Source organism: Qipengyuania gelatinilytica, assembly GCF_019711315.1.
GTDB classification, from domain to species: domain Bacteria; phylum Pseudomonadota; class Alphaproteobacteria; order Sphingomonadales; family Sphingomonadaceae; genus Qipengyuania; species Qipengyuania gelatinilytica.
The window spans coordinates 1,460,871-1,517,650 of the sequence record NZ_CP081294.1 but is presented as its reverse complement, the minus strand read 5'-3'; the positions used below and the strand labels follow the sequence as shown (position 1 = coordinate 1,517,650).

The 56,780-nt window shown below is 63.1% G+C and carries 53 protein-coding genes and 1 tRNA gene (2 of these 54 cut by a window edge); 32 read left to right on the top strand and 22 right to left on the bottom strand.

Going from position 1 to position 56,780, the window contains the following annotated elements; genetic code table 11:
- Positions 1 to 236, top strand: the 3' end of a protein-coding gene (locus K3136_RS07580) for an acetyl-CoA C-acyltransferase (protein ID WP_221429741.1). It extends 943 nt beyond the left edge of the window; only the last 236 of its 1,179 coding nucleotides appear in the window; its start codon lies beyond the left edge, outside the window; the stop codon is at positions 234 to 236.
- Positions 237 to 387: 151 nt separating this feature from the next.
- Entirely contained in the window at positions 388 to 1,341 is a 954-nt protein-coding gene (locus K3136_RS07575; protein ID WP_221429740.1) for a DUF5996 family protein, read from the top strand.
- 3 nt (positions 1,342 to 1,344) lie between these two features.
- Here the strand turns inward: K3136_RS07575 and K3136_RS07570 are convergent, their stop codons facing one another.
- Positions 1,345 to 2,082, bottom strand: a complete 738-nt coding sequence (locus K3136_RS07570) for a GIN domain-containing protein (RefSeq protein WP_221429739.1) — start codon at positions 2,080 to 2,082, stop codon at positions 1,345 to 1,347.
- Positions 2,083 to 2,206: 124 nt separating this feature from the next.
- On the opposite strand from K3136_RS07570, the gene K3136_RS07565 reads away from it, so the two are divergent.
- Entirely contained in the window at positions 2,207 to 2,815 is a 609-nt protein-coding gene (locus K3136_RS07565; RefSeq protein WP_221429738.1) for a DUF4126 domain-containing protein, read from the top strand.
- 4 nt (positions 2,816 to 2,819) lie between these two features.
- On the opposite strand, the gene metW is transcribed toward K3136_RS07565, so the two are convergent.
- Both metW and metX read right to left on the bottom strand, forming a co-directional pair.
- Positions 2,820 to 3,404: a methionine biosynthesis protein MetW gene (gene metW, locus K3136_RS07560; protein WP_221429737.1), complete on the bottom strand. Its 585-nt coding sequence runs from the start codon at positions 3,402 to 3,404 to the stop codon at positions 2,820 to 2,822.
- Complete coding sequence (gene metX / locus K3136_RS07555; RefSeq protein ID WP_221432263.1) at positions 3,401 to 4,489, bottom strand: homoserine O-acetyltransferase MetX; 1,089 nt, start codon at positions 4,487 to 4,489, stop codon at positions 3,401 to 3,403. Before metX ends, metW begins: the two co-directional genes overlap by 4 nt.
- A gap of 88 nt (positions 4,490 to 4,577) precedes the next feature.
- On the opposite strand from metX, the gene hisC reads away from it, so the two are divergent.
- Positions 4,578 to 5,657, top strand: a complete 1,080-nt coding sequence (hisC, locus tag K3136_RS07550; protein WP_425594345.1) for a histidinol-phosphate transaminase — start codon at positions 4,578 to 4,580, stop codon at positions 5,655 to 5,657.
- Here hisC and K3136_RS07545 read toward each other — a convergent pair.
- From K3136_RS07545 to ftsE, 4 genes are read right to left on the bottom strand one after another with little or no spacing between them, the layout of a single operon-like run.
- Positions 5,654 to 6,334: a lysophospholipid acyltransferase family protein gene (locus tag K3136_RS07545; RefSeq protein WP_221429735.1), complete on the bottom strand. Its 681-nt coding sequence runs from the start codon at positions 6,332 to 6,334 to the stop codon at positions 5,654 to 5,656. The genes hisC and K3136_RS07545 overlap by 4 nt on opposite strands.
- A 4-nt stretch (positions 6,335 to 6,338) precedes the next feature.
- Positions 6,339 to 6,869 carry a YdcF family protein gene (locus K3136_RS07540; protein ID WP_221429734.1) on the bottom strand — a complete coding sequence of 177 codons (531 nt, stop codon included), beginning with the start codon at positions 6,867 to 6,869 and terminating at the stop codon, positions 6,339 to 6,341.
- Positions 6,866 to 7,798: a cell division protein FtsX gene (locus K3136_RS07535; protein WP_221429733.1), complete on the bottom strand. Its 933-nt coding sequence runs from the start codon at positions 7,796 to 7,798 to the stop codon at positions 6,866 to 6,868. Before K3136_RS07535 ends, K3136_RS07540 begins: the two co-directional genes overlap by 4 nt.
- The gene (gene ftsE, locus K3136_RS07530; protein ID WP_221429732.1) at positions 7,795 to 8,523 is read right to left on the bottom strand and encodes a cell division ATP-binding protein FtsE; all 729 of its coding nucleotides are present in this window, start codon (positions 8,521 to 8,523) and stop codon (positions 7,795 to 7,797) included. The genes K3136_RS07535 and ftsE overlap by 4 nt, the downstream gene beginning before the upstream one ends.
- 160 nt (positions 8,524 to 8,683) lie before the next feature.
- Between ftsE and K3136_RS07525 the strand changes: the two genes are divergently transcribed.
- The 3 genes from K3136_RS07525 (at position 8,684) to K3136_RS07515 (ending at position 11,176) form a co-directional block, all read left to right on the top strand.
- Complete coding sequence (locus K3136_RS07525; RefSeq protein WP_221429731.1) at positions 8,684 to 9,523, top strand: MJ0042-type zinc finger domain-containing protein; 840 nt, start codon at positions 8,684 to 8,686, stop codon at positions 9,521 to 9,523.
- Between the two features lie 118 nt (positions 9,524 to 9,641).
- A tRNA-Leu gene (locus tag K3136_RS07520) sits at positions 9,642 to 9,728 on the top strand.
- A 101-nt stretch (positions 9,729 to 9,829) separates the two neighbouring features.
- Positions 9,830 to 11,176: an NfrA family protein gene (locus K3136_RS07515; RefSeq protein WP_221429730.1), complete on the top strand. Its 1,347-nt coding sequence runs from the start codon at positions 9,830 to 9,832 to the stop codon at positions 11,174 to 11,176.
- On the opposite strand, the gene K3136_RS07510 is transcribed toward K3136_RS07515, so the two are convergent.
- A complete protein-coding gene (locus K3136_RS07510) occupies positions 11,141 to 12,544 on the bottom strand; it encodes a patatin-like phospholipase family protein (protein WP_221429729.1) in 1,404 nt (467 codons plus the stop codon). The two genes, K3136_RS07515 and K3136_RS07510, sit on opposite strands and share 36 nt — an antisense overlap.
- Positions 12,545 to 12,675: 131 nt before the next feature.
- Here K3136_RS07510 and K3136_RS07505 point away from each other — a divergent pair, with 131 nt between their 5' ends.
- The gene (locus K3136_RS07505) at positions 12,676 to 14,295 is read left to right on the top strand and encodes an FAD-binding oxidoreductase (RefSeq protein WP_221429728.1); all 1,620 of its coding nucleotides are present in this window, start codon (positions 12,676 to 12,678) and stop codon (positions 14,293 to 14,295) included.
- Between the two features lie 10 nt (positions 14,296 to 14,305).
- On the opposite strand, the gene K3136_RS07500 is transcribed toward K3136_RS07505, so the two are convergent.
- Positions 14,306 to 17,083 carry a phosphoenolpyruvate carboxylase gene (locus K3136_RS07500; RefSeq protein WP_221429727.1) on the bottom strand — a complete coding sequence of 926 codons (2,778 nt, stop codon included), beginning with the start codon at positions 17,081 to 17,083 and terminating at the stop codon, positions 14,306 to 14,308.
- Positions 17,084 to 17,319: 236 nt separating this feature from the next.
- On the opposite strand from K3136_RS07500, the gene mtnP reads away from it, so the two are divergent.
- The 4 genes from mtnP to K3136_RS07480 are packed head-to-tail and all read left to right on the top strand — an operon-like array spanning position 17,320 to position 23,495.
- Positions 17,320 to 18,192 (top strand): S-methyl-5'-thioadenosine phosphorylase, encoded by an 873-nt coding sequence (mtnP, locus tag K3136_RS07495; protein ID WP_221429726.1) that lies wholly within the window; start codon positions 17,320 to 17,322, stop codon positions 18,190 to 18,192.
- Entirely contained in the window at positions 18,189 to 19,718 is a 1,530-nt protein-coding gene (glpD, locus tag K3136_RS07490) for a glycerol-3-phosphate dehydrogenase (protein WP_221429725.1), read from the top strand. The genes mtnP and glpD overlap by 4 nt, the downstream gene beginning before the upstream one ends.
- Positions 19,719 to 19,776: 58 nt before the next feature.
- Positions 19,777 to 22,914 (top strand): bifunctional proline dehydrogenase/L-glutamate gamma-semialdehyde dehydrogenase PutA, encoded by a 3,138-nt coding sequence (putA, locus tag K3136_RS07485; RefSeq protein ID WP_221429724.1) that lies wholly within the window; start codon positions 19,777 to 19,779, stop codon positions 22,912 to 22,914.
- A 53-nt stretch (positions 22,915 to 22,967) separates the two neighbouring features.
- Positions 22,968 to 23,495: a hypothetical protein gene (locus K3136_RS07480; protein WP_221429723.1), complete on the top strand. Its 528-nt coding sequence runs from the start codon at positions 22,968 to 22,970 to the stop codon at positions 23,493 to 23,495.
- Here K3136_RS07480 and K3136_RS07475 read toward each other — a convergent pair.
- The gene (locus K3136_RS07475; RefSeq protein WP_221429722.1) at positions 23,492 to 24,565 is read right to left on the bottom strand and encodes an AI-2E family transporter; all 1,074 of its coding nucleotides are present in this window, start codon (positions 24,563 to 24,565) and stop codon (positions 23,492 to 23,494) included. The genes K3136_RS07480 and K3136_RS07475 overlap by 4 nt on opposite strands.
- A 32-nt stretch (positions 24,566 to 24,597) precedes the next feature.
- Positions 24,598 to 27,126 (bottom strand): DNA topoisomerase (ATP-hydrolyzing) subunit B, encoded by a 2,529-nt coding sequence (gyrB, locus tag K3136_RS07470; RefSeq protein ID WP_221429721.1) that lies wholly within the window; start codon positions 27,124 to 27,126, stop codon positions 24,598 to 24,600.
- Positions 27,127 to 27,254: 128 nt separating this feature from the next.
- On the opposite strand from gyrB, the gene K3136_RS07465 reads away from it, so the two are divergent.
- From K3136_RS07465 to K3136_RS07420, 10 genes are all read left to right on the top strand, one after another.
- Positions 27,255 to 28,640, top strand: coding sequence for an L-serine ammonia-lyase (locus K3136_RS07465; RefSeq protein ID WP_221429720.1), 1,386 nt, complete (start codon positions 27,255 to 27,257; stop codon positions 28,638 to 28,640).
- 36 nt (positions 28,641 to 28,676) lie between these two features.
- Positions 28,677 to 30,233, top strand: a complete 1,557-nt coding sequence (locus K3136_RS07460; protein WP_221429719.1) for a class I adenylate-forming enzyme family protein — start codon at positions 28,677 to 28,679, stop codon at positions 30,231 to 30,233.
- Between the two features lie 631 nt (positions 30,234 to 30,864).
- A complete protein-coding gene (locus K3136_RS07455; RefSeq protein WP_221429718.1) occupies positions 30,865 to 32,898 on the top strand; it encodes a toll/interleukin-1 receptor domain-containing protein in 2,034 nt (677 codons plus the stop codon).
- Positions 32,899 to 32,940: 42 nt separating this feature from the next.
- Positions 32,941 to 33,549 (top strand): hypothetical protein, encoded by a 609-nt coding sequence (locus tag K3136_RS07450; RefSeq protein WP_221429717.1) that lies wholly within the window; start codon positions 32,941 to 32,943, stop codon positions 33,547 to 33,549.
- Between the two features lie 168 nt (positions 33,550 to 33,717).
- Positions 33,718 to 35,292 (top strand): glutamine-hydrolyzing GMP synthase, encoded by a 1,575-nt coding sequence (gene guaA / locus K3136_RS07445; RefSeq protein ID WP_221429716.1) that lies wholly within the window; start codon positions 33,718 to 33,720, stop codon positions 35,290 to 35,292.
- 175 nt (positions 35,293 to 35,467) lie between these two features.
- A complete protein-coding gene (locus tag K3136_RS07440; RefSeq protein WP_221429715.1) occupies positions 35,468 to 36,214 on the top strand; it encodes a hypothetical protein in 747 nt (248 codons plus the stop codon).
- Between the two features lie 9 nt (positions 36,215 to 36,223).
- On the top strand, positions 36,224 to 36,931 hold the full coding sequence (locus K3136_RS07435) for an endonuclease III domain-containing protein (protein WP_221429714.1): 708 nt from the start codon (positions 36,224 to 36,226) through the stop codon (positions 36,929 to 36,931).
- 7 nt (positions 36,932 to 36,938) lie between these two features.
- Positions 36,939 to 37,202: a YrhK family protein gene (locus K3136_RS07430; RefSeq protein ID WP_282099888.1), complete on the top strand. Its 264-nt coding sequence runs from the start codon at positions 36,939 to 36,941 to the stop codon at positions 37,200 to 37,202.
- A gap of 101 nt (positions 37,203 to 37,303) precedes the next feature.
- On the top strand, positions 37,304 to 38,455 hold the full coding sequence (locus tag K3136_RS07425; RefSeq protein WP_247711306.1) for an alkene reductase: 1,152 nt from the start codon (positions 37,304 to 37,306) through the stop codon (positions 38,453 to 38,455).
- A gap of 3 nt (positions 38,456 to 38,458) precedes the next feature.
- Positions 38,459 to 39,109, top strand: a complete 651-nt coding sequence (locus K3136_RS07420) for an endonuclease III domain-containing protein (protein ID WP_221429713.1) — start codon at positions 38,459 to 38,461, stop codon at positions 39,107 to 39,109.
- Here the strand turns inward: K3136_RS07420 and K3136_RS07415 are convergent.
- From K3136_RS07415 to K3136_RS07400, 4 genes are all read right to left on the bottom strand, one after another.
- On the bottom strand, positions 39,099 to 39,650 hold the full coding sequence (locus tag K3136_RS07415; protein WP_221429712.1) for a DUF924 family protein: 552 nt from the start codon (positions 39,648 to 39,650) through the stop codon (positions 39,099 to 39,101). The two genes, K3136_RS07420 and K3136_RS07415, sit on opposite strands and share 11 nt — an antisense overlap.
- Positions 39,651 to 39,661: 11 nt before the next feature.
- The gene (locus tag K3136_RS07410) at positions 39,662 to 40,087 is read right to left on the bottom strand and encodes a hypothetical protein (RefSeq protein ID WP_221429711.1); all 426 of its coding nucleotides are present in this window, start codon (positions 40,085 to 40,087) and stop codon (positions 39,662 to 39,664) included.
- A gap of 78 nt (positions 40,088 to 40,165) precedes the next feature.
- Positions 40,166 to 41,593, bottom strand: coding sequence for a metalloprotease TldD (gene tldD / locus K3136_RS07405; protein WP_221429710.1), 1,428 nt, complete (start codon positions 41,591 to 41,593; stop codon positions 40,166 to 40,168).
- A gap of 52 nt (positions 41,594 to 41,645) precedes the next feature.
- On the bottom strand, positions 41,646 to 41,906 hold the full coding sequence (locus K3136_RS07400) for a zinc-finger domain-containing protein (RefSeq protein WP_221429709.1): 261 nt from the start codon (positions 41,904 to 41,906) through the stop codon (positions 41,646 to 41,648).
- Positions 41,907 to 41,960: 54 nt separating this feature from the next.
- On the opposite strand from K3136_RS07400, the gene K3136_RS07395 reads away from it, so the two are divergent.
- On the top strand, positions 41,961 to 42,899 hold the full coding sequence (locus K3136_RS07395) for an ABC transporter ATP-binding protein (RefSeq protein WP_221429708.1): 939 nt from the start codon (positions 41,961 to 41,963) through the stop codon (positions 42,897 to 42,899).
- Positions 42,900 to 42,923: 24 nt separating this feature from the next.
- Here the strand turns inward: K3136_RS07395 and K3136_RS07390 are convergent, their stop codons facing one another.
- Complete coding sequence (locus K3136_RS07390) at positions 42,924 to 43,106, bottom strand: hypothetical protein (protein ID WP_221429707.1); 183 nt, start codon at positions 43,104 to 43,106, stop codon at positions 42,924 to 42,926.
- A gap of 138 nt (positions 43,107 to 43,244) precedes the next feature.
- Here K3136_RS07390 and nadB point away from each other — a divergent pair, with 138 nt between their 5' ends.
- Positions 43,245 to 44,831, top strand: a complete 1,587-nt coding sequence (gene nadB, locus K3136_RS07385; RefSeq protein ID WP_221429706.1) for an L-aspartate oxidase — start codon at positions 43,245 to 43,247, stop codon at positions 44,829 to 44,831.
- Positions 44,832 to 44,856: 25 nt separating this feature from the next.
- Positions 44,857 to 45,612 (top strand): hypothetical protein, encoded by a 756-nt coding sequence (locus K3136_RS07380; protein ID WP_221429705.1) that lies wholly within the window; start codon positions 44,857 to 44,859, stop codon positions 45,610 to 45,612.
- Between the two features lie 8 nt (positions 45,613 to 45,620).
- Here the strand turns inward: K3136_RS07380 and K3136_RS07375 are convergent, their stop codons facing one another.
- Entirely contained in the window at positions 45,621 to 45,995 is a 375-nt protein-coding gene (locus K3136_RS07375) for a PilZ domain-containing protein (RefSeq protein WP_247711305.1), read from the bottom strand.
- 135 nt (positions 45,996 to 46,130) lie between these two features.
- Complete coding sequence (locus K3136_RS07370; protein WP_221429703.1) at positions 46,131 to 46,448, bottom strand: PilZ domain-containing protein; 318 nt, start codon at positions 46,446 to 46,448, stop codon at positions 46,131 to 46,133.
- A 201-nt stretch (positions 46,449 to 46,649) separates the two neighbouring features.
- Between K3136_RS07370 and K3136_RS07365 the strand changes: the two genes are divergently transcribed.
- Positions 46,650 to 47,540 carry an alpha/beta fold hydrolase gene (locus K3136_RS07365; RefSeq protein ID WP_221429702.1) on the top strand — a complete coding sequence of 297 codons (891 nt, stop codon included), beginning with the start codon at positions 46,650 to 46,652 and terminating at the stop codon, positions 47,538 to 47,540.
- A 365-nt stretch (positions 47,541 to 47,905) separates the two neighbouring features.
- Complete coding sequence (locus K3136_RS07360) at positions 47,906 to 48,412, top strand: energy transducer TonB (RefSeq protein WP_221429701.1); 507 nt, start codon at positions 47,906 to 47,908, stop codon at positions 48,410 to 48,412.
- A 99-nt stretch (positions 48,413 to 48,511) separates the two neighbouring features.
- Here the strand turns inward: K3136_RS07360 and K3136_RS07355 are convergent, their stop codons facing one another.
- Entirely contained in the window at positions 48,512 to 49,102 is a 591-nt protein-coding gene (locus K3136_RS07355; RefSeq protein ID WP_221429700.1) for an HD domain-containing protein, read from the bottom strand.
- Positions 49,103 to 49,591: 489 nt separating this feature from the next.
- On the opposite strand from K3136_RS07355, the gene K3136_RS07350 reads away from it, so the two are divergent.
- Positions 49,592 to 51,625, top strand: a complete 2,034-nt coding sequence (locus K3136_RS07350; RefSeq protein WP_221429699.1) for a ribonucleoside-diphosphate reductase subunit alpha — start codon at positions 49,592 to 49,594, stop codon at positions 51,623 to 51,625.
- A gap of 85 nt (positions 51,626 to 51,710) precedes the next feature.
- Here K3136_RS07350 and K3136_RS07345 read toward each other — a convergent pair whose 3' ends face one another.
- Positions 51,711 to 51,956: a DUF2171 domain-containing protein gene (locus tag K3136_RS07345; protein WP_221429698.1), complete on the bottom strand. Its 246-nt coding sequence runs from the start codon at positions 51,954 to 51,956 to the stop codon at positions 51,711 to 51,713.
- Between the two features lie 140 nt (positions 51,957 to 52,096).
- On the opposite strand from K3136_RS07345, the gene K3136_RS07340 reads away from it, so the two are divergent.
- Entirely contained in the window at positions 52,097 to 52,606 is a 510-nt protein-coding gene (locus K3136_RS07340) for a hypothetical protein (RefSeq protein ID WP_221429697.1), read from the top strand.
- A gap of 149 nt (positions 52,607 to 52,755) precedes the next feature.
- Here K3136_RS07340 and K3136_RS07335 read toward each other — a convergent pair whose 3' ends face one another.
- Positions 52,756 to 53,109, bottom strand: a complete 354-nt coding sequence (locus K3136_RS07335) for a hypothetical protein (RefSeq protein WP_221429696.1) — start codon at positions 53,107 to 53,109, stop codon at positions 52,756 to 52,758.
- 266 nt (positions 53,110 to 53,375) lie between these two features.
- Between K3136_RS07335 and K3136_RS07330 the strand changes: the two genes are divergently transcribed.
- Together K3136_RS07330 and K3136_RS07325 are read left to right on the top strand one after the other, a co-directional pair.
- Complete coding sequence (locus K3136_RS07330; RefSeq protein ID WP_221429695.1) at positions 53,376 to 54,434, top strand: ribonucleotide-diphosphate reductase subunit beta; 1,059 nt, start codon at positions 53,376 to 53,378, stop codon at positions 54,432 to 54,434.
- A gap of 5 nt (positions 54,435 to 54,439) precedes the next feature.
- Entirely contained in the window at positions 54,440 to 55,255 is an 816-nt protein-coding gene (locus K3136_RS07325; protein WP_221429694.1) for a hypothetical protein, read from the top strand.
- Between the two features lie 113 nt (positions 55,256 to 55,368).
- Here K3136_RS07325 and K3136_RS14185 read toward each other — a convergent pair whose 3' ends face one another.
- On the bottom strand, positions 55,369 to 55,464 hold the full coding sequence (locus tag K3136_RS14185; protein WP_425594367.1) for an SEC-C metal-binding domain-containing protein: 96 nt from the start codon (positions 55,462 to 55,464) through the stop codon (positions 55,369 to 55,371).
- A 524-nt stretch (positions 55,465 to 55,988) separates the two neighbouring features.
- Between K3136_RS14185 and K3136_RS07315 the strand changes: the two genes are divergently transcribed.
- On the top strand, positions 55,989 to 56,780 hold the 5' portion of the coding sequence (locus K3136_RS07315) for a sulfotransferase domain-containing protein (RefSeq protein WP_221429692.1). Its footprint extends 126 nt past the window's final position; only the first 792 of its 918 coding nucleotides appear in the window; its start codon is at positions 55,989 to 55,991; the stop codon falls past the right edge of the window.

The window sequence follows — 56,780 nt, the reverse complement described above, 5'->3', positions numbered from 1 at the left end:
TGAACGAAGCCTTCGCCGTGCAGGTGCTTTACTGCCGCGACAAGCTGGGCATCGATAACGACAAGCTCAACGTCAACGGCGGCTCGATCTCGATCGGCCATCCTTACGGCATGACCGGCGCACGCTGCGTCGGCCACATCCTGCGCGAAGGCCAGCGCCGCAAGGCGAAGTATGGCGTCGTCACCATGTGTGTCGGCGGCGGCATGGGCGCAGCGGGCCTGTTCGAGATCTTCTAGGACAGGCACCCGCTCCTTAGCGGCAGTCTTCCGAGCGGCGGCGGCAATCCACTACGGACTGCCGCCGCCGTTTTGCGTATGGGAGCAAAGCGCCCGGTGGGGCGTAGGTCAGGCAGGGCCAGATGTGCTTTCGGCCCATGAGAGAAATGCCATGACCCAACGCTGGCCCGCGCTCGATTTCGCTGCCGATGGTCCGGTCATCGAAAGCCTGCACGCATACCTGCAGGTCGTCGGGAAGCTGCCCACCCGAGCACTGCCCTGGTGCAACCATAGCTGGCACCTCGCTCTACGCGTCGTACCGCGCGGCTTTCGCACCTACCCCGTCGAAATGCCCGGCGGCGAGGCGGAGGTGATCTTCGATTGTCTGTCGAGTGCAGTTGCTGTCGAGACTTCGACGGGCTTTGCCGACGGCTTCGAAGTGACGGGGCAAAGCGTTGCGCGCTTCCACCGACAGCTTGCCGAATTGCTCGATCTTGCCGGGGTGACGACCGATATCTCTGGCGCGCCCAACGAGGTCGAGACAGCAATCCCGTTCCACGAGGACACTGCCGACCGCACATGGGACCAGGCGGTGCTCGCCCGCATCCACCGCGCCTTCTCCGACGCAAATCGCGTTTTTGAACGGTTCCGGTCGGGCTTCGTCGGCAAGTCGAGCCCGAGCCACCTGTTCTGGGGCAGTTTCGATCTTGCAGTAACGCGTTTCTCCGGCCGCGAGGCGCCGTTGCACCCCGGCGGCTTTCCCAACTTGCCCGACCGCGTGACGCGCGAAGCCTATAGCCACGAGGTCGCCAGTGCCGGTTTCTGGCTGGGTGGCGGAGGCGTCGAGGAGGCTGCTTTCTATGCCTATGGCTATCCGACGCCTGAGGGGTTCTCGGATGCAAGGGTGGAGCCGGAAGAGGCCTCCTGGCTCGCCGACCTCGGCGAATTCGTCCTGCCCTACGAGGCGGTCCGGACTAGCGACGACCCTGAGGGCGCGCTCATGGCGTTCCTCGAGAGCACCTATGCCGCCGTCGCCGACAGGGGCGGCTGGCCGCGCGAGACACTCGAAATCCCGCGCGGCGCATACGGCAAGCCTTACGATGTCGAGACCTTGCGAAGGAGTTGAGGCCTAGCGCTCCCTGATGTCGCCCGAGCCGGTGTGGTTCAGGATTTCGACGTTCTTGGCCGAGAGATAGAGAATGTCTCCCGAACCGTTGTTCCACGCGGTGAGATTGCCGACTTCGGAGGCGATGATGTCACCCGAGCCGCTCACGCGCGCGTCGAGATTTCCCACCGGACCGAAGGCAATGTCGCCCGAGCCGTTGGCATCGGCATCGACGCTGCCGATGGCGGAATTCGAAAAGTCGATGTCACCCGATCCGCGGGCGAGCGCCTTGAGCGAGCCGAGCGAGCCTTCGAAGGTGATATCACCCGAGCCACTGCTTTCGACATCAAACCCTTCGGCAGCCCAGCCCTGGATCTCGATATCGCCTGCGGAAGGGCTCTCGATCCGGGCAAGGGAAGGCAGCGAAAGATAGACGTTGAAGGGATTACGCGTGGTGTAGGTGCCTTCAGCAAGGATCGTCAGCCTGCCGCCATCCTGTTCGACTATGATGAAATCGAGCAGATTGTCATCGGCCTCGACCGTCAGCGAGGGCTCGCCCATCGTCAGCACCACATTCACCGGCGCGGAGAGCACGAGCGTATCGGCCGCCTCCACCTCGCGCTCTTCCTGCGCGATGGTGCCGGAGCCGACCGTGCGCTCGCCCACCCAATTCGCGTCGTGCGAGTTATAGGTGTGGCTGCAGCCCGCCAATGCGAGGCTGGCGGCGCAGCAGGCGAGCAGGGGTTTGAAAGAAAACGGCATCTGCCTCTCCGTATTAGTTGTGTCACACACCTCATAGCCAGTGAGCGCCCCATCGATCAATCGGCATTTGTCGAGCCTGGCAAGCAGTTGGACGAGTGCGCAAAAGACGCGCATAGTCAGGTGCATGGGCATCATGGAAATCATCGGGGTAGCCGGAAGTGTCAGCCTGCTGGCGGGCTGGCGGCTCTACCTGAGCATCGTCGCCACCGGTCTCGCCATGCGGCTCGATGCCATTCCGATTCCCGAACACCTCCAGAGCCTAGATGTGCTCGCCAATCCGTGGATCATGGGTATCGCGGCGATTGCTGCCGTGGCGGAATTCTTCGCCGACAAGGTGATGTGGCTCGATAGCGCATGGGATGCGATCCACACCTTCGTGCGTCCCCTCGGGGGTGCGCTACTCGCGCTGGCGATCATCGATCCGGCCGATCCGGCAACGCAGGTCGTGGCCTTCCTTCTCGGCGGCGGCGCGGCCCTGACGGCGCATGCTGGCAAGGCCGGCGCGCGCGGTGTCGTGAATGCCAGCCCCGAGCCGGTCAGTAATATCGCCGTCTCATCGGTCGAGGATGTGGCGACCATCGGCCTGCTCTACCTCGCCTATGAATTTCCGGTGGCCGCAGGCGTCATCGCGCTGGTCCTGCTAGGCTTCGTGATCTGGCTGATCTGGCTGGCGCGCAAGCTGGTGCGCGGGTTCTTCCGGCGCGGGAACAAGGCAGAGCCTCCACCCGGCTGACGGCTCAGCGGCTGAGCTGGAAGACGGCGAATTCCGCGCGCCAGTTGGTCCCGCCGGTGACCGGCTTTCCGCTCGAGAAGAACCACTCGCGCTCGATCTTCGCGCCCTTCTCGCGGGCGAGTTCGCGGAAGTCTTTCACGGTGACGTGGTGGATATTGGGCGTCTCGTACCAGCTTACCGGAATGGCCCTTGTGACCGGCATCTTCCCGCCGAACATCAGCGCGGAACGGGTGCGCCAGTGCGCGAAATTGGGAAAGCTGACGAAGGCCTGCCGCCCCACCCGCAATAGCTGGTCGAGCATCAGGTCGGGCCGTGTCGCAGTCTGCAATGTCTGGCTCAGCACGGTGTAGTCGAAGCCCTTGTCCGGATAGTCGGCAAGGTCGCGGTTCGCATCGCCCTGAACCACCGAAAGCCCCTGCGCCACGCAGCGTTCGACACAGGCACCGTCGATTTCCATCCCGCGTGCATCGACCTGTTTGGTGTCGCGAAGGTTCGCCAGCAGCGCGCCGTCGCCGCAGCCGATGTCGAGCACGCGGGTGTCGGGCGCGATCGCTTCGGCAATCGCGGCAAGGTCTGCACGCAAGCTCATTCGATGAAGCCTTTCACCACGCGGTCGAGCGCGGGCACGTCGAGCAGGAAGCTGTCGTGGCCGTGCGGCGCGGATAGCTCGACGAAACTGACCGCTGCCCCTGCCGCGTTGAGCGCGCGCACCACGTGGCGGCTTTCGCTGGTCGGGTACAGCCAGTCGCTGTCGAAGCTGACGAGGCAGAAGCGCGCATCGGTTCCTGCAAAGGCATTCGCGAGCTTGCCGCCATGCTCTTCGGCGAGGTCGAAATAATCCATCGCGCGGGTGATGTAGAGATAGCTGTTCGCATCGAACCGCTGCGTGAAGCCGGTACCTTGATAGCGAAGGTAGCTTTCGACCTGGAAATCGGCATCGAAGCCGAAGCTCTTGGCGTCCCTGTCCTGCAGATTGCGGCCGAATTTCTCGGTCAGCGCCTCTTCGGACAGATAGGTGATATGCGCCGCCATGCGCGCCACCGCGAGCCCGCTGTCGGGTGCTTCACCGCCGTAGTAATCGCCCTGGTTCCAGCGCGGATCGGCCATCACCGCTTGGCGCCCCAATTCATGGAAGGCGATGTTCTGCGCCGAATGGCGGCTGGTCGAGGCGATAACGAGGACGCGCGCGGCACGTTCGGGCCAGTTCGCTGCAAGGCTCAGCGCCTGCATTCCGCCCATCGATCCCCCGACCACCGCATGCAGCGTTTCGATCTCGAGCGCATCGAGCAGCGCGACGAGGCCGCGCACCATGTCGCGGATGGTGATGACCGGAAATCGCATCGCATAGGGCTTGCCATCGGAAGCCGCGCTCGCCGGGCCGATCGAACCCATGCAGCTGCCGATCACATTGGCGCAGATGACGTGGTAGCGATCCGTGTCGATCGGCTTGCCGGCTCCGACCATGCGCTCCCACCAGCCCGGCTTGCCGGTGACGGGATGTTCGCTTGCCACATACTGGTCGCCGGTAAGCGCATGGCACAGGAGGATGGCGTTCGAGCGATCCTCGTTGAGCTCGCCATAGGTCTCGTACGCGAGCGTTGCATCCACCAGCTCGCCCCCGCCGTCGAGCGGCAGCGCTTGCGCCAATGTCAGTGTTCGTGATGCCCCGGCCATATATCTGCGCTCTAGCGCCACGACAGGTGCTTGTCGAAGGGCGGTTTTTATTTCATGCGCCGAAGCCGCAATGGCAGACAAACCCGCAATGAAACCCTGGATCGAAAAGATCCACGCCTACGTCCCCGGCAAGAGCAAGGGCGCAGACGGCCGCGAGCTCATAAAGCTGTCGGCCAACGAGAACCCGCTTGGATGCAGCGAGGCGGTGCTGGCCGCGCTGGCAGAGCCGGCAGGACCTGCGCGCTATCCCGATCCGGACTCCACGGCATTGCGCGCAAAGATCGGCGAAGTGCATGGGATCGACCCGGAGCGGATCGTCTGCGGAACCGGCTCGGGCGAATGCCTCCACGGCGCAGTGCAGGCCTTTGCCGGGCCGGGCGACGAGGTGCTGTTTTCGCGCTATTCCTTCTCGCTTTATCCTTTGCTCGCTCACAAGGTCGGGGCCAGTGTGGTCATGGCGGAAGCGACCGACTACGCGCCCGATGTCGACAAGCTGCTGGCGGCGGTCACCGAGCGCACCCGCGTGGTCCTGCTCGACAATCCGAACAATCCGATCGGCACCTTCCTGCCGCGTGCCGAGGTGGAACGGCTGCACAAGGGGCTGCCGGGCGACGTGCTGCTGGTTGTGGACCAGGCCTATGCCGAATTCCTGGATGAGGGAGAGGATGACGGCGGCATGGCGCTGGCCGCTGCGCACGACAACGTCCTCGTCACCCGAACCTTTGCCAAGGCGTATGGCATCGCTGGCGAGCGGGTGGGCTGGGCGACCGGTGCGCCGCAGCTGGTGGATGCGCTCAACCGCTTGCGCGGCGCTTTCAACGTGACGGCGAGCGGCCAGCGCGCCGCGCTTGCGGCCCTCGCCGACCAGGCTTTCGTGCAGACTGTGCGCGATGCCAATGATGCCGCGCGCGCGCGGTTCGTCGAGCAGATCGAAGCACTGGGCAATTCGGGTCTGCGCGCCCTGCCGAGCGAGGCCAACTTCGTGCTCGTGCTGTTCGAAGGCAGGCTGACCGCCGAGGCAGCGCTCGCCGCTCTGGCGCAAGGCGGTTACGCAGTGCGCCACCTGCCTGGCCAAGGCTTGCCGCATGCCCTGCGCATCACGATCGGCACGTCGGAGCAGATGGAGCAGATCGCCGCGATCCTGCGGGAAGCCGCCGAAGCCGACTAGTCGTTCAAGGCATTGATGGCGTCGAGCACGCGGCTCTCGATTTCCTCACGCGGGAGGCCGGGCGGGATCGGTTCGCCAAACCGGTAGGTGATGGTGCCCGGACGCTTGAGCCAGCGATGATAGACCGGGCCGCTCTCGACCGCGACCGGAATCACGGACAGGCCGAGCACCTTGTAGAGCCCGGCAAACCCTGCCTGCAGCGGCCGCCGCTCGCCATGGGGCACGCGCGTGCCTTCGGGGAAAATCACCAGCGGGCGGCCATCGGCCACCATTGCCTTGGCGCTGCGGATCATGCCCATCAGCATCTTGGCGCCCTTGTCGCGTGCCACCGGGATCAGGCCATAGGCAAGCGCGGCGCGGCCCCATCCGGGGATCGAGAACAGCTCCTGCTTGGCGAAGACCGAAGGGCAATCGAGCAGGTTCGGCGCATCGATCGCCTCAAAGAAACTCTCGTGCTTGATCGCGTAGAGAGCAGGTTCTCCATGCGGCTCGCCTTCGATGACGACATCGGCGCCGATGATATGCTTGAGGCACCAGCGCTGCCACTGGCCCCAGTTGCGCACGCGCCGGCGGAAGGCAGCCAGCGAGAAGGGCGCGCTGGCCAAAGAAGCTGCGGTGATCAGGAAGGAGCCGAGGTAGAACGCCGGATAGAAAGCGATATTGCGCAGAAAGATCATCGCGTCAGTCCGGCAGCCCCTGCGAGATCTCGGAAGCGAGGAGCTTGTTGTATTCGAGGAAGAGCGTGCCGAGGTCGGGGTGCGAGACTACGGCGTCCCTCACGATGGTCGTGCCTTCGGGCAGCGATCCCGACACTTCGGAATAGGCGCGCGCCATGTGCCAGTCGGTCGTCACGAGGCGGACCGAGGTGAATTCCTTCTCCTTCAACCACTCCGCAACTTCACCGGCATTGCTGCGCGTATCGACCGCGAGGTATCCCAGCGTGACACAGCAGTTCATCGTGCGGCGCGAGACTTCGAACTGTTCGGCAAATTCGGCCGGCTTCACTTCCGGATCGACGCCGGAGACGAACATTTCCTTGGCGAGGCCGCTTTCGACCACTTCGATCCCGCGGTCGATCCGGCCCGCTCCGCCGGTCAGGACGATGACCGCATCGGTCTCGGTCTTGGCTGCAGGCGCGGGCAGCGACACCGCAAAGGCAAGGAAGCCGAAGGCGTAAATCAGGAAAAGGGCGGCGAAAAAGCGCAGTATCACAGCATTTTCCGCAAGGCTTGGATGACCGTCATGCGCGCGGTGTAGACGGCAATTCCGACCGCGAAAAGCGGGACTAGCGCAAGTATGGCCCAATCGAGCGCAGAGAGTGACCCTCCTGCAACCATTCCGGAATCGAGCGCAGCGAACCGGCGCGCCATCAGCGTTATCGCGAGCGCTCCCGTCACAAGGCCGAGCATCCCGCCCGCGACGGCATCGAACAGGATCGAACGCTGGAAGACGCGCGCGATCTGGTCATCGTTCCCGCCCAGCAAGTGGACGATCTCGATCGTATCGCGATTGCCGCCGAGCACATTGCGCGAAGCCAGCCAGACGGCCGCAGCGCCGGTAAAGGCGAGCAGGAATATCATGGCGAGTGCCATCCACTGGAGCGCGCGCAGGGCCGAGAGAACCGGCGCAAGGAACTGCGCCTGGCTGTCGATCCGCGAACCGGGTGCCGCATCTTGCAGCGCTGCCTCGATCCGCTGGAGCTCTGCCGCGCCGGTGCCATCGCGCAATTCGACATCGATCAGCGCCGGAAGGGGCACGGCCTCCATCCCTTCGCCCCCGCCCAGCCATGGTTCGAGCAATTCGGCGACTTCTGCTTCGGGCACCGCGCGGAAGCCGACGACTGCCGGATCCTGGGCAAGCAGGTCGACCACGACTGCTGCCTTGGCCTGCCGGGCATCGGCATCGGGCTCGATCACCTGCACGGTGGCGCTGCCTTCGAGATCGCCGCGCGCGCTCGATACCATGTTCGACAGGGCAAGTGCGCCGCCCGCCGCCAGCACGGTGAGCGCGACCATGACCGCGATGACCCACGGTATCGGTCCGCCGAAACGCGCCTTGGGCAGCAAGTGCGCGGCGCGGCGGCCACGGAACGGAGCGAGGCCGCGATCGACCGCGCTGCCGATTGTCGGGGGACGCTTCACGATCCGCCTCCGCCGCTGCGCCGTGGCGGATATTTGAGCGCGCCGGTAGGGTCGAGCAGGCTGCCCTTGCTCAGCCGCATGATCAGGCTGTCGGGCACCTTGCGCAAGAGCTGCAGGTCGTGGGTCGCGACAACCACGGTCGTACCGAGCCGGTTGAGTGCCTCGAACAGCCGCATCAGTTTGAGCGCCATGTCGGGATCGACGTTACCGGTCGGCTCGTCGGCCACGAGCACTTCGGGCCTGCCGATGACCGCGCGGGCAATGGCGACGCGCTGCTGCTCGCCGCCCGACAGCGTCGCAGGACGCGCATCGGCGCGGTTCGCCAGCCCGACCCATTCGAGCATGTCTTCGACCGGTCCGCGCAGATCGGCCTCGCGCACGCCCGAGACGCGCAGGGGCAGGGCGATGTTGTCGAAGGCCGAAAGGTGGTCGACGAGGCGGAAGTCCTGGAACACCACGCCCATGCGCCGGCGATAGGCAGGCAGCTTGTCGCGCGGCAGGGTGATTACGTCGCGCCCGAACATGCGGATCGCCCCTCGCGAGGGGCGCTGCGCAAGATAGAGGAGCTTGAGCAGCGAAGTCTTGCCTGCGCCGCTTTCCCCGGTGAGGAAGTAAAAGCGGCCCGAAAACAGCGTGAACGAAATGTTCGAGAGAACCTCGCGCTCGGTTCCGTAGCGCAATCCGACGTTGTCGAATTGCACGATATCGCTTTCATGCGTGCTCATCGGCGGGTGTTTGCCGGGCGATCGAGGGAAATATGGGCGGCCATTTTCGTTATTCGGGCCTATAACCGCGCTTCGGTGTGGAAAAAAGCCAATTGGGGCTTTCGCACACAGCTACGCCGCTTGTCGTGATTCGCTGGCCCCGATAGAGCTTTCATTCACCATGATTATCGCATGCCCGGCCTGCAGCACCCGTTATGTCGTGCCCGACAGCGCCATTGGCGTCGACGGAAGAACCGTGCGCTGCGCCAAGTGCAAGCACTCGTGGTACCAGGAAGGCTCGAGCGCGGATGACGTGATCGCGAGCGAGGCGGCAGTTGCCGAAGCCGCACCTCCTCCCCCGGCCCCGCCTCCGTCGCCGCCTCCCGCTGCTGTGGAAGAAGCCGCTCCACCGCCTCCGGCAGAACCCGAAGCGCGCCAGCCCGCCAGTGGCTGGACCGATTTCGACGAGCGCATGCCGCCCTCTTATGACGAGCCGGTAGAGCGGGAGCCCGATTTCGATGCCGCGGCGGACGAGCCGATGCACGAGGACGACCTCGTCTCGCGCTTCGACCATGCGCCGCCCTTCGGCCCGCGCCGCAACACGCTCAAGCTGTGGACCTGGGCAGCAGCGATCTTCGCCCTGCTGGCCGCAGGGGCTGTCGTGGCGATGTCGCAATTAGGTACGCCCGACTGGTGGCCGGGCGAAAAGCCGATGTTCGGCGCAGCCCAGCCCGACCTGGAACTGGATTTTCCCCCCGACCAGCAGCGCTGGCGCGAGCTGGAAAACAAGACCTGGATGTTCACCGCGCGCATCGAGATCACCAACAAGGCCCGCGAATCGCGCAAGGTGCCGCCGGTCCTGATCCGCATGGTCGATGAACGCGACCGCCAGCTTTACAGCTGGGTCGTGCAGCCTCCGCAGCCCACGCTGGCCCCCGGCGAGACGATCACGATCGACGAAGCGCGCACCGATGTGCCGCGCGCGGCGGTCTATGCGGAAGTGGGTTGGGCACCGCTCTAGGGCACTTGCCTGCAAATAGGTGCTTGCCGCCTCGCAAAGCTGTTGCTAGGGGCGCGCTCCTACCGGCGGGAGCCAAGCTTCTCATGCATGTGAGATTCGCTTCCGATGCAGACTGTGTGCGGTCGTGGCGGAACTGGTAGACGCGCAACGTTGAGGTCGTTGTGGCCGCAAGGCCGTGGAAGTTCGAGTCTTCTCGACCGCACCAACAGTCCCCTGACCGGGCCGATATCTCCAAAGACAAATCAGGCACTTGCGCGCGCTGCGCGCTTGTTGCACCCTTTCGTGTTCAACGGGTGGGGAAAGTGAATGCGCATAGCCGCGGCGGGCATGCTGGTATCCTTGTGCCTTTCGGGCGCAGCGCTGGCACAGGACAGCTACGCAACCGATCCCTTCGAGGATTACCGCGCCGGCAGGTACGAACAGGCGATCGCCGGTGCCGAAGCTGCCCTGGAAAACGATTCCGAAAATCCGGTCTGGTTGGCGCTCCTCGCCGAAGCGCGTGCGCAATCGGGAAAGAACGAGGCTGCGGCGGAGGCGTTCGCGAGCGCTGCCCGCTTCGAAACCGATCCTGCAAAGCGAAGCTATTTCCTGCGCGCACAGGCGCTCAACCTTGCCTATTCGGGCGATGACGCCGGCGCGCGCCGGGTAGTGGACCGCGCGATGGCCGACCCCGCGCTGCACACCCGCCAGTCGCTCGACTGGGCGATGGTTGCGATTGCTGCGGGAGACGATGCCGCAGCACAGGACATCCTCGATAACGAAGCGCTTTATGACGGGTTCACCCGGCAAACTGCGCTTGATGCAGCATATAGCGCGAAACGCCGCGGGCTTGATCGCAGGGCGGTGCGGTTCTTCGAGAGAGGCCTCGCGCTCGACAATTCCGAAGACCAGCCATTGTCGCTGCATCAGCGCGAAGCGATCCGGCGCGAGAATCGCGAGCTGTCGCGCGACTGGTCCTTCCTCGCGCAGGCAAGCTACAGCACCGCAGGCCGTCCGCCTGGCCCCGTCCTCCTCGATGACGAGGAAGCCCTGCAGATCGGCGCGGAAGTGTCGAGGCGCCTTGGCGGATGGCGCAATGGCAGGCCGTTCAGCGTCTTTGCGCGGGCCTATTTCTCCGATTTTGAAAGTGGCGCCACTGCCGCAAGGCACGCCGCCCAGGGCTGGATCGGCCTGCGCTACAAACCGCTCGCATCCGTCAATTTCAACCTGGAGGCGAGCAGGCTCGTCGGTCTCGACGATCAGGGTCTCGACGACTGGTCGTTACGCGGTGCGATTTCGGGCGGAGCCGGGCTGGAGCCGGAGATTGCGGCTCGCGACTGGACCTATGCGCATTACTATGCCGACGTTTCTTACCTGTTCGAGCACGATACGACCTACGCGCTGGCCGAGGGGCGGTTTGGGCGCGCGTTCCTGCTCGACGAAGCTTCCACCACGCTCACGCCTTATGGGCTGCTGCGCGCGGATTTCGACAGCGGGCGGTTCGATGAAGAGGCCTTGGGAGGAGGTGTGGGCCTTTCGCTGCGCCACTGGTTCGACGCAACCGATACAGTCGCGCACCGCGGCTTCGTCGATCTCGATCTCCAGTTGCGCGAGCGGCTTGCGGGGAGCGAGCGGGCCTCAGGCGTGCTGGTGTCGGTGACCCTCGGCCGCTGAGCGCGCGTCCAGCGTCGCCATCTCCCACCAGGGACCGCCCTCGCGCTCGACCTTGTGACGGCCGAGATCGCGCAGGCAAGCCATGAAGCCCGGCTTGAACATCTCCGATTCCTTGCTGCAATCGGCGTGATCGCACTGGCAGTCGAAGGAATCGTATCCGTCGGCTGTCGTCACCCAGATGCGGCCATGCGGATTGAGCAGGCGCAAATTGGCGATCGCGCCGATCTCGCTTTCATTGACGAGCAAATCATAGCCGCGCTGGCCATTGGCGAGCGGGCCGTCGTTCATGTCGAGATCGGGATCGGGATGCCGCACCGTGGGGCCGTTGCGCACCACGAAGAAATCAGGCGTGACTTCTTCCTGCTCGTTACCGGAAGGGTTGGAGTCTTCGGGCTTGCCTGCCTGTCGGCGGACCTCGTCATGCATGGCTTCCATCGCCCTCTCGAAGAAGACCGATCGCCGCACACCGCCATCGTAAAGCGAGCGGTCGCCGTCCTTGCATTGGGTCACGCGCAACTGCTGGTGGAACACGGGCATGGCGGAGGACGCCATGGTCGCGGCACACAAGGCATCGACCGCGCTTTCCCAGTCTGGCGCATCGCGTACGAGGCCGCGCACGTCGACATAGTGGAATAGCCCGCAATGCGCTTCCACGAAGCCGATGTAGCCCGAGATCGAACTGTCGCGGATCGCTTCCAGCATGGTGGCATCGCCGTTTTCGAAGACCGCATTGCGGATACGCTTGCGCAAGGGGCCGGTACCCGCCTGCGCGCCCCGCAGCAGCATCTGGAACATGCCCTTGTTATCGACGACGTCGCTTTCCTTGGCGGGAGAATAGCCCCATTCGAGACGCTCCATCGCATAGCGCCGCGTTTCTTCCTTCGCTTCCTGGTCGAGCGCGACCATCAGAAGGATCGTCTGCAGCGATCCGGTGGAGATGCCGGTGATGATGCGCACATTCTTCATCGCCAGCCCGTTGGCGCTGCGGTCGTGGAGGGTCTTGAACAAGCCTGCTCCATACGCTCCCCACTGGCCGCCGCCCGACAGCATCAGGATTTTCTCGCGCTCGCTATCGGCAGCGAATTCGGCCACGGGGCGTGGCGCGCTCTTGAGCGCGGGCGCAGCGGAGCGGGTGACCATTTGCTTGAAGTCCGCGGCCATCGGGTCGGGCTCGTTGTCATGGTGATCGATCACTGCATCGCGCTGGATATCGCGGACGAAGCGGTTCGGGGCAGCGTGATGCACATGGTCATGGAAATGCGCGCAGGGAATTTCCTGCGGGCCCCAGTTGAGCCATTTCCTCAGCAGCAGGAATGCCACGACCAGCGCGGCGATGGTCGCGATAGCAATCAGGATCGTCTGGAACATGCTTCCCCCCTAGGTTCACCTTCCACGCGTCGGTTTTAACCAATAGCCAAGCGGAGGGAAGGCGGTATTGGAGAGCGACGACATTCGCATGAGGGCACGGGGCGAATGACGCAGATGGGGGAGATCACGCTATGACCGAGGTCAGGAAGCATTTCGGCGGGGGGTGGATCAACGAACATCGCTCGATCGCCAAGCTGCATCGCCGCAAGGCCGCGCTGCACGAGACGGCGGGCGACAATGTCGCGGTCGAGCTTGCCGCACGTGCGCAGGCCCTGCAGGATTTCATCCGCTCCGAGGCGGGCAAGGACCGCGAGCTGTGCGTGACAGGATCGGGCTGGTCGCAAAGCGATCTCTACCACAACTTCTCCACCCTCATGACGACCGACGATGACGAAGGCATCTGGGAGCTACCGGCCGAGGCATTCCGGGAAGGCGTCGACGGGCGCCGCCGCTATGTCATGGTCACCGGGGGCACCAAGATCCACGCGCTGATGGACTGGCTCGGGCGGAGCGGGCGCGACCTGTCGCTACGCACCGCCGGTTCGCACAAGGGCCAGTCGCTGGCCGGTATCGTGGGTACCGGCTCGCACGGCTCGACGCTGGATGAGACCGGCTGCGAAACGCATATCCGCGGCATGATCCTCTCTCGCGGTCACGCGCGCGACCTGTGGCTGGGCTCGCCCGATCACCAGGTTTTGCGCGACGAGTGGATCGAGCAATTCGCTTCTGTCGGCGACAGCGCGATGTTCGCCGATGCGCTGGTGCACTTGGGCGGCATGGGCTTCGTATCGGCCTATCTGATCGAGGCGGTGGACGAGTTCTATTGCGGTCTCATCAAGCGTGCGCGCGTCCTGCCGGACAACTGGTTCGAACTGGTCGAACAGGGCCGCTTTGCCGAGGCGATGGGAGAGATCGCGGATGATGCCAAGCCGCATTATTACGAGCTGACCTTCGATCCCTTCGATGGGTTCGGGCACGAGGTGTGCGAGACCATCTGGTTCGAATACGAGACCGACGCTAAGCCCGAAAATCTCGGGGGGCAGGTCAACCGCACGACCCTAGAAGCCATCAGCGAAAAAGGCGCGACGGGCCTGATCGGCGTTACCAAGCACCATGAGCCGGAGAACAATCCGCTTCCCGCCGAAGACCTGGAGGGGCGCATTCGCGACCTCATCGACGTGCCGCAACAGATCTTCGACGATTTCAGGGAAAACGCCTGCGACGAGCGCGATACGCCGCGCACGCTCTCTCAGCTCACCGCCGAATGGCATCCGCACCGGCTGATGAACATCCGCGTCGACGTCTACAATGCCGCGCTCGCCGTCCCGCGCGAGCGGCTGGGCGAGGTCATGAGAATCGCGATGGACATGGCCGAGGGCGAGGGCAACATCCGCCAGTTCAGCAAGGACTTCGTCTACACCGTCCGCTTTGCCGAAAAGAGCCCGGCGACGATGGGTTTCCTCCGCTTCGATCACAATGCCATCATCAATATCGACGGCCTGCCGAAGAACTTCATCCTCGGGACCGATGCGCCGCTTGCAGCCGAACGCCTTCAGCACCTGCTGAAGAAGGCGGGCATTTCCTTCTCCATGCACTGGGGCAAGGATGCGCAGATGAACGCCAAGGCGATCCGCGAACAGTATGGCACCAGGGTCGACCGTTACCGCGCCACGCGCGATGCCGTGCTCGGCAACAATGCCGAGGTCTTCATCTCACCCGCGCTCGAACAATGGGGGCTCGGCGAAGACTAGCGCCAGCGATCTAGCCGTGCGCCCCGAACTGGTTGGCGATCGCGGTCGAGATGCGCAGCGCAAGGGCATAGGAATCTTCGATCGGATCGATAAAATCGCGCCGGATCGCGTCATAGCCCTCGCTGCCTGCGCGCGGGTACTCGGCCTTTTCCTCCATCGCGAAATCCTGCGTCATCGGGAAGCTTGCCGGGAAGGCCCTGCGCATCTGGGCGAGCGCTTCGTCGATCCGTAGCGTGAAGACCATCTCCAGCACGTCGCGGCGGCTGATGTCGTTGGCGCGGCTGAAGGCCGGGACCGACACGGCTTTGAGGAACATGTGCTGGAACAGCGCGAGGCGTAGCGACTGGAGCACGCCGATGGTGCGGCGCGCCTGCTCGCGCTCGGGATGCGGGTCCTCGTCGGGCACCAGTTCGAACAGGCGGTGCAGCTTGAGCGCATCGACGCGCAGCCTTGATGCGAGACGGCGGAAGACGCCGTTGCGGTCGTCCTGGATCAAATATTCAGCCAGCGTTTCGCAGGCCTGCGCGAGATGCTCTTCCGTGCCGCGATAGGGGCGGCTGGCCCAATAGGCGGAGTTGAACAGCTCGCCATAGGCGGCGACGGTCTTGATGCTGGCGAGCGCGTTCGAAGCGCGCACATAGCGCATGATCTGGCGTCCGCGCGGGCTTTCGCGCAGCAGCTCGGCGATGTCCTCGTAATTGCTCTCCGCCGCGCTACCGAGCCCTGCGATCAGGTTCACCGGATAGCCCAGCTGCTGGAGGATCGCGTTGTGCGGGATGGCGCGGATTTGGCGCAGGCTCATATCGCGATCGGCGCTGAGGTCCGACTGGCGCCGCGACACGCGGCTACCGGTCGAATTGAGCAGGCCGAGGCCGAAAGCAGTCACTGCGCGGCTGTAGGTCCGGCTTTCGAGATGCGACTGCTGGTGATCCTTGATCGCGCGATAGAAATCGAGGCTGAGATCGGTGCGCCGGTAGAAGAGATCGGTCGGCACGTCTGGATCGGTGTCGGCGGGAGCCAGTTCTGCGATGGTCGAGAGCGTCGCGAGCGCAAGTTTCGGTGTCGCGAAGAACATGTAGCCATCGCCGCCCTGGAAGCTGGCTTCGGGCTCCAGTCGGATGCCGGCACGTGCAAAGCGGCGACGCGCCCAGGGGCTCATCGGCCATTCTAGGCGGTCCTTGAAGCTTGCCGGATGCGCCCCGCGGCCCATGCCTTCGCCATGCGTGTTGAAGACGAGTGCAGCGACATCGGTCATGTCGTTTGCCGCCATTGCGTTCGCCAGGCGGCCCTGCAGGCGTTCGATGGCAAGGCTTGCGGGGATCTGCCCGACGAAGCGGCCGGCATCGGAGAACCCGGTCTGGATCGCCACGCGCCCGCGCTTCCTCGCATAGTCGCGATAGGCCTCTTCCCTGAGCAGCGCATCGAGGAAGCGCCCGCCATGTTCGAGCGCGGTCTCGGTCTCGAACAGCGGCGAAACGTCGACCTTTTCGTCGATCCCGAACAGCTTGGCGAAATAGAGTGCGGAAAGGACGGTTGCAGGCTGTTCGCACTCGGCCACCAGCATCCGGATCGGCGCGTCGGCATCCACGTGCTTGAGGATCTGCGCCATGGCGAGGAACTGGCGGACAGCGGTCGAGCTTTCGACCGCGAGAGAGGCGAAGTTGGCCGAAAGCGGCTGGGCGTTCGAAACCAGCTCGCGCAGCGCGCCGACAGCGCCCTTGCTGCCGAGGTCGAGATCGGCGCCGCCCTCGATCCGCGATCGGATAGCATTGTGGAGCTGCTTGGCGTTCACGCGGAAATGGATGTGGCCCATGCCCAGGCCATCGGCGCGCATGGCGGACGCGAGCGTCTTGAGCGCGATTGCGCGTTCGGCATCGGCAGCGAGAGCTTCTTCTTCCAACTGCGAGACAAGCGGTGCGAGGCTCAGCAGCTTGTCGTCGCCTTCTGCGGTCAGTCGATTGGCCGCGGCGGATAGGTCCGCATGGTCCGACAGGTCGCCGGCAAATTCCTCGGCGCTCGAAGCTGCGCGAACCTGAGCTGCACGCAGCGTGGCGACCAGCGCGTGTCCTGCGTCGATTTCCTCGAGCTGCGCAGCATAGCGTTCGAGCCGCTGGGCCTTTTCGGACAAGCGGAAGGCGATCGAGGTGTACCACTTGATGTCGGTGCGGCCGTCCATGTCATAGCCCACCCAGCTGGCGAAACGGAACGGCAGGGGGTCGAGGCTGCGCCACTGGTCGGGCCAGTGCGACGCCGCGCAGGACAACACGCTGCGATTGATCGTGTCGCGCGCATCCTGCGCATGGGCAAGCGCCCGCATCGCGCGGGTGTGCTCGTATTGCAGGGTGATTTCGGGACGTTCGGCATTCGTCTCGGCTGGAACCGGATCGCCGCCACCGGCAGCCTCGGCCACGGCGTCGGTCTGTTCGGGCGTGAGCAGGAAGGTCGGATGGGCGGTGAAGACGACGTGGAGCTGGGGATGCGACCAGTGATCGCGGAAAGCCTCGAAACCGTCCGAAGGCTTGCAGAATGCCTCCATCCGCCGCGCGGTGTCCTGCGGTTTGACGAGCGTGCACAGCCGGTCGGCCCGCGCCTCGAGCGAACGGGTTTCCAGTTCGCCGATCAGCGAGGCGATGTCGCCGAGCGAGATCTCGCCCGCTTCCAGTTCGCGCGACAGGTCATGGGCCAGCTGGAACACCGGGTTGAACAGCGGCGTTTCCTGGGTGCGTTGATGCAGCTCGCGAAGGCGATGCGTGAGTGTGGCAAATGTCAGCGGCTGCAGTTCCGGCACGGTCCGGTTCTCCCATGGTTCCTCTAATCTACGATGATTGCGCGGCAAAGTGCCGGACGAGTCAACCTCGCACGCTGCATTGCAGCATGAATAGGTTTGCGCATGGCAAATAAGTGCATGCTTTACTTGTGCCTTGGCTTTCTTCACCCCTGCCTGACCGTTAACCCAAAGCGCCAACCCCCCGGTGACATGCCGCGTGCATGGGCAATGGCCGGGGCAATCAGGGGGCAGAATACATGAGCGAGTGGACCATCGGCATCATCGGAGGCTCGGGCCTTTATGCGATGGACGCACTGGAAGACCGCCAGTGGATCGAGGTGACGTCGCCCTGGGGCAAGCCATCGGACAAGATCCTGTGCGGCACCATCGGCCATGTCCGCGTGCGCTTCCTGCCGCGTCACGGGCGTGGGCATGTCCACATACCCTCCAAGGTCGATGCGCGCGCCAATATCGATGCTCTGAAGCGTGCAGGCTGCACCGACATCCTTGCCATCAGCGCGGTCGGTTCGCTGTCGGAGGAACTGGCGCCGGGCCGCTTCGTCGCGGTCGACCAGTTCATCGACAACACCAAGGGCCGCCCCTCGACCTTCTTCGACAGCGGCTTCGTCGCGCATGTCTCGATGGGCGACCCGGTCTGTTCGCGCCTTTCCAAATATGCTGCCAAGGCCGCCGAGAAGGCCGGTGCCGATGTGACCGAGGGCGCGACCTATCTCGCCATGGAAGGTCCGCAGTTCTCCACCCGCGCCGAAAGCAAGCTTTACCGCCATTGGGGCGCGGAAGTGATCGGCATGACCGGCATGCCCGAAGCCAAGCTCGCCCGCGAGGCCGAGCTGCCTTACGCACTGCTCGCCATGGTCACCGACTGGGACAGCTGGCGCGACAGCGAGGATGCCGTCGACGTGGGTGTGATCATCGAACAGATGAACGCGAACTCGGCCACCGCGGTGAAAACCGTCGAGGCATTCTGCAAGGGCCTGCCGAAGAAGCGCACGCCGTCGCCGATCGATACCGCTCTCGACGATGCGATCCTGACCGCGCCGGACAAGCATGACCGCGAACTGATGGCCAAGCTGGATGCGGTCGCCGGGCGGCTGTTCCGCGCGGAATGAGCGAGACCTACGACCTTCTCGTCGTCGGTGGCGGAATCAACGGCGCGGGGATTGCGCGCGACGCGGCCGGACGCGGCATGTCGGTGCTGCTGGTCGAGAAGGACGATCTTGCCTCGCACACATCCTCGGCCAGTACCAAGCTGGTCCATGGCGGCCTGCGTTATCTCGAACAGTTCGAATTCCGGCTGGTCGGAGAGAGCCTGCGCGAACGCGAGATCCTGCTCGCCAATGCGCCGCATATCATCTGGCCGCTGCGCTTCGTCCTCCCGCACCTCAAGGGCATGCGGCCCAAGTGGATGCTGCGCCTCGGCCTTGCGATCTATGACCGGCTGGGCGGCAAGAAGACCCTGCCCGGTTCACACAGGGTGAACCTGCGCGTCGCGCCGCACCAGTCCACCCTCCAGGACGGGCTCAAGTCGGGGTTCGAATATGCCGATTGCTGGGTGGAGGATTCGCGGCTCGTCGTGCTCACCGCGATGGATGCAGAGGCGCGCGGGGCAAAGGTCCTCACTCGCACCGAATGCACCGGGCTGGACCGGCACGAGGATAGCTGGACCGCGACGCTGAGGGACGATGCCGGAGAGCGGACCGTCGCCGCTCGCTGCGTGGTGAACGCTGCGGGACCATGGGTCGATACGGTGGCGAAGACCGCGCTCGGCGCGGGCACGCCAGCACATCTCAGGCTCGTGAAGGGCAGCCACATCATCGTGCCGCGCGCCTATCCGGGCGACCATGCCTATATCTTCCAGCAGCCCGACCAGCGGATCGTTTTCGCGATCCCCTACGAGCGCGACTACACGCTGATCGGCACCACCGACATGCTCTACGAGGGCGATCTCGATTGCGTGGAGATCAGTGCCGAAGAACGCACCTATCTGCGCGAGGCCGTGTCGCGCTATTTGAGGAGCGGCGTCACCGAAGAGGACATCGTCCACACCTATGCCGGCGTGCGTCCGCTTTACGAGGACAAGGCCGCCAGCAACTCGACCGTAACGCGCGACTATGTCTTCGAGGTCGACAGCGAAGGCGGTGCGCCGATCCTGTCGGTTTATGGTGGCAAGATCACCACCTACCGCAAGCTGGCCGAGCATGCGCTCGAGAAGCTCGCTTCGCATATGCCTGTTCCGGGCAGGAGCTGGACTGCCGATGCACCGCTTCCGGGCGGTGACATGGCGGACCGGGACTTCGCGAAGTTCCTCTGGCAGGCGAGCGAACGCCACCCCTGGCTCCCGCCCGAGACCGTCCTCAGGCTGTCACGCGCCTATGGTACACGGCTCGACATGGTGATCGGCGATGCGGGCTCGCTCGGGGAGCTTGGCGAGCATTTCGGAGGCGACCTCTACGAGGCGGAACTGACCTACCTGGTCGATCACGAATATGCCCGCTCCGCGCAGGATGTGCTGTGGCGCCGGAGCAAGCTCGCTCTGCACCTGTCCGAGGATGCCTGCGCGCAGGTCGGGCAGTGGTTCGACCGCAGGTCACAGCCCCCCGCGCCCCAGGGTCGGCCCGGCGTTCACAAAGCTTGAAAGCGCCCTGCTTCGGGTCCAAGTGGCGGGCAGTTCAATTCTAGCTGCTCGGAGTCGCATGGCCCTGCACGATCCTGTTCGCCTTACCCCCATTTCCCGCCAGACCCTGCGCGAGGCCTACAAGGCCGAGGAAAATGCCTGTGTCGCCGAGCGGATGGCGCAGGCCGCGAACGCCGCTGCAAAACATGACGAGGCTGCCGGCCTTGCAGCCAAGCTGATCGAAGGCGCGCGTCGCCGGAAGGCTTCCGGCATCGATGCATTCCTCCACCAGTACGGGCTCGCCACCGAAGAAGGCGTGGCGCTGATGTGCCTTGCCGAAGCGCTGCTGCGCGTGCCCGATGCGCCGACTGCCGACGCACTGATCCGTGACAAGATCGGCGATATCGACTGGGCAGAGCACATGGGCGAAAGCTCCTCCACCTTTGTCAACGCCGCGACGTTCTCCTTGATGCTGACGGGCGAAGTTCTCGAACGGCCGGAAGAAGCGCAGAAGGGCATGGGCACCACGCTCAAGCGTGCCGTGAACCGCCTGGGCGAACCGGTCATCCGCAAGGCCACCTTGCAGGCCATGCGCATCCTTGGCGGACAGTTCGTCTATGGCCGCACGATCAACGAATCGCTGAAGCGCGCGGCACCGGAGCGCGCCAAGGGCCTCACCCACAGCTTCGACATGCTCGGCGAAGCGGCGATGACCTATGACGATGCAGAGCGCTATCGTCAGGCCTATGAGCGCGCGATCGACCGCCTGTCGCGCGAGGCGACGGGCAAGGTCTCGACCAGCCCGGGCATTTCGGTGAAGCTTTCCGCGCTGCATCCGAAATACACATTCCTCCATGCCGACAAGGCTATCGTCGACCTGCTGCCGGTGCTGCGTGATCTCGCCGCCAAGGCGCGTGATGCGAACATCCATTTCACCATTGATGCCGAGGAAGCAGACCGGCTGGAACTCTCGATGGACATCATCGAGGCGCTTGCCCGTGACGACACGCTGTTCGTCCGTGACGATGGCAGCCGGTGGGAAGGCTTCGGCCTCGCCATCCAGGCGTACCAGAAGCGCGGCGTCCCGATGTGCGAATGGATCGCGCGGCTTGCCCGCAAGTACGATCGCAAGTTCTTCGTCCGGCTGGTGAAGGGCGCCTATTGGGATACCGAGATCAAGCTCAGCCAGGTGGGCGGTTACACCGACTATCCGGTGTTCACCCGCAAGCTTGCGACCGATGTCAGCTACCTCGCCTGCGCGGAAAAGCTGTTGGCGGCCGACGACGTGATTTACCCGGCCTTCGCCACGCACAATGCCTATACGATCGGTGCGGTGAAGGCGCTGGCAGGCGCAAAGCCGTTCGAATTCCAGCGCCTCCACGGAATGGGCGAGGACATCTACGGCGCGCTGGCTCAGGTCGAAGGTAACCGCCGCACCAATGTGCGCATCTACGCGCCCACCGGTACGCATAAGGACCTTCTCGCCTATCTAGTGCGCCGCCTGCTCGAAAACGGGGCAAATTCGAGCTTCGTCAATCGCATGGCCGATGCCGAAGTGCCAGTGGAAGAACTGACTACCTGCCCGGTCGCCGACATGCAGGCGCTCGAGCCCTATCGCAATCCGGCGATCCCGCTGCCGACGGACATCTTCGGTCGCCGCGCCAATTCGGCGGGCATCGACCTGTCCGATCCGCTGGTCCGCGAACCGCTGATGGAGCGGCTCGAGGCACTCGAGGCGAAACAGTGGGTGGCGGAGCCGACCTTCATGTCATCTGCCGAAGGCGAGATGGCGCCGATCAACAAGCCGCACGATCTCACGGCGCAGGTCGGCACGCGCCGCGACGCGCTCGATTTCGAGGTCGAGGAAGCGATCAGCCGTGCCGAAGCCATCCAGCCGGGCTGGAACGCGCTGGGCGGCGAAAAGCGTGCGCTGCTGCTCGAAGCGGCGGCCGACCTGTTCGAGGATCACACCGACGAATTCCTTTCGCTCTGCCAGCGCGAGGCGGGCAAGACGCTGCAGGACGCGGTGCTCGAACTGCGCGAAGCAGTCGACTTCCTGCGCTTCTACGCCAGCGAGGCGCGCCGCCTCTTTGCAGCACCCATTGCGCTTCCCGGTCCGACCGGCGAGGAAAACCGACTGAGCCTTGCAGGGCGCGGCGTGTTCGCCTGCATCTCGCCCTGGAACTTCCCGCTCGCGATCTTCATCGGCCCGCCGGCTGCCGCGCTTGCCGCGGGCAACACTGTCGTGGCGAAGCCTGCCGAGCAGACGCCGCTTATCGCAGCCCTCGCTGTGCGCCTCTGCCACGAGGCGGGCATTCCGGAAGACGCCTTCCAGCTCCTGCCCGGTGCAGGCGACGTGGGCGAGATGATCACTTCCGACCCGCGCATCGCGGGCGTGGCCTTCACCGGCTCGACCCAGACCGCGCAGGCCATCAATCGCAGTCTTGCCGGACGCGATGGCCCGATCGCCACCTTCATCGCAGAGACCGGCGGGCAGAACGCGATGATCGTCGATTCGACCGCGCTGCCCGAACAGGTGACCCGCGACGTGGTGGCGAGCGCTTTCCAGAGCGCGGGCCAGCGCTGTTCGGCGCTGCGCGTCCTGCACATCCAGGACGATGTCTATGACGAGATGCTGGCGATGATCCGCGGTGCATTCGAAGCGCTGACGATCGGCGATCCGGAAGAGCTTTCGACCGATGTCGGCCCGGTGATCGACCCCGATGCAAAAGCCGCGCTCGAACGCCATGTCGCCCGCCGCAAGACCGGCGGTGCGCAGGTCTGGCGGCGCAAGCTCCATCGTGGATCGTCGAAGGGCTGCTACGTCGCCCCGACCATCATCGAGCTCGATTCCATCCTCGACCTGAAGCGTGAAAACTTCGGGCCCGTGCTTCACGTGGTGCGTTACCGCGCCTCGGAAATCGACCGGGTCATGGAAGAGATCAACGCCACCGGATACGGCCTGACTCTCGGCCTGCACAGCCGCAACGACGACATGCGCGCTTATATCGAGGCGCGCGCGAAGGTCGGCAATTTCTACGTCAACCGCAACCAGATCGGTGCGGTGGTGGAAAGCCAGCCATTCGGCGGTGAGGGTCTGTCGGGTACCGGCCCCAAGGCAGGCGGCCCCCACTACGTGGCCCGTTTCGCTACCGAACGCGTGGTCTGCATCGATACGACCGCGGCGGGCGGTAACGCGACGCTTCTGGCGAGCTGAACCGAGCACGAGACCGGTTGCGAATCTCCGCGGGCTTGCCCTAAGCCCGCGCAATGGTTCGCATCTTCCGTGTTTTCGCTCTCATCGTCGCGCTCGGCTGGTCCTCGCTCGCGGCAGCGGCGGTGGACATTACCTTTCATTCGTTCAACGGATCGGTGATCGCGGGGCGCTATCCGCATGCCTTCGTGTCGATGGAAGGCACCCTGGAAGATGGCACCTTCGTAAAGGAGAATTTCGGCTTCTCCGCAAAGCGCACGACGCTGGCGGTGCTAAACGGCCCGGTCGAGCACACGATCCTGGTCGAGAAGGACAAGTGGCTGACCAGGACCAACCGCCATTTCACCATCACGATCACCGACCAGAAGTACCGTGAGGTCCGGGCACTGGTGGAGGCTTGGCGCAATGCGCCGGGCAAGTATTACGATCTTGAAACGCGCAACTGCATCCACTTCGTTGGCGAGATCGCCAAGATCGTCGGTCTCGACGTGGTCTATCCGGAAAAGATGATGCGGCGGCCGAAGAAGTGGCTGAACTATATCACGGGTCTCAATCCGCGACTTGGTGCCGAGGTCATCGACTAGGCAATCGCCTCTGCCTCTTCGCTTTTTTCGGCAAGGATGCTCCAGCCCGCGATGAAGAGACCCGCGATGAGCGGTCCGACCACTATTCCCGACAGGCCCATCAGCGCGATGCCGCCCAGCGTGGTGACGAGGATCAACCAGTCGGGAATGCCCGTGTCACGGCCGACCAGGATCGGGCGCAAGATGTTGTCTGCCATGCCGATCACCGCCACGCCGGAGACCAGCACGACCACGCCTTCCCATATTGCGCCGGTTGCCAGCAGGTAAAGCGCAGCCGGGCCCCAGACGATTGCCGGGCCGACTGCCGGGAGCAGCGATGCGATTGCCATGATCACGCCAAGCAGCAGGACCGAGGGGATGCCCACGATCCAGAAGGTGATCGCACCGAGCGCTCCCTGCACGAGACCCACCACGACCGAACCCTTGATGGTCGCGCGCACGATCCCGATGAAACGTTCTGCCAATCGGTCGGCTACACCGCGCCTCATGGGCAGGGCATGGAGGACGGTCTCACCGATCTTGCGGCCGTCGCGGATCAGGAAGAAGCTGACGTAGAGGCCTATGGCGAAAGAAAGGACGAAGCCGAAAATGCTCCCGCCGATCGCAATCGCCTGCTGGGCGATCAGTCCGAGACTGGCCTGCAGGAACGCCTGGGCGCGGGCCATCAGGTCGCCGAAATCGGACATGCCGCTTTTCGCGAGGCTGTCCTGGACAGTGGCGGGCAGGATGCTGAAGACCTGCTCGAACCAGTCGGCGACATCGATGTTGCCCTGCTGGAAGGCGACCACGAGACGCGCGGCCTCGCTGACCACCGTGCTGCCGATCCACAACGTCGGGATGATGACTGCGACGAAGATCACCAGCAGCGTAAGCGCTGCCGCCTGCGTATCCTTGCCGGGCCGCCTGGACTGGAACCAGCGGAACAGCGGCTGGAACATGATCGCCGCGAGGCTCGCCCACAGCAGCGGGTTGAGGAAGGGCATAACCACCACGAGCGCCGCGATGGTGACCAGCGCGAGGAAGAGCAGGAAACCGCCCTGTTCGACCCGTGTCTTGCCGATGTGTTCCATGCCGCTCCCCCTCTTCACGGTGTGCTGGCAGATCAGACGTCGAGATTGGCGACGTTGAGTGCGTTCTCCTGGATGAACTCGCGGCGCGGTTCGACGACATCGCCCATCAGGCGCGTGAAGATCTCGTCGGTTACGTCGGCATCCTCGACCTTCACCTGCAGCAGGGCGCGGTTTTCCGGATCGAGCGTGGTCTCCCACAACTGTTCGGCATCCATTTCGCCCAGCCCCTTGAAGCGGCTGACCTTCAGGCCCTTGCGGCCTGCGGCCATCACTGCATCGACCAGCTGGGTCGGCAGGATGATGGCATCGTCGCCAACGATCGGCGTATCGTCCGTTTCCTCGACGTCGGCTGCGTCGACCTGCTCCTCGGCATCCTCTTCGCTTCCCTTGATGAGGCGAACGGGCGAGGCATAGACCTCGGCGTTTTCCTGCGCGACGCGGTGGAGCTTGCGCGCCTCCGCGCTTTCAAGGAAGCGTCCCTCGATTTCATGGACGTCGGTAACGCCGCGCCAGACGCGGTGGAAGCGGACGTGGCCGTCTTCGCCCATTTCGGCGGACCATTTTGCCTCCGGATCGCCCATCTGCAGCTGGGCCGCGGCCTTGTCGAGTGCTGCCGAGCGGTCGCCGCCGGCAGGGTCCAGCGCGCCCGCCAGGGCCATCGCCTCGATGATCTCCGCGTTATACTTGCGCGGAACGTAGTTCATGTGATTGCGCACGCTCAGCGCATGCTGGACCAGCGCCTCTAGGTCGGCCGAGGCGCGCGGGCCGCTGCCGGTTTCGAGGATGCGGCCGCTGAGGCCCGCCTCGATGAGGTAACGGTCGAAGGCGGGCTGGTCCTTGAGGTAAACCTCGGACTTGCCGCGCGTCACCTTATAAAGCGGCGGCTGCGCGATGTAGAGGTGCCCGGCCTTGACGATCTCGGGCATCTGGCGGTGGAAGAACGTCAGCAAAAGCGTGCGGATATGCGCGCCGTCGACGTCGGCGTCGGTCATGATCACGACCTTGTGGTAGCGCAGCTTTTCAAGATCGAATTCGTCGCGCAAGCCCGTGCCCATCGCCTGGATGAGCGTGCCGACTTCCTTGGACGAGATGATCCGGTCGAAACGCGCGCGCTCGACATTGAGGATCTTGCCCTTGAGCGGAAGGATCGCCTGATACTGGCTGTCGCGCCCGTTCTTGGCCGAGCCGCCTGCTGAGTCACCCTCAACCAGGAAGAGTTCGGCCTTGGTCGCGTCGCGTTCGCGGCAATCGGACAGTTTGCCCGGCAGCGAGGCGATGCTCATCGCGCCCTTGCGGCTCATCTCGCGCGCACGGCGGGCCGCTTCGCGGGCGGCGGCGGCGTCGATGACCTTCTGGATGATCTGCTTGGCGTCGTTGGGGTTTTCCTCGAGCCATTCGGTCATCTTCTCGCCCATGAGCGATTCCAGCGGCTGGCGCACTTCGGAAGAGACCAGCTTGTCCTTGGTCTGCGAGCCGAACTTGGGATCGGGCAGCTTGACCGAGACGATGGCGGTCAGGCCTTCGCGCATGTCTTCGCCCGAAAGCGAGACCTTCTCCTTCTTCATCAGCCCCGATGCGGTGGCATAGTTGTTCAGCGTGCGCGTCAGCGCAGCGCGGAACGCGGCCAAGTGGGTGCCGCCGTCACGCTGGGGGATATTGTTGGTGAAGCACAGGACGTTTTCGTAATAGCTGTCGTTCCATTCCAGCGCGACATCGATGCCGATGCCTTCCTTTTCCGCGCTGACCGAAATGGGTTCTGCGACCAGCGCCTGCTTGTTGCGGTCGAGATATTTCACGAAGGCCGCAATGCCGCCTTCGTAGAACAGGTCGTGTTCCAGCGGTTCCTCGTGGCGGCTGTCACGCAGCAGGATGCGCACGCCCGAGTTGAGGAAGGCGAGCTCGCGGTAGCGGTGCTCGAGCTTGTCGAAGTCGAACTCGGTGACGTTCTTGAAAGTGTCGTGGCTCGCCATGAAGGTGACGCGCGTGCCCTTCTTCAAGCCATCCTCGTCGCCATTCGAGGCAACCGGCGGAGCATCGCCCACGACGCGCAAGGATTCCACGGCATCGCCGTGCTCGAAGCGCATCCAGTGTTCCTTGCCATCGCGCCAGATGGTGAGTTCGAGCCACTCGGACAGTGCGTTGACGACCGAGACGCCCACGCCGTGCAAGCCGCCCGACACCTTGTAGGCGTTGTCGTCGGAGGTGTTCTCGAACTTCCCGCCCGCATGCAGCTGGGTCATGATGACCTCTGCCGCCGAAACGCCTTCTTCCTTGTGCATGTCCACGGGAATGCCGCGGCCATTGTCTTCGACGCTCACCGAGCCATCGGAATTGAGTTCGATCAGCACGAGGTCGCAGTGACCTGCCAGCGCTTCGTCGATGGCGTTATCCGACACCTCGAAGACCATGTGGTGGAGACCCGATCCGTCGTCGGTATCGCCGATATACATGCCGGGGCGCTTGCGCACCGCGTCGAGGCCCTTGAGGACCTTGATGGAATCGGAATCGTAGGCGTTCTTCTTGGGGGCGTTTTCGCCGCTCGCGGGAGTGTTCTCGTCCATGCCCATCATATAGGCTCGCCGAGGGGAAAAACCAAAGGATTCGCCCCCTTTTTACCCACAGGGAAGAGGCGGACAAGTTTCAACTGAAACCGGTTGATTTTGGGCGGTAGGAAGCCCATCCAAGGCCCATGCTTTCGGTGCTCGACATCTTCCGGATCGGGATCGGTCCTTCCTCCTCTCACACGGTCGGGCCGATGCGTATCGCCCGGACCTTCGTGAAGGCTCTGGATCGCTCCGGCAAGCTTGGAAAGACAGCCCGGGTCGCGGTCGAATTGCAGGGTTCCCTGGCGCTTACCGGCGTGGGTCACGGTACGGTCGATGCGACCATGCTGGGCCTCATGGGCTTCGCGCCCGATACGACCTGCCCCGATGAAGCCGCTGCTGCGCTGGCGAAGCTGCGCGAGGACAAGGCCATTTCCCTTGGCGGCAAGCGGGAAATCGCTTTCGATCCCGCACAGGACATCGACCTTGCCGGTCACGTGATCCCGGACCTGCATCCCAACGGGATGACGCTCGAGGCGTTCGACGAGGCTGGCGAACGGCTCCTGTCGCGGACGTATTATTCGACCGGTGGCGGCTTCGTCGCATCCGAAGCGCAGCTCAAACGCAAGCCCAAGGACGACCGGATCAACACCGGCATGCTGGTGCCCTTCGATTTCGGCTCGGCAGAGGAATTGCTCGCGAGCTGCGCGGCGACCGACAAGAGCATCGCCGAACTCGTGCTGGCGAATGAGGACGCTTTCCGCCCGCGCGACAAGACCCTCGCCGGTGTCGACCGCGTGGCAAAGGCGATGGACCAGTGCATCGAGCGCGGGCTCAGCCAGCGCGGCATCCTGCCCGGCGGCCTCAAGGTCGAGCGACGTGCGCCCGACCTGTGGGACAAGCTTTCCGCCAATCCGCAATCGAACGAGCGCGAGCAGCTGTTCGACTGGCTCAATTGCTACGCCATGGCGGTGAACGAGGAAAACGCCGCCGGCGGCCGCGTCGTCACGGCGCCGACCAATGGCGCTGCAGGTATCATTCCTGCCGTGATCCGTTTCTATTGCGTGACCAATGACGAGCAGCCCTGCACGGAAAGCCGCCGGACCTTCCTGCTGACGGCTGGTGCGATCGGCCTGCTCTACAAGCAGCGGGCGAGCATCTCGGGCGCGGAAATGGGCTGCCAGGGCGAGGTCGGCGTGGCCTGTTCGATGGCGGCCGGGGGACTTGCCGCGCTGTGGGGCGCCACGCCGCAACAGGTCGCCAGCGCCGCCGAGATCGGGATGGAGCACAACCTCGGCCTCACTTGCGATCCGGTAGGCGGGCTGGTGCAGGTGCCCTGTATCGAACGCAATGCCATCGGTGCGGTGAAAGCGGTGAATGCCGCAAGGCTAGCGCTCCACCGGACGGGTGCGGAGAGCACGGTCACACTCGACCAGGTGATCGAGACCATGCGCCAGACCGGCCTCGACATGAGCAGCAAGTACAAGGAAACCTCGCAAGGGGGGCTCGCGGTCAACGTCATCGAATGCTGACTCGACACCGCCGCAACCGTCGATAGGGTGCGTGCCATGGGAGAGACACAGCACCGCAAAGCACTCGAGCAGCCCTTCGGCTCGTTTTCGCAAATACTCGCCGCCAATGCCGCGAGGCTGGATGACCAACCTGCCTTGCGCGACGAGAGTGTCACGCTGAGCTGGGCCGAGCTCGGCGATCGGGTCGAGCGGATTGCGGCGCGCCTGCTCGAGGACGGGCTGGAGCGCGGGCAATCGGTGGCCATTCTCGGCTATTCGAGCGTGGCCTATGCGCTGGTCTTCCTCGCCGCCGTTCGCGCAGGAGGGGTGGCTGCACCGCTCACCACCAGCGCGAGCGCCGACCAGCTTTCCGGCATGGCCGGCGATTCCGGCGCAAAGCACATATTCATCGACCGGGCGAAGCTGGCCGAACTCGGCGATGACTGTTTTCCGGGCATGACCAAGATCGTTCTCGACGAGGAGCTGGACGGCTGGATGGCGCCGGAGGGCACAACGGCTCCCGCGGTCCAGCATGCGCAATCCGATCCGTTCAACATCATCTATTCGAGCGGCACCACCGGCACGCCCAAGGGGATCGTCCATTCTCACCAGATGCGTTGGCGCCAGTTCGCGGCGACGGCGGGCAGCTGGCTTGAGAACGGGCTGGAGGTCCGCAGCCTCGCGTCGACCCCGCTCTATTCGAACACCACCATGGTCGCCTTCCTGCCCGCTTTGCTTGCAGGGGGAACGGTGCGGGTGATGGGCAAGTTCGATTGCCTGCGCTGGCTCGAATTTGCGCAAGCCGATCGCACCACCATCACGATGCTCGTGCCGGTCCAGTATCAAAGGCTGATGGACGAGCCGCGCTTCGACGAATTCGACCTTTCCTCATTGCAGTTGAAGTACTGTACCTCCGCGCCATTCTCGGCTGAGCTGAAGCGCGAGGTACTCGACCGGATGCCCGGCGCGCTGATCGAGATCTATTCGATGACCGAGGGCGGCGTCGTCTGCCTGCTCGAGGCGCACAAGTTCCCCGACAAGCTGCACACCGTGGGCAGGCCCGCGCCGGGAAGCGAACTCAGGGTGCTCGATGACGAGGACCGACCGGTCCCGCCCGGCACGCCGGGCAACCTGGTCGGGCGCAGCCACACGATGATGACCGGCTACAAGAACCAGCCGGACAAGACGCGCGAGGGATACTGGACCGATCCCGACAGCGGCGAGGTCTGGCAGCGCATGGGCGACATAGGCCGCCTCGATGCGGAAGGCTTTGTCGAACTGGTCGGCCGCGCCAAGGACATGATCATCTCGGGCGGCTTCAACATCTATCCGGTAGATCTGGAAAACGCGCTGCTCGAAGAGGCGGACGTGGTCGAAGCGGCGGTGATCGGTGTCGAATCGCGACGCTGGGGCGAAACGCCGGTCGGCTTCGTGAAACTGCGCGAAGGCGCGCGCGAACCCGAGGCCATTCGCGAAACGGTCAATGCGCGTCTGGGCAAGACCCAGCGGCTGAGCGCTCTGCACCCCATAAACGAGATGCCGCGCAGCCACATCGGGAAGTTGCTGAAAAGCGAACTTCGCGAGGCGGCTACGCGGCTCGGGACAGTGGACTAGCCTTCAGGCCGGCCCTGCTGCCTGTTGCGTCGGCTCAGACGAACGCGGGCGAAAGCACCACGCCGGAGAGGCCGGTTGCAAGAATGATGACCGCAAGGCGGCCGTAGATCGTCGTCATGGTTTTTATTCCTTGTCTTTTTGCGCAAGGTTTTACGCCTGCAACTTTGCGAAGGTTACACGCGGGTCTGACATGCGAGTTCGAGACGCGGCGCCGACACGTTGGGGGAGGGGAGAGGAGTGTGTGGGCGGCCGCGTCTCTACTCGCTGCCATATCGCCTCCGGGGGAGCTAACCCTGCGCTAGGAGGCCGCAGTGCCGTTCTGGCTGGTCAGCTGGCCCGGAGGAAGGCGACGACAGCTCATCTTGGGGAAGGGACTGTCGCCATCTCTGTGCCGCGGGAGAATTCTGGGAGGGACGTCTCCGCGTCGGCTGTGGGGGTTGTAATAATGTTGCTGACTCGCGAACGAAAGTGAGAAAACATCAGGGTGTGTTGCGTTTTACGCAAGCAAGATTGACCGCCCCCTCCGTGAGCTGTTGCCGCCCTCGTTTGCATTGCATGCAAGTTTGGGACATCCTTCCGGCAAAACAGTGGGTTGCCGAGTCGTATCCGGGGTCGCATCCGGAGGAGCAACTTGGCCGAACGACGTTACAAGGCTTTCATCAGCTATTCGCACCGCGACAAGCGGATCGCGAACTGGCTCCACGGTCAGCTTGAGAACTTCAAACTGCCCGACGGCATCGATGCGCCCGGGCTCGAGGACGGACTGCGTCCCATTTTCAAGGACCGCGAGGAACTGCCGGCATCGGAGGATCTCGGCGCGGCGCTGGAAAGCGCGCTTTCCAATAGCGATGCACTGATTGTCCTGTGCTCGCCGCATTCGGCCATATCGCCGTGGATCGCCAAGGAGATCGACCTCTTCAAACGCGTCAACGGCGATGCCCGCGTGTTTCCCGCAGTCGTCGATGGCGCACCGCCTTACAACATGCCGCCCCCGCTGCTCGTCCATTACGAGGACGGCACGCCGACCGAGGAACTGGCAGAACCGATAGCCGCAGACCTGCGGCCCGAAGAAGACGGCCGCAAGCTGGGCGTCCAGAAGCTCGTGGCGGGGCTGGCGGGGATCGGGCTCGACGAACTTGTCGATCGGCAGGCCCGCCAGCGCCATCGCCGGCTGGCGATAATGGCCGCGGCCTCCTTCGTTGGCATGGTCATCGCGATCGGCCTTGCGCTGTTTGCCCTCCAGCAACGCGATACCGCGCGCGAAGAGCGGGCCGAGGCGAACGGGTTGATCGAATACATGCTTACCGACCTCAGGGAAGAGCTGGAGCCGGTCGGGCGGCTCGACGTGATGGATGGTGTCGGCGCCCGTGCCATGGAGTATTACGCAAGGCAGAAACTCGACGACCTGAGCCCCGAGGAGCTCGGGCGCCGCGCCCGGGCGGTGCAACTCGTCGCTGAAATGCACAACCTTCGCGGCAACAACGACAAGGCCCTTCCGGCCTTCCGCGAGGCGGCGCGCACGACGAGCGAACTTCTGGCACGGAAACCCGACGACCCCGAACGCATGTTCAACCACGGGCAAAGCATGTTCTGGGTCGGTCTCATCGCTTGGCAACGCGGCCAGATGGATGAGGCGAAGAAGGCATTGGGACAATATGCCGACATATCGATCCGCCTCGCCGCCAAGGACCGCTCGAACCTCGTTTGGCAGCTAGAAGAGGCATACGCCCTGTCCAACCTTGGAACGCTCGCCGATGAAGAGGCGCGCTACGAGGATGCGCTGGACCTGTTCGAGAGAAGCGTTGCGACGGTTGCGAGAGTGGCCGAGGCCGAAGGCAGACCTGCATCGAGGCTGGTCGAGTGGGGGCAGGGACTGTCATGGGTCTCGAGCACCCATCAGGTACTCGGGGACTTCCGGGCTGCGACGGAAACCCGTGAACGCGAACTCGCGCTCTATAACGAAGCGCTGGAAGCCGAACCCAATCATGCCGAAGCGCGCCGCATGGGTCTTTTCGCCAAGGGCAGCATGGGCGCACTTCATTCGATCCGCGGCCAGACGGGCAAAGCTCGGCAATACCTCGATGACGCGGCGGCTGAAGCGGAAACGCTAATCGAGCAGGACCCCGAAAACACGATGACGAAGGTCTTCGCAATCGGCGTCCTCCAGTCGAGGGCGATGGTGAACTGGAACGATGGAAGGTCGTCGCTGGCCACCGCCGATTACGACCGGGCCGAGGCATTGCTCCTCGATTTGAAAGCCCGCGATCCGAAGAACCTTAGCTGGAATGTGGAGCGACCAGCTTCCCTGGAACTCGAACGGGCGCTGACCGACCAATCGGGCATGGCGCCGGAACGCTTGCGAGCGGTGGCCCGCAAATGGCTGGGCAGGCTTGATCAGGGAGATCCGGCGCACGTCCTGTCAATCATCGCCGCACATCTGGTCGAAGCGAATGCGCACTCGAAGTCGGGAGATGGCGCCAAGGCAGCTGCCTCCTACGCGCGGGCTATAGCCGTCGAGAGCATCGGCCAGGGATTTCATCCGGTCGAAACCGCTCTGCGCGCGGTTGCCGCAGAAAGATTGGGGCAGACTGCCTTGGCGCGCCAACTCCGCAGGAGTCTCGAGGAAAAAGAACTGGATCCGGTCATCGATAACCGGATCGCATGAACAACAAATGGTCGCGGATGAGCACAAACGAAGGAGCACATCATGACTACTCAAGTAGAAGTTGAAGTGACCGTAAACAACGTAAAGTGGAATGGTGATGCCGGCTGGTACGAGGGGGATTTCAAGTACAAGCAGACCAGTCCGAAAGGCGGGATGAAAGTCGTCGACCAGCAAGGCAATATCAATGGCCGTGCAGAGAATGCCGGAAAGACACCGATCAGCGATTTCGAGATCACGCTGCTGTGGAAGTCGGACAAGGTAAAGGTCAACGGCGTCGACTGCGATGCTCATCTGCGGCAGCCGAACAACAAGAGCATCCGCCTGGCAAAAGGCTTTGGCGACAAGCCGAACAACGATGCCGGTCAAAACGGTAGCGTCATCTCCGTCCCGGGCGGAAACGGTAACACTTCGCTGACGATCAAGGACAAGAATAACGACGGTGAGATCTACACATATAATCTGGTGGCGGAGATCCAAACCAGTAATGGCCCTATGCCGCTCGTCGACGATCCGATCATCATCAACCAGGATCCGCCTCAGTTCCTAATGTACAAGGCCGAAGCTGCCGTCCCTGCGGAACCGAGCCAGACCGGCGAAGCGGCCCAGCCTGCTACTCCAGCTATCCCTCCCGAGCCTGATCCGAAGCCTTGAAGCTTGCTGCGGTCCGGCGAGGACCGTCGACGATGACAGGGTGGCCAATTTCGGGCGGGCGAAAGTTCGCCAGCTTGGGTAACGTGCGGCCTCGACCGGAAGGTGTCGCCACCTGCCGTCGGCAGGAGCGCTTGCCAGCTTTCCGCGCTGTGACTATCGCGCGCATCCATGGACAGCGCGCACCTCCCCGATTCCATCCTTATCGTCGACTTCGGCAGCCAGGTTACCCAGCTCATCGCACGCCGTGTGCGCGAAGCCGGGGTCTATTCCGAGATCGCACCCTTCACCCAGGCAGAAGAAGCCTTCCACCGGCTGAAGCCCAAGGGCATCATCCTGTCAGGCTCGCCTGCTGGCGTGCCCGAAGAAGGCAGTCCGCGCGCTCCGGAAATGCTGTTCGAGGCGGGCATCCCGATCCTTGGCATCTGCTACGGCCAGCAGGTGATGAGCCACCAGCTCGGCGGCGAGGTCCGCCCCGGCCATGAAACCGGTGAAGGCGGCGAATTCGGTCGCGCCTTCCTCACCGTGACAAAGGAATGCGCGCTCTTCGACGGTCTCTGGAAGGAAGGCGAGCGGCACCAGGTCTGGATGAGCCACGGCGACAAGGTCACCAAATTCGCGCCCGGCTTCGAGATCGTCGCTATCTCCGACGGCGCGCCCTTCGCGGTAATCGCCGACGAGGAGCGCAAGTTCTACGGCACGCAGTTTCACCCCGAAGTCGTCCATACGCCCGATGGTGGCAGGCTGATCGCCAATTTCGTGCGCCATGTTTGCGGGCTTGCAGGCGACTGGACCATGGCCGCCTATCGCGAGACCAAGGTCCGCGAAATCCGCGAGCAGGTGGGCGACAAGAAGGTCATCTGCGGCCTTTCGGGCGGGGTCGACAGCTCGGTCGCCGCGATCCTCATCCACGAGGCGATCGGCGAGCAGCTCACCTGCGTCTTCGTCGACCATGGCCTCCTGCGCCTCAACGAGCGCGAGCAGGTCGAGACCATGTTCCGCGACCATTACAACATCCCGCTGGTCGTAGTGGACGCCGAGGACATGTTCATGGCGGGCCTCGAAGGCGTCACCGACCCCGAAGCCAAGCGCAAGTTCATCGGCAAGACCTTTATCGACGTGTTCGAGGAAGAGGCCAAGAAGGTCGGCGGCGCGGACTTCCTCGCGCAAGGGACCCTCTATCCCGACGTGATCGAAAGCGTCAGCTTCACCGGCGGACCGAGCGTCACGATCAAGAGCCACCACAATGTCGGCGGCCTTCCCGAGCGCATGAACATGAAGCTGGTCGAACCGCTACGCGAACTGTTCAAGGACGAGGTGCGCGAGCTCGGCCGCGAGCTGGGGCTGCCCGACATGTTCGTCGGCCGCCACCCCTTCCCCGGACCCGGGCTTGCGATACGCATCCCGGGCGAAGTGACCAAGGAACGCTGCGACACCCTGCGCAAGGCCGATGCGATCTACCTCGACGAGATCCGCAAGGCAGGCCTCTATGACGCGATATGGCAGGCCTTCGCCGTGCTGCTGCCGGTCAAGACCGTCGGCGTGATGGGCGACCACCGCACCTACGACAGCGTCTGCGGCCTGCGCGCCGTGACCAGCACCGACGGCATGACCGCCGACGTCTATCCCTTCGACGCCGCGTTCCTCACCGGCTGCGCGACCCGCATCGTCAACGAGGTGCAGGGCATCAACCGAGTCGTTTACGATTACACGAGCAAGCCCCCCGGCACGATCGAGTGGGAATAGGCTCGCGGATCGGGGACCCTCCCGTGAGGACGGGCATTCTTCTCGTGTCAGGGAGATAGGAATGAACCGCTCACGCTCTGCCAAATTAGCAGCCGCCTCGACGGTGAGCCTGATGCTCGCTGCCTGCAGCACGACCCCTGTAGAAAGGGTAGCGAATTCGTGTGAGGGGAGCGGCATGATCGGCTTGTTCGACACCTCGCGTGACCTGCTGGTTGCCAATTACGACAGTAAGCCGGACGTCGACGATCTCCAGGCCGTTGCAGGTCTGGGATCGGTGCTCAAGCATCCCGATTTCGCCTGCGTCGACTATATCGCGACCTCGGGCGCCTATGGCTCGCAGGGCGGCGAGTACCTGGTGGCGCCAGAGCTCTTCGATCTCGCTTTTGGCGACAACTGGCTCGACGCTCACCTTCGCCGCGGCGAAACCATCGACAGGCTTGCAAGCCGAATGCAGGCCACGATCGCCGCAGGCGGCCGCGTCTGGGTAGCCGAGGCCGGCCAGTCCGATGTGACAGCAGCGGCGGTCGAGAAGCTGCCGCGCACCATGTGGACGAGTGTCCACGTGGTGCAACACAGTTACTGGAACGAGAGCATGAGCAGCAAGGAAGCCATGCAAACGGTGGTCTACAACACGCGCTATCACCGGGTGCAGGACGGCAATTTTCCCGACAATGGCTCACCCGCTTTTAATACTGAAGACGGTTCGCACTGGCAGGCGCTCCTGTCCGACCCGGTCGTGGGACCGATCTGGACCGAGGCCAAGCGACTGTCCGATTATCACAATCCCAAGGCCGCTTATGTGAACCCGGCCGTGGCAGCGGGCGGCCTCGATTTTTCCGATACCGTCGAGGTGGCCTACATCTTCGGTTTCGGTGACATGGAGGGGGTTGGCGATTTCGTCGAACGTTTCGCCGACAACTGAGCCGTGCCAATGCAGCTTCCGCTAGGTCCCGACCCGCGTACCGAAACCCTGCGCCGCTTGCAGGCGCTCTTGGTCCAGCGCTTCGGACGGATCGAACGGGCGGCAGCGGAATGGCGCAAGCCCGAATGGGTGCTGGTGCAGGGCGTGATCGGGGCGCGGACCAAGTCCGAAGTCTCGAATGCTGCGACCGACCGGCTGCTGAAACGCTACGGTTCATGGGAGGCGGTTGCCGAGGCGCCGCTGGCAGAGTTGCAGGCCGAACTCGCCACGCAGACCTATCCCAATATCGCCGCCGAAAGGCTGAAGGGTAGCTTGTCTGCGCTGGTCGAATTGCGCGGGTCGGTCGATCTGTCGCACCTTGCCGATATGGACACGCTTCCCGCCATGCGCTGGCTCGAACAGCTTCCCGGCATCGGGCGCAAGATTGCCGCCGGGGTGATGAATGCCAGCACGCTCGACCGCCGCGCCATCGTTCTTGACGGGCATCACACGCGCATCCTTCAACGCATGGGGCTGGTGCCGCCCAAGGCCAGCACCGACCGGGCGTTCGAGGCCATCATGCCGGTCATGCCCGAAGAATGGGACGGCGCCGATTTCGACGAGCATCACCTGCTGATGAAGAAGCTGGGGCAGACGTGGTGTCGGCCCGCTGCGCCGCAGTGCGCGGCCTGTCCGGCTCAATCATTCTGCAAGACCGGCATGGCACAGTCCGGATAAGACAAGAATGAAAGACAGGAGAATACCCATTCGCGAATTTCTGCAAACGCTGCTTCATGATTTCGGCTGGATTCACCGGGGAATCGGCATGATCGGGAATCTGACCTTCGTTGTGGGAAGCGTCTTCTTCCTACCCAGCTTCAGTTCGCTTCAAACCGCTGGCGTCTGGCTGTTCATCGGAGGCAGCGCGCTGATGCTCATCGGTGCGCTGGGCGAATTCGTGGTCAGCCTCCCGGGCATCAGGCGGTGGGAAGAAAAGCGCGCGGATTGACCGTGCATAAGCCGGGGCAGGTCGGCCAATGTTACCTGACCGGTAAGGAACGCGGCGGCTCGCTCAGCCGTTGATCGGCTAAACATCCTTCTGGAGATATCATGTCGATCACAACCGAAAACGCCGATCTGAAACCCCTCTTCGACCCCGTCACCATCGGCGCCTTCGAAGCGCCCAACCGCATTTTCATGGCCCCGCTCACGCGCAGCCGTTCCGAAGCCAAGACCAACGAGCAGACGGGATTGCACGCGCTGTATTACGCCCAGCACGCAGGAGCCGGCCTCATCGTTTCCGAAGCGACGCAAATCAGCCAGCAGGGACAAGGCTATGCCTGGACCCCCGGCATCTTCACCGAAGGCCAGGTCGAAAGCTGGAAGCCGGTAACCGATGCGGTGCACAATGCAGGGGGGCGGATTTTCTGCCAGCTCTGGCATGTCGGGGCGATCAGCCATTCGGTGTTCCAGCCGGGCGGAGCGCAGCCTGTGTCGGCAAGCGCCTGGACGCCGGAGGGACAGGCCTTCGTCGGCGACCGTCATAAAGATGGCCCGCAAGTGCCGTTCGAGGAAGCGCGCGCGCTTCGCACGGACGAGATCCCAGGCCTTATCGAAGACTATCGCCACGCCGCAAAATGCGCTGCCGAGGCTGGTTTCGATGGTGTGGAAGTGCATTGCGCGAACAATTACCTCATCGACCAGTTCCTCCGCTCGGCCACCAATTGCCGCGACGACGACTACGGAGGCAGCCTCGAAAACCGCCTGCGTTTGATGCGCGAAGTGGTCGAGGCCGTGTGCGAGGAATTGCCAGCGGACCGGGTCGGCGTGCGCCTGTCGCCGCAAGGCGGACCTGGCGGGACCGAGGATGCGAACCCGGGCGAAACCTATCCTGCCGCGGCAAAGGCTCTGGCCGGGCGCGGGCTCGCCTATCTCCATGTCATCCGGCCCAATTCCCACAGCGGCCAAGGCAAGGACGAGAGCGGGGACAAGATCGTCAAGGATATGCGCGCCGCGTTCGACGGACCCTTCATCGCGAACGGCGGTTTTTCGCCCGAGGAAGCGGCCGCATGGATCGCTAGCGGCGATGCCGACGCCATCACGTTCGGCCGCCTCTTCCTTGCCAATCCCGACTTGCCCGCGCGCATCGCGCAGGATGGCCCCTACAACGAACCCGACGAAGACACGTTCTACGGCGGCGGAGCGGAAGGCTACACGGACTATCCTTCGCTGGAAAAGGTCGACGACCCGCTTCCGGCCTGAACCTTGCTGGACGCGCACGCAGTCGAGGAGGTCTACCGCATCCTCGCGCGGGAAATGCCGGGGCGAACGCGCGGGGCAAAAGGCCCGAAGGGCCAGCCCGACGCGTTTCGCTCGTGCATTTCCTGCATGCTGTCCGCGCAGTCGCTCGACCGGAATACGGCTGCGGCGGCCCGCGCGCTTTTCGCGCTGGCAACGACGCCCGAGGAAATGCTCGAACTGGACGACCGCGATATCGCGGCGGCGATCAAGCCGTGCGGGCTCTACAACAACAAGACGCGCTCGATCCGTCGCTTCTGCGAGGCATTGCTGGCGGAGCATGGCGGAGTGGTGCCGAGCACGCGGGAGGGGCTGATGAGCCTGCCCGGGATCGGCCGCAAATGCGCCGACATCGTGATGAGTTTTACTTTTGGGAAGGACGTCATCGCGGTCGATACGCATGTGCACCGGGTATGCAACCGGATCGGGCTGACCGATGCGAAGGCTGCCGACAGGACGGCGCAGCAGCTCGAAGAGCGCTCACCCGACTGGGCGATGGGAGACGGGCATTTCTGGCTGATCCAGTTCGGCAAACGCATCTGCACGGCGCGTAGCCCGAAGTGCGGCGGCTGTCCGGTCTCGCACCTGTGCGAATTCTACGCTTCGACTACCAGCTGAAGCCTGCATCGATGGCGCGCTGTTCTTCGGCCGTCGTCTCGCGCCCCAGCACTTCGTTGCGGTGCGGAAAGCGACCGAACCGTTCGATCATTTCGTGGTGCGACTGCGCGTATTCGAGCGAGCCCGGGGCGAAACGGCCGAAGAGCTGTAGCGACAGCTCCTGATCGGTCAGTGCCTCGCTGTGCATCAATGGCATCAGCGCGAACTGGCACCTTTGGGGCGCTTCCACCTCGAGCAAGCCGCGCGCTGCGAATTCGCGCGCCAGCGCTTGCGCGAGCGGATCCCACGCGAAGGCCCTGGCAGTGCCGCGATGGATATTGCGGGGGATCTGGTCGAACAGGATGATCGCAGACAGAGCCCCGTCGCTGTTGGAGAGGAAATGGCCGGGACCGTGGTGGCCCTCACGCTCCAGCACCTCGCCGAAACGGTCGCGCAGCATTGCGTCGACCGCTTCGGACGAGGCGAACCAATCCGACGGCCCGAGTTTCTCGAACCAGGTATGCAGGATGGCCTGCTGCCAGGGCTGGAGCGCAGCGCGCACTGGCGGGGCGCTTAGCCTTCGCTGTCGACCTTGCGATAGGGCACGAAGTCATCAAGGAAGATCACGCCGGAGAAGAAATCCCCGCCGCGGCTGTAGGTCTCGACCTGGTCGGTCTTGCACAGCTGTGTCGACGAGAACTTGCGGATGACGAGGTAGTCCATGTCGTCGATCGCATCGGGCGTCTTGGTGTAATTGACCCAGATCGTGTCGCCTCGTTCGTAAACGAGCGCGGTGTCGTCGATCTGGGTGATCGAGCGCGAACCAATAGTGCGAATGCAGCGCTCAGGCTCACCGGCAACGCGGCCTTCGAGCATCTTGGCGAGCCGCTTTTCGCCCTTGGTCATTTCCTTGTCGGCACCCTCGTGCTCGTCCGCGTGGGCAGCGGGTGCAGCAAGGAGGCCGATGGCTGCGGCCGAAAGGGCAAGGCGTTTGAACATGGTGAGTCTCCGGTACTTGTGAGTGTTACCTTGTATCAGGATACGCCTGAACCTGCGATGAGTTGCACGACTCGCGCGTCAGCCCGTGCCGCCTACCGTGATGCCGTCAATGAGCAGCGTTGGCTGGCCTACGCCTGCCGGCACGCTCTGTCCGCCCTTGCCGCAGATGCCGATGCCTTCGTCGAGGGCCATGTCGTTGCCGATGCCCTTGACCCGGGTCAGGACGCTGGGGCCGTCGCCGATCAGCGTCGCGCCCTTGATCGGGGCGACAATCTTGCCCTTGTCGACCTTGTAGGCCTCGGTGCATGCGAAGACGAATTTGCCGCTGGTGATGTCGACCTGCCCACCGCCGAAACTGGTGGCGTAGATGCCATCGTCCATGCGGGCGAGCAGTTCTTCCGGATCGTCGTTGCCGCCCTGCATGAAGGTGTTGGTCATGCGCGGCATGGGCGCGTGCTGGTAGCTTTCGCGGCGTCCGTTGCCGGTCGCCTCGACACCCATCAGGCGGGCATTGAGGCGGTCCTGCATATAGCCCTTGAGGATGCCGTCCTCGATCAGCACGGTCTCGCGTGTCGGCGTGCCCTCGTCGTCGATGCTGAGCGAACCGCGGCGTCCGGCCATCGAGCCATCGTCGATCACCGTCACGCCCGGTGCGGCAACGCGCTCGCCGATGCGGCCCGAAAAGGCACTCGTGCCCTTGCGGTTGAAATCGCCTTCGAGCCCGTGGCCAACCGCTTCGTGCAGCAGCACGCCGGGCCAGCCGGGGCCGAGCAGCACGGTCTGTTCGCCTGCCGGTGCGGCAATGCTGTCAAGATTGACCATGGCCTGCCGGACCGCCTCGTCGATGGCGCGCATCCACTGGCCTTCGTCGAACAGGCGGTCGTAGAGATAGCGTCCGCCAAGCCCGAAGAAGCCAGTCTCGCGGCGGCCGTTCTGCTCGGCGACGACCTGGATATTGAGGCGCACCAGCGGCCGGATGTCGCGCGCTGTGTAACCGTCGGGACGGACAATCTCGACCACGCTCCAGTTGGCGAGCAGGCTGGCGGAAACCTGCGCCACGCGCGGGTCCTTGGCACGGGCGACGGCATCGATCTTCTCGAGCAGCGCCACCTTCTCTTCGAACGGCACGAGGTCGAGCGGGCAGACGTCGGTATAAAGGTGGCGGTTGGTGCGCTCGGGCGGGGCGGCGAGCGGACTGCTCGTCGGATCGAGCAGTTGCAGCGTTTCGCCTGCGCGCTGGATGGCGGCGGCGCTAATCTCGTTCGCATGGGCAAAGCCGGTGGTCTCGCCCGAAACGCCGCGCAGGCCGAAGCCGGAATCGCGCGAGTAGTCCGCAGTCTTCAGCTTGCCGTCGTCGAAGGCGAAGGCTTCCGACGCGATGAACTGGAGGTAAAGCTCGCCGTCATCGCAGGATGAAAGCAGCTTGCGGGTCAGCCCTTGCGCCTCTTCGGGCGAGAGCTTGTTGCCGTAGACGAGTGCGAGCGGATCGGTAATCGGTGCGGTCATGCCCCCTACTTAGGAAGCGCCGCGCCGGTTGGCGAGGACTTAGAGTGTCCGCCTAGCGATGGCCGGGATCGCCGCCTTCGGAAATGTCCATCAGCTGCGACTGGTCGACGCCATCGGCAGGACCGCCTTCGAGCACGAAGCGGCGGTCGCAATAGCCGCAGTCGACATAGCCATGCTCGTCGATCTGCAGGTAGACCTTGGGATGCCCGAGCGCGGCCGCGCGATACTTTTCGCCGCTGCGGATATCGGTTGCACCGTCGCACCACACGCTGCGCGTGGTGACCTTGGACACTTCGGGAGGAGGCAGACTCATGGGTGGTGCCGATAATGGGTTTGACGGAGTGGCTCAAGAGCCTAGGTGACGCATATGACTACCCCGCCAGCAATCAGGATCGACAATCTCGTCAAGCGCTATGCCCCGAACGGGCCCGGCGACGAGGGCAAGCTGGCCTTGAAAGGCGTTAGCTTCGATGTGCCGCAAGGCGGTGTGTTCGGCCTGCTCGGACCCAATGGTGCGGGCAAGTCGACGCTGATCAACATCCTTGCAGGGCTGGTGCGCAAGACGTCGGGCAGCGCGGAAATCTGGGGCTTCGACATCGATGCCAACACGCGCAATGCCAAGCGTTCGATCGGGATCGTGCCGCAGGAGATCGTCTTCGATCCCTTCTTCACGCCTTACGAAGTGCTGGAAAACCAGGGCGGATTCTACGGCATCGACAAGGCGGATCGGCGCAGCGAGGACCTGCTTGCAGCAGTGCACCTGTCGGACAAGCGCGATGCCTATGCCCGCACGCTGTCGGGCGGGATGAAGCGCCGCCTGCTGATCGCGAAGGCCATGGTGCATTCTCCGCCGATCCTCGTGCTCGACGAGCCGACTGCGGGTGTGGACGTCGAGCTACGCCGCCAGTTGTGGGAGCTGGTGCAGGAGCTGAATGCCGAGGGTGTGACGGTCGTCCTGACGACGCATTACCTCGAAGAGGCCGAACAGCTGTGCGACCGGATCGCGATCATCAATCACGGCGAACTCATCGCCAACAAGCCGACGCGCGAACTGGTCGGCATGGCGCGCGAGAAAATCGTGTCGGTCAGCGTCGACAAGGACCTTGGCGGCCCGATCATGGAAGAAGCGTTCCTGAAGGCCGAGGTAGTCGAACCGCGCCGGCTCGACATCACCTATGATCGCGACAAGGCGAGCGCGGGCCAGGTGCTCGCGCTGGTGCAGTCACATGGATACGGTATCGAGGATGTCACCACCCGCGAGGCGGATCTCGAAGACGTCTTCGTGCAGCTGACCGGCGCAGGCTGACCCCGCGCCGGGGATCGATTCGAATTATCCGAAGCTGCGCGGTCCGAGGCCGGCGTCCTTGACGCGCAGCACTTCCCAGACATGCGGCTCGACCTCTTCCATCGGTGCCTTGCAGCAACGACATTTGCCGACATGCATGCCACCCGCCTTGCGCATGTTGGCGGAATCAACGCGGTGACGCCCGAACGCGCAGGCTAGCAGTCCCATTTTCATATTGTTTGCGACCCTCTTAAGTCCCGTTCCCTGTCGATTCGCGCGATAACGCGCGTTAGCCATGCGTTAACTGCGTTTTCGGCGAGTCGTTCTCTACTTGCCGCGTGATGTTGCGATGGGCATGACGCTGGCATGACAGACCAGACACACGACGTCCTCGTCATCGGCTCGGGTGCAGCCGGACTCACCGCCGCGCTCGAACTGGCGCAGACCAAGAAAGTGCTCGTCCTTGCCAAGGGCAAGCTGACCAGTGGATCGACCGCATGGGCCCAAGGCGGCATCGCCGCCGTGCTCGATGCGGGCGACACCTTCGAGAACCACATCCGTGACACCATGGTCGCCGGCGCAGGGCTCAACGACCTCGAGACGGTCGAATTCGTGATCGAACGCGCGCCAAAGGCGATCGACCGATTGTGCGAACTCGGCGTGCCTTTCAATCGCGACGACGGGGACCTGCACCTCACGCGCGAGGGCGGCCATTCGCACCGCCGGATCGTCCATGTCGACGATGCCACAGGCTGGGCGGTCCAGGCAGCACTGCTCAAGGCGGCGGAAGAAAACCCGAATATCACCCTGCTGCCGCACCAGAGCTGCATCGACCTCATCACCGGCCGCAACCAGGAAGAATATTCCGGCTCGGGCCGCGTCTGGGGTGCCTATGCTCTCGACGAGGAAAGCGGCGAGGTTGTCAGCCATGTCGCGCGCGCCACCGTGCTCGCGGCGGGCGGGGCGGGCCGCGTTTATCTCTTCTCGACTGCTCCTCGCGGTGCGACGGGCGACGGGATCGCCATGGCCTGGCGTGCCGGTGCGCGCGTCTCCAACATGGAGATGATGCAGTTCCATCCGACCTGCCTCTACAATCTCGAGGTCAAGAACTTCCTGATCACAGAGGCGGTGCGCGGCGAGGGTGGGCGGCTGTTCAACCCGGTGACGGGCGAGCGCTATATGGAGCAGTACGACAAGGAGCGCATGGAGCTCGCCCCGCGCGATATCGTGGCGCGCGCGAATGACGACCAGATCAAGCGCTACGGCCTCGACTATGTCCACCTCGATATCAGCCACCAGCCGCCCGAATTCGTGAAGGAGCATTTCCCCACGATCCACGAAAAGCTGATGGGTCTTGGCATAGACATGACCACGCAGCCAATCCCCGTCGTGCCGGCGCAGCATTACACTTGCGGCGGTGTGAAGATCGGGCTCGATGCCAAGACCGACCTGCCCGGCCTCTGGGCAGCAGGCGAATGCACCGAGAGCGGGCTACACGGCGCAAACCGTCTTGCCTCGAACAGCCTGCTCGAATGCTTCGTATTCGGCGAGGCGGCGGCCAAGGACATCCTTGCGTGCTGGGACAAGCTCGATGATCCGCCCGAGATCCGCCCCTGGGATGCGAGCCGCGTGACCGATTCCGACGAGGAAGTCGTCATCAAGCAGAACTGGACCGAGATCCGCCGCTTCATGTGGAACTATGTCGGCATCGTGCGCACGACCAAGCGGCTGGAGCGTGCGGGCAACCGGATCGAAATGATGCGGCAGGAAGTCGAGGATTATTACGGCAGCTTCCGTGTCACGACCGACCTGATCGAGCTGCGCAATTTGCTCGACTGCGCGGGGCTGATCGTGAAAAGCGCGCTCAGGCGGCACGAGAGCCGCGGCCTGCATTTCATCCTCGATTATCCCGAAACCGACAGCGTGGCGCGCGATACCGTTCTGGTGCCGTAAAGGTCGCCCGCGGCAGGAAGGCGGGATGAGAGCTTATCGCCCCCTGACCTTCAAGTTGGCCCTGCTGTCGGCAATCGCGTTGCTGGGGGCAGTGGCCCTGCCCTCGGTCTCGCGTGCGACCCCGCCCGACGTGGTCGTCATCACCGACACGCTATTCGGAATGTCGAAGGACCGGGTCTTCGTGCTGCGCACATCGCGGGACAATCTGGGCCTGCACATGTCGCAGCGAAGCGAGACCTGGCTGGTGGCGATCGATCCGCAGACGGGCGAGGAAACATTCTGGCCGGTCCACGCCGCAAGGCGCGATAGCGACTGGAATCCGGAAACGCAGGCGAGCGTCTGGGAAGTCACGACTGACGATAATCCACTTGCGGTCAATCCTTATGAGATCCTCGCGCAATTCGATGGCTTGCCGGTGGAGCCCATGGCGAATGACAAGCCTGCGCCGATTGGCGCGGCCAAGGACGGCACGTTGAAAGCAACTCTTGATCCAGAACGCGTGTTCGAGCTGCAGGTCGCCCCTGCGCGCAAACGCTACGTGCAATCCGTGCAGGCCATGGCGCGAAGCGTCGTCGATGCGGAAAGGCTGGCGCCCATCAAGACGCGCGACGTCTTCGAAGACAGTGTCGAGGGTGTGTCCGAATGCAGCTTCGTCTCGCTCGGTTACAGGGGCCTGTTGCAAAGCGGCGGCCAGCAGTACCTATCCGTGCGCGTGACGTGCAATTCCTACGACTGGATCGAAGGGCACTCGCTTATCCAGCTCGTTCCGATTTCTGGGTAGTCGACCGCTCAGGCAGGGCCGCGCAGGCGCGACAGAGGCGGGAGCCTGCGGCCGAAATGGTCTAGCGCGACCGGATTGCCTGCCGGCATGTCGTCGAGCGTGAAATACATCAGCGCGGCTTTCGACAGCGGATCACGGAACTCCACGCCGATCTTTCCGGGAGCATTCCAGCGGACGATACCTGCGACCTCGACGCCTTTTAGCAGGCGGATATCCACTGGCGTTCCGGTGGGCAGGGTGGTTTCGATACCGGTCAGCATGCAACCGCCCAGCGAGATATCATTCAGGGCGTCATGCGTGACGGAGCCGAGGGCGCTGCAACGCACCTCAGCGGAAACGCAAAGCCTTTCGGCTTTCCTCTTGTCCCTAACCCCATCCGTCATTTCGCCATCATTTATGCCGCAAGGCTGCTCGGCGCGCTTGGAAGAAAGCGACAAAACCGATCAACTATTAGTAGATGGCCGGATAGTACTGAATTCAGGTCAGTTTTACTTATGAATTAGGGGTGCAGCACGAGGTCAGGAGTTCGCTGCGCGGCGGAGCATCCAGTCGTCCAGCGCGTAATTGCGCACAATCCCGGTGGGTACCGGCTGGTGGAAGGCAATCCCAAGGGCGGCGCCGAGCTGCCATGCGATGAGGCCACTGGCCGGGAATTCGGGCCGGAGCACGATTTCGCAAAACTGGCCGATTTCCGCCTCTGCGTCACTGCATTCGATCATGCATCCGGACTGGGACAGGTTGCGCATCTTGGCATCGAAAGTCTGCCCGCCGACTTCGAAAGTGACGGTGTCGCGTGTCGGGCTGCGGGCCTCCGTCCTGCGGTCGATAGAATCCATTTCCGTCGCTTCCCCGGCCCACGTTCAAAATACTATCATCGCCATGCAAAATGAATTGTAGATTAGCGACAATGAATAGTTCTATATTTACTTTTGATTTACTATAAATCGCATGGACCAAGCCTGCGGCGCAATCGGGTGGACAAGTGCGGCACTCTCGTGCCTATTGCGATGGCGTCACAGCAGGAGGAGAGCGCCGCAATGCCCAAGGTCACCGCCAACGGGATCGACATCCACTATGAAGAGCATGGCGATCCCGCTGATCCTGCGATGCTGCTGATCATGGGCTTCGGCGCGCAACTGACCCTGTGGCCCGACGAGCTGGTCGAGGCGCTGGCTGGTCATGGCTACCGGGTGATCCGCTATGACAATCGCGACATCGGGCTGAGCCACAAGTTCGACGGTGTGAAAGCACCGGGCCTCGTGAAGATGACCTTGATGTCGAAGCTCGGGCTCACGCCCAGGGTGCCTTACACGCTGGCCGACATGGCGGCCGATGGCATCGGGCTGCTCGATGCGCTCGATATCGAGAAGGCGCATATCGTCGGCGCCAGCATGGGCGGCATGATCGCGCAGCATGTCGCTGCCAAATATCCCGAACGCTGCCTCAGCTTCACGCAGATATTCTCGACCACCGGCAATCCCAAACTGCCCCCGGCGAAGAAGGAGGCCCTGCAGGCGCTGGTCACCCGCCCGAAGAGCAATGACGAGGACGTCCTTGTCGACCACGGCATCATGCTCGCCCGCACCATCGGTTCGCCGGGCTATCCTTCGCCCGAAGACCGCCTGCGCGAACGCACGCGCACCAGTGTGCGCCGCAGCTTTTATCCGGAAGGTCCGACACGGCACCTGTCCGCGATCGTCGCCGATGGCGACCGCCGCGAGATGTTGAAGGATATCACCGTCCCGACGCTCGTCCTTCATGGCGAGGACGACCCGCTGGTGCCTTGCGAAGGTGGGCGGGAAACGGCCGAATGCATTTCCGGCGCGAAGCTCGAGACCATCCCCGGCTGGGGGCATGACCTGCCACTGGAGCTGGTCGATCCGCTGGCCGGTCACATTGCTGGACACGCCCGCCAGGCGACCAACTGACGAAGCCAGTCGACGAGTGTTGAAGCCGTTCGACGAACGGGTCGAACGACATCCAGAGGCTGCATCGAGTCGCTTGCTGGCAAGCGATCACATGCTGCCGGGAATGGGTGATTTGGCATCAGCGGGCTTGGCGAAGCTTGTCGCCTGAAGACAGGAAATTGCCAGTTTGCCCTTATGCGACACACAATCCAACGCGATTTGACAACGACCTTGCGCAGGTTCATTTTTCCCCTCGTCAACCGGTCCCGCAGCCGGAACGACTGGATCGACCAATGACCGTCATCGCTAATTGATAAGATTGGACTGTCGCGATCAAAGCGTAACTCTCTGCGGCCGATCATCTCTCTTGATGAAGGATGATCACAATGAACAAGCTTTTTGCAATTTCACTCGCCACTGCGGTTAGCGCCGCAATTCTTGCCGTCCCGGCAACTTCACAGATCGTCGTGACACCCAGTGTTCCGGTCGAGCAGGCTGTAAAGAAGGTCTCCCGCGACTTTGACCGCCAGATCAACCGGATCGCCGATCGCAGCAACGTGCATACCGGCAACGGGATCGCCATCGTGCGTTTCGAGCGTGATGAAGAAGGCGACCCCGCCAACGCCAGGATCTATCGTGCTTCCGGCGACAAGCGGATCGACCGCGTGTCGGTGCGTGCGGTAAGCGGTTTGCGCTCACTCGATACCTTCCCGACGGCTCTCGGCGAGGACCAGGTTTTCCAGGCGAATATCATTTTCGCGGACAACCGGCGTTCGATGGAAGAGCTCACGCAAGAGCTTGCCGCTCTTGAAGAGGCGAGGCTCGCACGTGGACCCGAAGAGCGTGAAGTGATCGCACTGGGCACATACCTCGCGAACACGACCGCGCAGTAAAGCCACTGCAGATTCCGGTCACCCCCGGCCGGAAAAGCTTCGGCGTCACCCCGGAACTGCGGGACGAGGTGGCGTCGAAGTTTTGCTGTCCGCCAGGGTTTATCGGGCGAGCTTGCCGAGCGACCTGGCAAGGTTCTCCCGGGCCCGGTCTTCGAAGCTTTCCCGCCCCCAATCGCTGAAATAGAGCCGTTCTCTTGCGGCAAAGCCGCGCAGCACGGCGGCGCGACCTTCCCGGTACCGATCGTCGGGCACGTGCGCATACTCCCGCCTGATCTGGCCCTCGTAAATGTCGAAGCGCTCTTCCGATGCGCCGAGGATCGCGAGGTCCATGTCGAGGAAATAGGCAGTGTCGCCTCTCTCGCTCCCGGCAAGGGCTTCGGGAAGATGATGGCCTTCGGTCGCAAGGATCATGCTGCGCGCGAGCTCGAGCGTGGGCCGTTCGATGGGCGGGCCCGTTTCGACCAGCAGGTCGGCGCTCCTCCTCTCGTTGTCCTTGGCCTGCGGATCGTAGATCGCATCGTGGAACAGGATCGCGTGCAGCACTGCCCGGACGTCCGCGATTCGATCCTCCACCCGCTTCAGGTGGCCCAGCAGGGCGGTGATGTGCGTCCAGTCGTGGTAGTGGCGCTGCGGCTCTGCATGGCGTGTGCGCAGCATGGCCAGAATGTCCGGATCGATAGCTTCGAGCATGGCCGTCAGGCTGGCACTCCCCGGCCCGGCGAGCAACAAAATTTCCGGCCCCGATTCGAATGATTCACAAGCCCCGGCCCACCGATTGTGCCCGCAAAATTTTTTTCACTGATTCATTTTTGGGCTTGCGATCTCGCAAAGCCAGCTTGGTCCACGCGTCGCTGCGTTGCATCATCATGACACACCGACCCCATGTGCATATCGCAGCGGTTAAAATCGTGTTGACCCTCTTGCGCCCGGGAGGTCTCTGATTCAGTATCTAGTGGTCGGTTGCCTGGGGGTACCTACAAGACCTAGCGATTTCTCCTTCAGTCCCCATATGGGGTCTGAGGCGGATTGGGCCCGGTCCTGTGGAGAAAACTGGATAAGTTTTCGTCATCTCCCAGCGCATTCGATGCTAGTCGGGAGAACACATTCTCCGACTCGATGGCAGAGCGAACGGGCGGGGGGAACAGTCTCGCCGCGGTCATACAAACGGTGGGGCACACGATGGATTTCAAGAGCGGAGACGAAGCGGCGATGGGTCTGGATCTGGACATGGAAGATTCTGTCGAAGACACCGCTCCCGCCAAGGCGAAAACGAAGCCGGAAAAGGCAGTGGCCATGGAAAAGAAAGACGCAGGAAGCGAAGAACTCGTGGCCGAAAAGGCTGGCGAAGCCATGGCTGGCGCCATGGCCGAAGTCGCCAAGGCTGCCGTCAAGGAAGACAGCAAGAAGGTCCTCGACCGCCGCTTCGACGTGAAGACGGACGACAGCCGTAACGACCTGCTGACCGAATTCGGCAAGGAAACACTCGAAGACCGTTACCTGCTTCCCGGCGAAACCTATCAGGACCTGTTCGCCCGCGTCGCTGACTATTTCGCGGACGATGCCGATCACGCGCAGCGCCTGTACGATTATATTTCCAAGCTGTGGTTCATGCCCGCAACGCCGGTTCTTTCGAACGGCGGCACCACGCGCGGCCTGCCCATCTCCTGCTATCTCAACTCGGTGTCCGACAGCCTCGACGGTATCGTCAACACCTGGAACGAGAACGTGTGGCTCGCGTCCAAGGGCGGCGGCATCGGCACGTACTGGGGCAATGTGCGCGGCATCGGCGAGCCGGTCGGCCTCAATGGCAAGACCAGCGGCATCATTCCCTTCGTGCGCGTGATGGACAGCCTCACGCTGGCTATTTCGCAAGGCTCGCTGCGCCGCGGATCGGCTGCTTGCTACATCGACGTCAACCACCCGGAAATCGAGGAATTCCTCGAAATCCGCAAACCTTCGGGCGATTTCAACCGCAAGGCGCTGAACCTGCACCACGGCGTGCTGGTTACCGATGCCTTCATGGAAGCGGTCCGCGCGGGCGAGGAATTCGACCTCGTCAGCCCGAAGGACGGCAGCGTCCGCAAGACGGTCGACGCGCGCTCGCTCTTCCAGAAGCTCGTCGAAACCCGCCTTGCCACGGGCGAGCCCTACATCGTGTTCTCGGACACGGTGAACCGCATGATGCCCAAGCATCACCGCGATCTCGGCCTCAAGGTCTCGACCTCGAACCTGTGCGCCGAAATCACCCTGCCGACCGGCATCGACCACTTGGGCAACGACCGCACCGCGGTCTGCTGCCTGTCCTCGCTCAACATCGAGAAGTGGGACGAGTGGAACGGTGAAAAGCAGTTCATCGAGGACATCATGCGTTTCCTCGACAACGTCCTGCAGGACTATATCGACCGCGCACCCGACGAGATGGCGCGCGCCAAATATTCGGCCATGCGCGAACGCAGCGTCGGCCTCGGCGTGATGGGTTTCCACTCCTTCCTACAGCAGAAGGGCATCGGCTTCGAAAGCCCGATGGCCAAGGTCTGGAACCTGAAGATGTTCAAGCACATCCAGGGCAAGGCTTCGGAAGCATCGATGATGCTCGCGAAAGAACGCGGCGCATGCCCCGATGCAGAAGAAATGGGCGCGATGGAGCGTTTCAGCTGCAAGATGGCAATCGCACCGACCGCCTCGATCAGCATCATTTGCGGCGGCACCTCGGCTTGCATCGAGCCGATCCCGGCGAACATCTACACCCACAAGACCCTGTCGGGCAGCTTCATCGTGAAGAACCCGTATCTGGAAAAGCTGCTCGACAAGAAGAGCAAGAACTCGACCGCGATCTGGAATTCGATCCTGGAAAAGGGCGGCAGCGTCCAGCACCTCGACTTCCTGACGCCGGAAGAGAAGGCGACCTTCAAGACCAGCTTCGAAATCGACCAGCGCTGGCTGCTCGAATTCGCTGCCGATCGCGCGCCCTATATCGACCAGGCGCAGTCGCTGAACCTGTTCATCCCGGCCGACGTCGACAAGTGGGACCTCATGATGCTGCACTTCCAGGCGTGGGAGAAGGGCATCAAGTCGCTCTACTACCTCCGCTCGAAGTCGGTGCAGCGCGCCGGTTTCGCCGGCGGCGTGGAGGCCGACAACACTGCCGATGCAGCGAAGTACGAACTGGCCGCAGAGCAGACCGATTACGAGGAATGCCTCGCCTGCCAGTAAGGCCGACAAGGCACAGCAAAAGCCCCGCCCTCCAGTTCGGAGAGCGGGGCTTTTTCATGACCGGATTGGATCCGGCTAGTTCGGTTTAGGCGTCTTCCATGACTGCCTTGTTGCCGAGACCTTCGGGAATGCGTGCGCCTTCCTTCAGGTAGATGCGGTTGTCGTCGATCTTCTCGACGTCATCCAGCGAAAGGAAGTGGTGCATATCGTCCGAGCTGTCCGACTTGGTCAGTTTGATGGCGTCGTCCTTCACTTCGTCGACGGTCCCGACGTGGAGACCTTCACAGTTGGCGACTTCCATATGTTCCTTGATGCGTAGCTTCTCAAACATGTAAAACCCTTTTGTTTTGCGTTGCTTATACCTTACCAACGGGCGGCAACGGGTATCGGTCCACGCTTCGTCGAAGCTGGTGCACGGGTTGTGAGTTATGTGGACTGGTCAACGAATGTGCGGAGGATTAGACATTCGCGATGGACGATTTTCTCGCGCTATTTCACGGGATCAGCGGCTGGAGCCTGGGGTGGGTACTCGCCGCGTTTCTCTTCGCGCTAACTTTCGAAAGCTGGCCGCACCTCAGATATTCCTACTGGCAGTGGCGCATCGATCGTCTGCTCGGGCGTGAAGAGGTCCACCCCGACGACATCCGCGACCTGCATTGGAGACAGAACGAGAAGCCTGAGCCATTCGATTTCCTGCGCGTTCTCTACGCATCCTTCCAAATGTCGCTCCAGCTCGCGCTGCCGGTTATCCTTGTCGATGTCGTCAGCGCCGACGACCTTTCGCTCGCGCCGGCAGCGGTCGCTGCGGTGCTCCTGTTCTCACAGAACAAGGAGCGCGCACAGGAGGATGAAGGTGGCGAGGAACCTGTGGAGCCCGGGCCGACCGTCTACCCGCGCGAGGCCAAGATCGGCTTTGCTTTCGCCTTGCTCGTCTCGACCGGCCTCTTTCTCTACATCTCGCAGGTGATGCAGCCCGGATAGCGGCTGCGCGTCCGGCTATCGGTCAAAGTACATGGCGTAAAACGTATGACGCCCCGCCTTTTGAGGGGCGGGGCGCCGGGGTTGCGAGACTTGCCCGCAAAAGGGGAAAACCGGACAAATCCGCTTAGCCCCGAACTGTGAAACTCGTGTCAGCTTTCGCCGAGCGGCCTGTCGGCATCGGCTGCGGCACGCGTATCGGGCCGTTGCGAAATCTCGCCCGGCTGACTGTTGCCATCGAAATCGTCGCACTGGTGCAGCTGCTGCTTGCCGAGGTTGCCGGTGGCGACATCCTGCTCCATCTGGCCGCTGTTGTCGCGGGCATTGCCATAGCCCTGCTGCGCGTCGGCCTGCTTGTTGATGTTGCCGGCCTGGTTGACCTCGTACTGGTCGTATTCCGGTCGCGGTCCCCCAGTCTGTGCGTGAAGCGCCTGCTGCTGGTCGCCGGGCTGGGCGCCCTGCGGCTGATCCTGCTGCTGCTCGTTTGCTGGTGCTTGATCGGACATTGGTAACTCCTTTGCACAACCAACGGCTTGGACGCCTTTGTCGTTCCGCAACTCGTCGCAAATGGAGCGCGCTTGCGAGGTTTCCCGGCCAGGCGGCCGCGTGACGAAAGACCGGAAAAGCGCAGAGTCATGCGGGCAAGCGCCGAGGCAGGCGGGGTCCGAAAAACTTATCCAGTCTTATCCCCGCCGAATCATATGTCCTTGCCTTCGAATCCGGCCTGTGATTCCCTATATGAGTCGCTGAACACAAACGCCGGAGACACAAGATGTCGTTGCTCGAAGCCAGAAAGACCTACAAGCCCTTTGAATATCCCTGGGCCTATGAATTCTGGAAACGCCAGCAACAGATCCACTGGATGCCGGAAGAAGTGCCGCTGGGCGAAGACTGCCGCGACTGGGCGCAGAAGCTGACCGAGCATGAGCGTAACCTGCTCACGCAGATCTTCCGTTTCTTCACCCAGGCCGATGTCGAGGTGCAGGATTGCTACCACGACAAGTATGGCCGCGTGTTCAAGCCGACCGAAGTGAAGATGATGCTCACCGCGTTCTCCAACATGGAAACGGTGCACATCGCGGCATACAGCCACCTGCTCGACACGATCGGCATGCCGGAAAGCGAATACAGCGCCTTCCTCGATTACGAGGAAATGGCCGACAAGCACAATTACATGCAGCAGTTCGGCGTCGACAATGATGAAGACATTGCTCGCACGCTCGCCATGTTCGGCGCGTTTACCGAAGGCATGCAGCTGTTCGCCAGCTTCGCCATGCTGATGAACTTCCCGCGCTTCAACAAGATGAAGGGCATGGGGCAGATCGTCAGCTGGTCGGTACGCGATGAAAGCCTCCACTGCGAAGGCATCATCCGCATGTTCCACGAGTTCGTGCGCGAGCGCGACTGCCTGACCAAGGCGGTCAAGGAAGACATCATCGACATCTGCCAGAAGACGGTGCGGCTGGAGGACAACTTCATCGACCTCGCCTTCGAAATGGGCCCCGTGTCCGGCATGACGGCGAAGGATATCAAGAAGTACATCCGCTACATTGCCGACTGGCGCCTGGGCCAGCTCAACCTCGACCCGATCTACATGGTCGATGACCACCCGCTGCCCTGGCTCGCCCCGCTCTTGAACGGTGTGGAGCACGCCAACTTCTTCGAAACCCGCGCGACCGAATATTCCAAGGGCGCGACCAAGGGCAACTGGAACGACGTGTGGTCGAGCTTCGACAAACGCCAGAGCGCCAAGGCCGCGAACGAGGAAGAAGCCGCAGACGACGGCCCGGGCCTGTTCGAAGACGGCGAAGGGGCTGTGGCGGCGGAGTAGGTTGAGTGGCTGATAAAGAAAAAGTCTGCTTCGTCATTTCTCCAATTGGTTCAGAAGGAAGCGATACAAGGAAGCGGGCTGATAAGCTGCTGAAGTATGTTATCCATCCCGTCGTATCGCCGCGTGGTTATTCGGTCGAGCGAGCAGATCACCTTTCTGAGCCAGGAATTATAACTAATCAGATTGTGCGAAAAATTCTCGACGCAGATTTGCTCATCGCAGACTTGTCAGAGGGCAATCCAAACGTTTTCTACGAGCTGGCAATTCGACACGGTTCGGCGAAACCATTCGTGCATATCATCGGATCCAAAGAAAAGATCCCATTTGATAACGCGCAAGTTAGAGCGATTCAGGTTGACCTTACAGATTTGGACAGTGTCGACCGGGCTAAGACAGAGCTACAGAAGCAGGTTAAGAGCTGCGAAGAGTCGCCGAGTTCGATTGAAAGCCCACTTAGTTTCGCCATCGAAATCGATAAGTTGTCGAACAGTCCGAAATCCGACGAGATGTTGACCGCAGCGATCTTCAAAGAGGTCGCCAGCCTTCGACGTGATCTTAGTGCTCTTAGGCATTCCGGGTCGGCGGGTGGTAAGGAGCAATTTGGCGCTTACGACCTTCTGAACTTGCTGCGGTCCCATGATTTTAGCGATCTGGCTGACGATTTGACATCGTCCTATTCGCTTGATTTCGTTAACTGGGGCAGTGTTACAATTTCAAGCGACAAAACGATCAAAGAAGATCAGAAAAAGGCGAGAGAATTAACGGCGGCCTTGGAGCAAATCACCCGATCCTCATGGGACGTAGATTATATTCCCTTTTGAACTAACCAATTCGACTTTTGCCCGTGCCGTACATCTAGACCTCGGAAGGTCGCAAGCGAGGCTCTCGCCCCGCCCGCTTTTCTCACCGCCAATAGTCCCGCCGTTCGGCGCCGTCATAGCGGCCCGACTTCATGCAGCAGCGCTTGAAATCTCGTTCCCGAACCGCAGGGGCATGGGTCGTTCCGCCCGAGTTTCTCGAGCAGTTCCACTTCGCCGTTTTTGATCGTCCGCTGTCCGCGCTTCACGCGCGTTTCGCTGGGGAAGCCCTTACGCCGTTTCGAGGTCCGCTCGAAAGGACGGGAGCGCGTCGTAGTCACGATATTCTGGCATGATCGCCTCCTCTTGTTGGGGCGGCGCGGGTAGCGGAAGCTGCTCTCAAAACCAAGCAGTGATGAAAGCTGCCCTCGGCGCGTGTGGGGAAGAGTTTTTTGTTTGCGCCCTCAAACGCCGGGCGGAGCGCGTCCGCGCTCCTTGGCTTCGGCCTAATCGGCCGACGCGCAGTCGCGCTTTGGCTGCCGCGACCAAGAACCGGTCTGGCTATCGGGCGTTGTACCGGACGGCGACCAGCCGACCGCAAGGGCGACCGCCCGCCCGCAGCGGGTGCGGCTTTCCGCACGTCTAGCGAGGACGAACCCGCGGAGGCGGGTTCGGAATACAAAAACTCCACCCACTTCCCAATCCCCCTCCCACCTGTCATGCTCGCCATCCCGGGTCGCCCATGGGGAGAGTGGCAATGCTTTTGGGTGTAGGGCGACCGGCGCGTAATCTTGAGGAATTCGGGGCCAATATGGGCTCGCTGGCGCAGGCAAGTGCGCCGCAGCCCTATCATGCGATCGATCCGCGCCCTTCCGATGTCTATATCACCAGCTGGGCCAAGAGCGGCACCACGCTGACCCAGCAGATCTTCCACCAGCTGCGCATGGCGCATGCCACCGGCGGCATCGACATGGACTTTACCGACATCAGCGGCGTCGTCCCCTGGGAAGACACCGCGAGCATGATCGATTTCGACATGACGGCGGAGCAGCGCGCGACCCCGCGCGGCTTCAAGTCGCACCGCGAATACGAGCGGCTGCCGGCTGGGTCGCGCTATGTCGTGACCTTGCGCGATCCGCACGAGACCTATGTCTCCATGCACCGCTTCTTCGATGGCTGGCATATCGAGAAAGGCGCGTTCTCGCTTGAGGACTTCATGCCGCTATGGATGGGCGGCGGACCGGGCGGCTGCGACTATTTCACCCACCTCCTGAGCTGGTACGCGAGGGCGGGAGAGGACGACACGCTGCTCGCCACCTATCGCTGGGTGGTGAAGAACAAGCCCGCGATGATCCGCGCGATGGGCCAGCTGATCGGCATCGAGCCGACGGACGAGGTGGTCGAGATGGTCATGGCCGCTACCACGCGCGAGTTCATGCACGACCACAAGGACCGCTTCGACGATGCGCTGGTCTGCGCGGTGATGGAAGAACGGCTCGGCATTCCGGCCAGCAGCGATTCCACCAAGGTGCAGGCCAAGGGCAGCGAT

Bases quoted from the DNA above. Each gene is read 5' to 3' on its own strand.
- K3136_RS07575 (WP_221429740.1), top strand. From the start codon at position 388: ATGACCCAACGCTGGCCCGCGCTCGATTTCGCTGCCGATGGTCCGGTC.
- K3136_RS07570 (WP_221429739.1), bottom strand. From the start codon at position 2,082: ATGCCGTTTTCTTTCAAACCCCTGCTCGCCTGCTGCGCCGCCAGCCTC.
- K3136_RS07565 (WP_221429738.1), top strand. From the start codon at position 2,207: ATGGGCATCATGGAAATCATCGGGGTAGCCGGAAGTGTCAGCCTGCTG.
- metW (WP_221429737.1), bottom strand. From the start codon at position 3,404: ATGAGCTTGCGTGCAGACCTTGCCGCGATTGCCGAAGCGATCGCGCCC.
- metX (WP_221432263.1), bottom strand. From the start codon at position 4,489: ATGGCCGGGGCATCACGAACACTGACATTGGCGCAAGCGCTGCCGCTC.
- hisC (WP_425594345.1), top strand. From the start codon at position 4,578: ATGAAACCCTGGATCGAAAAGATCCACGCCTACGTCCCCGGCAAGAGC.
- K3136_RS07545 (WP_221429735.1), bottom strand. From the start codon at position 6,334: ATGATCTTTCTGCGCAATATCGCTTTCTATCCGGCGTTCTACCTCGGC.
- ftsE (WP_221429732.1), bottom strand. From the start codon at position 8,523: ATGAGCACGCATGAAAGCGATATCGTGCAATTCGACAACGTCGGATTG.
- K3136_RS07525 (WP_221429731.1), top strand. From the start codon at position 8,684: ATGATTATCGCATGCCCGGCCTGCAGCACCCGTTATGTCGTGCCCGAC.
- K3136_RS07515 (WP_221429730.1), top strand. From the start codon at position 9,830: ATGCGCATAGCCGCGGCGGGCATGCTGGTATCCTTGTGCCTTTCGGGC.
- K3136_RS07510 (WP_221429729.1), bottom strand. From the start codon at position 12,544: ATGTTCCAGACGATCCTGATTGCTATCGCGACCATCGCCGCGCTGGTC.
- K3136_RS07505 (WP_221429728.1), top strand. From the start codon at position 12,676: ATGACCGAGGTCAGGAAGCATTTCGGCGGGGGGTGGATCAACGAACAT.
- mtnP (WP_221429726.1), top strand. From the start codon at position 17,320: ATGAGCGAGTGGACCATCGGCATCATCGGAGGCTCGGGCCTTTATGCG.
- glpD (WP_221429725.1), top strand. From the start codon at position 18,189: ATGAGCGAGACCTACGACCTTCTCGTCGTCGGTGGCGGAATCAACGGC.
- putA (WP_221429724.1), top strand. From the start codon at position 19,777: ATGGCCCTGCACGATCCTGTTCGCCTTACCCCCATTTCCCGCCAGACC.
- K3136_RS07480 (WP_221429723.1), top strand. From the start codon at position 22,968: ATGGTTCGCATCTTCCGTGTTTTCGCTCTCATCGTCGCGCTCGGCTGG.
- K3136_RS07475 (WP_221429722.1), bottom strand. From the start codon at position 24,565: ATGGAACACATCGGCAAGACACGGGTCGAACAGGGCGGTTTCCTGCTC.
- gyrB (WP_221429721.1), bottom strand. From the start codon at position 27,126: ATGGACGAGAACACTCCCGCGAGCGGCGAAAACGCCCCCAAGAAGAAC.
- K3136_RS07465 (WP_221429720.1), top strand. From the start codon at position 27,255: ATGCTTTCGGTGCTCGACATCTTCCGGATCGGGATCGGTCCTTCCTCC.
- K3136_RS07460 (WP_221429719.1), top strand. From the start codon at position 28,677: ATGGGAGAGACACAGCACCGCAAAGCACTCGAGCAGCCCTTCGGCTCG.
- K3136_RS07450 (WP_221429717.1), top strand. From the start codon at position 32,941: ATGACTACTCAAGTAGAAGTTGAAGTGACCGTAAACAACGTAAAGTGG.
- guaA (WP_221429716.1), top strand. From the start codon at position 33,718: ATGGACAGCGCGCACCTCCCCGATTCCATCCTTATCGTCGACTTCGGC.
- K3136_RS07440 (WP_221429715.1), top strand. From the start codon at position 35,468: ATGATCGGCTTGTTCGACACCTCGCGTGACCTGCTGGTTGCCAATTAC.
- K3136_RS07435 (WP_221429714.1), top strand. From the start codon at position 36,224: ATGCAGCTTCCGCTAGGTCCCGACCCGCGTACCGAAACCCTGCGCCGC.
- K3136_RS07430 (WP_282099888.1), top strand. From the start codon at position 36,939: ATGAAAGACAGGAGAATACCCATTCGCGAATTTCTGCAAACGCTGCTT.
- K3136_RS07425 (WP_247711306.1), top strand. From the start codon at position 37,304: ATGTCGATCACAACCGAAAACGCCGATCTGAAACCCCTCTTCGACCCC.
- K3136_RS07410 (WP_221429711.1), bottom strand. From the start codon at position 40,087: ATGTTCAAACGCCTTGCCCTTTCGGCCGCAGCCATCGGCCTCCTTGCT.
- tldD (WP_221429710.1), bottom strand. From the start codon at position 41,593: ATGACCGCACCGATTACCGATCCGCTCGCACTCGTCTACGGCAACAAG.
- K3136_RS07400 (WP_221429709.1), bottom strand. From the start codon at position 41,906: ATGAGTCTGCCTCCTCCCGAAGTGTCCAAGGTCACCACGCGCAGCGTG.
- K3136_RS07395 (WP_221429708.1), top strand. From the start codon at position 41,961: ATGACTACCCCGCCAGCAATCAGGATCGACAATCTCGTCAAGCGCTAT.
- K3136_RS07390 (WP_221429707.1), bottom strand. From the start codon at position 43,106: ATGGGACTGCTAGCCTGCGCGTTCGGGCGTCACCGCGTTGATTCCGCC.
- nadB (WP_221429706.1), top strand. From the start codon at position 43,245: ATGACAGACCAGACACACGACGTCCTCGTCATCGGCTCGGGTGCAGCC.
- K3136_RS07380 (WP_221429705.1), top strand. From the start codon at position 44,857: ATGAGAGCTTATCGCCCCCTGACCTTCAAGTTGGCCCTGCTGTCGGCA.
- K3136_RS07375 (WP_247711305.1), bottom strand. From the start codon at position 45,995: ATGACGGATGGGGTTAGGGACAAGAGGAAAGCCGAAAGGCTTTGCGTT.
- K3136_RS07370 (WP_221429703.1), bottom strand. From the start codon at position 46,448: ATGGATTCTATCGACCGCAGGACGGAGGCCCGCAGCCCGACACGCGAC.
- K3136_RS07365 (WP_221429702.1), top strand. From the start codon at position 46,650: ATGCCCAAGGTCACCGCCAACGGGATCGACATCCACTATGAAGAGCAT.
- K3136_RS07360 (WP_221429701.1), top strand. From the start codon at position 47,906: ATGAACAAGCTTTTTGCAATTTCACTCGCCACTGCGGTTAGCGCCGCA.
- K3136_RS07355 (WP_221429700.1), bottom strand. From the start codon at position 49,102: ATGCTCGAAGCTATCGATCCGGACATTCTGGCCATGCTGCGCACACGC.
- K3136_RS07350 (WP_221429699.1), top strand. From the start codon at position 49,592: ATGGATTTCAAGAGCGGAGACGAAGCGGCGATGGGTCTGGATCTGGAC.
- K3136_RS07345 (WP_221429698.1), bottom strand. From the start codon at position 51,956: ATGTTTGAGAAGCTACGCATCAAGGAACATATGGAAGTCGCCAACTGT.
- K3136_RS07340 (WP_221429697.1), top strand. From the start codon at position 52,097: ATGGACGATTTTCTCGCGCTATTTCACGGGATCAGCGGCTGGAGCCTG.
- K3136_RS07335 (WP_221429696.1), bottom strand. From the start codon at position 53,109: ATGTCCGATCAAGCACCAGCAAACGAGCAGCAGCAGGATCAGCCGCAG.
- K3136_RS07330 (WP_221429695.1), top strand. From the start codon at position 53,376: ATGTCGTTGCTCGAAGCCAGAAAGACCTACAAGCCCTTTGAATATCCC.